This is a genomic window from Bacteroidales bacterium, assembly GCA_041671145.1.
GTDB lineage: Bacteria > Bacteroidota > Bacteroidia > Bacteroidales > JAHJDW01 > JAQUPB01.
Map to the genome: position 1 here is coordinate 1 of JBAZBZ010000019.1, position 51,888 is coordinate 51,888.

General features: G+C 31.9%; 41 protein-coding genes. 22 read left to right on the plus strand and 19 right to left on the minus strand.

All coding sequences use genetic code 11. The features are described 5' to 3' along the window. On the plus strand, positions 1-262 hold a 262-nt coding region (locus WC223_07665; protein MFA6924118.1), incomplete at its 5' end, for a gliding motility-associated C-terminal domain-containing protein. Positions 263-442: 180 nt separating this feature from the next. Here the strand turns inward: WC223_07665 and WC223_07670 are convergent. From WC223_07670 to WC223_07725, 12 genes are all read right to left on the minus strand, one after another. Beyond that, positions 443-1,684: a LeuA family protein gene (locus WC223_07670; GenBank protein ID MFA6924119.1), complete on the minus strand. Its 1,242-nt coding sequence runs from the start codon at positions 1,682-1,684 to the stop codon at positions 443-445. 120 nt (positions 1,685-1,804) lie between these two features. Beyond that, positions 1,805-2,185, minus strand: coding sequence for a GxxExxY protein (locus WC223_07675; GenBank protein MFA6924120.1), 381 nt, complete (start codon positions 2,183-2,185; stop codon positions 1,805-1,807). A 59-nt stretch (positions 2,186-2,244) separates the two neighbouring features. Beyond that, positions 2,245-3,156 (minus strand): glycyl-radical enzyme activating protein, encoded by a 912-nt coding sequence (locus WC223_07680; GenBank protein ID MFA6924121.1) that lies wholly within the window; start codon positions 3,154-3,156, stop codon positions 2,245-2,247. Between the two features lie 3 nt (positions 3,157-3,159). Continuing rightward, on the minus strand, positions 3,160-5,595 hold the full coding sequence (locus WC223_07685) for a pyruvate formate lyase family protein (protein ID MFA6924122.1): 2,436 nt from the start codon (positions 5,593-5,595) through the stop codon (positions 3,160-3,162). Positions 5,596-5,832: 237 nt separating this feature from the next. Further along, positions 5,833-6,366 (minus strand): 16S rRNA (guanine(966)-N(2))-methyltransferase RsmD, encoded by a 534-nt coding sequence (gene rsmD / locus WC223_07690; GenBank protein ID MFA6924123.1) that lies wholly within the window; start codon positions 6,364-6,366, stop codon positions 5,833-5,835. Continuing rightward, positions 6,354-7,199, minus strand: a complete 846-nt coding sequence (locus WC223_07695; protein MFA6924124.1) for a DUF3822 family protein — start codon at positions 7,197-7,199, stop codon at positions 6,354-6,356. Before WC223_07695 ends, rsmD begins: the two co-directional genes overlap by 13 nt. A gap of 7 nt (positions 7,200-7,206) precedes the next feature. After that, positions 7,207-7,674 (minus strand): hypothetical protein, encoded by a 468-nt coding sequence (locus tag WC223_07700; GenBank protein MFA6924125.1) that lies wholly within the window; start codon positions 7,672-7,674, stop codon positions 7,207-7,209. Between the two features lie 85 nt (positions 7,675-7,759). Continuing rightward, on the minus strand, positions 7,760-9,118 hold the full coding sequence (locus tag WC223_07705) for a peptide MFS transporter (protein ID MFA6924126.1): 1,359 nt from the start codon (positions 9,116-9,118) through the stop codon (positions 7,760-7,762). A gap of 50 nt (positions 9,119-9,168) precedes the next feature. Next, positions 9,169-10,080 (minus strand): helix-hairpin-helix domain-containing protein, encoded by a 912-nt coding sequence (locus WC223_07710; protein ID MFA6924127.1) that lies wholly within the window; start codon positions 10,078-10,080, stop codon positions 9,169-9,171. A gap of 31 nt (positions 10,081-10,111) precedes the next feature. Continuing rightward, positions 10,112-11,659, minus strand: coding sequence for an amino acid permease (locus WC223_07715; GenBank protein MFA6924128.1), 1,548 nt, complete (start codon positions 11,657-11,659; stop codon positions 10,112-10,114). Positions 11,660-11,791: 132 nt separating this feature from the next. Continuing rightward, positions 11,792-11,977 carry a T9SS type A sorting domain-containing protein gene (locus tag WC223_07720; protein MFA6924129.1) on the minus strand — a complete coding sequence of 62 codons (186 nt, stop codon included), beginning with the start codon at positions 11,975-11,977 and terminating at the stop codon, positions 11,792-11,794. 191 nt (positions 11,978-12,168) lie between these two features. Continuing rightward, positions 12,169-12,867, minus strand: coding sequence for an HAD hydrolase family protein (locus WC223_07725; GenBank protein MFA6924130.1), 699 nt, complete (start codon positions 12,865-12,867; stop codon positions 12,169-12,171). A 520-nt stretch (positions 12,868-13,387) separates the two neighbouring features. Between WC223_07725 and WC223_07730 the strand changes: the two genes are divergently transcribed. From WC223_07730 to rocD, 15 genes are all read left to right on the plus strand, one after another. Then, the gene (locus WC223_07730) at positions 13,388-13,987 is read left to right on the plus strand and encodes a hypothetical protein (protein ID MFA6924131.1); all 600 of its coding nucleotides are present in this window, start codon (positions 13,388-13,390) and stop codon (positions 13,985-13,987) included. Between the two features lie 8 nt (positions 13,988-13,995). After that, complete coding sequence (locus tag WC223_07735) at positions 13,996-15,429, plus strand: hypothetical protein (GenBank protein MFA6924132.1); 1,434 nt, start codon at positions 13,996-13,998, stop codon at positions 15,427-15,429. 240 nt (positions 15,430-15,669) lie between these two features. Further along, positions 15,670-18,258 (plus strand): DNA mismatch repair protein MutS, encoded by a 2,589-nt coding sequence (gene mutS / locus WC223_07740; GenBank protein ID MFA6924133.1) that lies wholly within the window; start codon positions 15,670-15,672, stop codon positions 18,256-18,258. A gap of 245 nt (positions 18,259-18,503) precedes the next feature. Continuing rightward, positions 18,504-21,032 carry a bifunctional aconitate hydratase 2/2-methylisocitrate dehydratase gene (locus WC223_07745; protein MFA6924134.1) on the plus strand — a complete coding sequence of 843 codons (2,529 nt, stop codon included), beginning with the start codon at positions 18,504-18,506 and terminating at the stop codon, positions 21,030-21,032. A 33-nt stretch (positions 21,033-21,065) separates the two neighbouring features. Beyond that, entirely contained in the window at positions 21,066-22,265 is a 1,200-nt protein-coding gene (locus WC223_07750) for an NADP-dependent isocitrate dehydrogenase (GenBank protein ID MFA6924135.1), read from the plus strand. 113 nt (positions 22,266-22,378) lie between these two features. After that, entirely contained in the window at positions 22,379-22,666 is a 288-nt protein-coding gene (gene citD, locus WC223_07755) for a citrate lyase acyl carrier protein (GenBank protein ID MFA6924136.1), read from the plus strand. Positions 22,667-22,686: 20 nt separating this feature from the next. Next, a complete protein-coding gene (locus WC223_07760; GenBank protein ID MFA6924137.1) occupies positions 22,687-23,568 on the plus strand; it encodes an aldolase/citrate lyase family protein in 882 nt (293 codons plus the stop codon). Positions 23,569-23,728: 160 nt separating this feature from the next. Continuing rightward, entirely contained in the window at positions 23,729-25,282 is a 1,554-nt protein-coding gene (gene citF / locus WC223_07765) for a citrate lyase subunit alpha (GenBank protein MFA6924138.1), read from the plus strand. Continuing rightward, positions 25,282-26,673 carry a triphosphoribosyl-dephospho-CoA synthase gene (locus WC223_07770; GenBank protein MFA6924139.1) on the plus strand — a complete coding sequence of 464 codons (1,392 nt, stop codon included), beginning with the start codon at positions 25,282-25,284 and terminating at the stop codon, positions 26,671-26,673. Before citF ends, WC223_07770 begins: the two co-directional genes overlap by 1 nt. Then, positions 26,663-27,736, plus strand: a complete 1,074-nt coding sequence (gene citC, locus WC223_07775) for a [citrate (pro-3S)-lyase] ligase (GenBank protein MFA6924140.1) — start codon at positions 26,663-26,665, stop codon at positions 27,734-27,736. The genes WC223_07770 and citC overlap by 11 nt, the downstream gene beginning before the upstream one ends. A 187-nt stretch (positions 27,737-27,923) precedes the next feature. Beyond that, positions 27,924-30,872, plus strand: coding sequence for a glycoside hydrolase family 3 N-terminal domain-containing protein (locus WC223_07780; protein MFA6924141.1), 2,949 nt, complete (start codon positions 27,924-27,926; stop codon positions 30,870-30,872). 139 nt (positions 30,873-31,011) lie between these two features. Next, positions 31,012-33,075: a tetratricopeptide repeat protein gene (locus WC223_07785; GenBank protein MFA6924142.1), complete on the plus strand. Its 2,064-nt coding sequence runs from the start codon at positions 31,012-31,014 to the stop codon at positions 33,073-33,075. Further along, positions 33,072-33,818, plus strand: coding sequence for a glycosyltransferase family 2 protein (locus tag WC223_07790; protein MFA6924143.1), 747 nt, complete (start codon positions 33,072-33,074; stop codon positions 33,816-33,818). Before WC223_07785 ends, WC223_07790 begins: the two co-directional genes overlap by 4 nt. Before the next feature lie 94 nt (positions 33,819-33,912). Then, positions 33,913-34,806: a methylenetetrahydrofolate reductase [NAD(P)H] gene (gene metF, locus WC223_07795; GenBank protein MFA6924144.1), complete on the plus strand. Its 894-nt coding sequence runs from the start codon at positions 33,913-33,915 to the stop codon at positions 34,804-34,806. A gap of 112 nt (positions 34,807-34,918) precedes the next feature. Continuing rightward, the gene (gene rocD, locus WC223_07800; GenBank protein ID MFA6924145.1) at positions 34,919-36,148 is read left to right on the plus strand and encodes an ornithine--oxo-acid transaminase; all 1,230 of its coding nucleotides are present in this window, start codon (positions 34,919-34,921) and stop codon (positions 36,146-36,148) included. A 1-nt stretch (position 36,149) separates the two neighbouring features. On the opposite strand, the gene WC223_07805 is transcribed toward rocD, so the two are convergent. The 6 genes from WC223_07805 to WC223_07830 all read right to left on the minus strand — a co-directional run bounded on the left by WC223_07805 (position 36,150) and on the right by WC223_07830 (position 43,665). Further along, positions 36,150-36,809 (minus strand): DUF5606 domain-containing protein, encoded by a 660-nt coding sequence (locus WC223_07805; GenBank protein ID MFA6924146.1) that lies wholly within the window; start codon positions 36,807-36,809, stop codon positions 36,150-36,152. A gap of 228 nt (positions 36,810-37,037) precedes the next feature. After that, the gene (locus WC223_07810; protein MFA6924147.1) at positions 37,038-37,904 is read right to left on the minus strand and encodes a hypothetical protein; all 867 of its coding nucleotides are present in this window, start codon (positions 37,902-37,904) and stop codon (positions 37,038-37,040) included. Positions 37,905-37,969: 65 nt separating this feature from the next. Next, on the minus strand, positions 37,970-39,316 hold the full coding sequence (gene purB, locus WC223_07815) for an adenylosuccinate lyase (protein MFA6924148.1): 1,347 nt from the start codon (positions 39,314-39,316) through the stop codon (positions 37,970-37,972). 1 nt (position 39,317) lies between these two features. Beyond that, positions 39,318-41,513 carry a DUF1736 domain-containing protein gene (locus tag WC223_07820; GenBank protein MFA6924149.1) on the minus strand — a complete coding sequence of 732 codons (2,196 nt, stop codon included), beginning with the start codon at positions 41,511-41,513 and terminating at the stop codon, positions 39,318-39,320. 11 nt (positions 41,514-41,524) lie between these two features. Further along, positions 41,525-42,802, minus strand: a complete 1,278-nt coding sequence (locus WC223_07825) for a DUF1343 domain-containing protein (GenBank protein ID MFA6924150.1) — start codon at positions 42,800-42,802, stop codon at positions 41,525-41,527. A 68-nt stretch (positions 42,803-42,870) separates the two neighbouring features. After that, entirely contained in the window at positions 42,871-43,665 is a 795-nt protein-coding gene (locus WC223_07830) for an inositol monophosphatase family protein (protein ID MFA6924151.1), read from the minus strand. A gap of 92 nt (positions 43,666-43,757) precedes the next feature. Between WC223_07830 and WC223_07835 the strand changes: the two genes are divergently transcribed. After that, positions 43,758-44,519, plus strand: coding sequence for a LytTR family DNA-binding domain-containing protein (locus WC223_07835; protein ID MFA6924152.1), 762 nt, complete (start codon positions 43,758-43,760; stop codon positions 44,517-44,519). Between the two features lie 45 nt (positions 44,520-44,564). Further along, positions 44,565-44,708, plus strand: a complete 144-nt coding sequence (locus WC223_07840; GenBank protein ID MFA6924153.1) for a hypothetical protein — start codon at positions 44,565-44,567, stop codon at positions 44,706-44,708. A 368-nt stretch (positions 44,709-45,076) separates the two neighbouring features. Here WC223_07840 and WC223_07845 read toward each other — a convergent pair whose 3' ends face one another. Continuing rightward, positions 45,077-45,319: a hypothetical protein gene (locus tag WC223_07845; GenBank protein MFA6924154.1), complete on the minus strand. Its 243-nt coding sequence runs from the start codon at positions 45,317-45,319 to the stop codon at positions 45,077-45,079. A 506-nt stretch (positions 45,320-45,825) separates the two neighbouring features. Here WC223_07845 and WC223_07850 point away from each other — a divergent pair. From WC223_07850 to WC223_07865, 4 genes are all read left to right on the plus strand, one after another. Further along, the gene (locus WC223_07850; protein ID MFA6924155.1) at positions 45,826-46,086 is read left to right on the plus strand and encodes an HTH domain-containing protein; all 261 of its coding nucleotides are present in this window, start codon (positions 45,826-45,828) and stop codon (positions 46,084-46,086) included. Between the two features lie 75 nt (positions 46,087-46,161). Continuing rightward, positions 46,162-47,229, plus strand: a complete 1,068-nt coding sequence (locus WC223_07855) for a YCF48-related protein (GenBank protein ID MFA6924156.1) — start codon at positions 46,162-46,164, stop codon at positions 47,227-47,229. A 68-nt stretch (positions 47,230-47,297) separates the two neighbouring features. Further along, positions 47,298-47,990 (plus strand): hypothetical protein, encoded by a 693-nt coding sequence (locus tag WC223_07860; GenBank protein ID MFA6924157.1) that lies wholly within the window; start codon positions 47,298-47,300, stop codon positions 47,988-47,990. A 55-nt stretch (positions 47,991-48,045) separates the two neighbouring features. Continuing rightward, positions 48,046-51,723, plus strand: a complete 3,678-nt coding sequence (locus WC223_07865; protein MFA6924158.1) for a T9SS type A sorting domain-containing protein — start codon at positions 48,046-48,048, stop codon at positions 51,721-51,723. The last annotated feature ends 165 nt before the right edge of the window (positions 51,724-51,888 follow it).

A 51,888-nucleotide genomic window follows, 5' to 3' on the forward strand; every position in this document is an offset into this window, starting at 1 on the left:
ATTCAGTCCGAATAAAGATTTGCTGAATGAAGGATTCATTCCGCAAGGATACCGTATTGACCCAAGCAACTTCACGATGCTCATCTTTAACCGCTGGGGAGAATTGATTTACAAAACCAATGATTTATATAAACCATGGAATGGAAGGTACAATAACACAGGCGATTTGGTGCAGGTAGGTGTTTATGTTTACAGAGTTGTCGTAAAAGAAATTGATGGACCAAAGCATGAATTTATCGGAAGGGTGAGTGTTATTAAATAAAAATCTCTTAAAATTTTAGATTGTCAAATTGCTAAATTGTTGGATTCAACAATTTAGCAATTTTCTTTCCATTTTAGATTTTTTTCTATTTTTGAATTCCATCGTACATCTTACTTATCACTTCGTACTTTATACCAATTACTTGAAAATATCGAATATAGAAGTTTTAAAAATTCTAAACTAATTCAAAACGCCTGATGTTTCATTAATTACTTTATTAATTTGTTCTTCCTGTAGAATAGTACTTGATTGCTTTGCGTGATTAAAAATATTTTCAACCAGATTATCTGTCGGTTTAATGTTCCTTTCTTCAAGCCAGAAAATGACATTTGATTTACCGCTCATCGGACCAATTTCAATTTTTTGCTTTCGTCCAACCATACTTGCCGGAACGCCTGAATATACAGCATCAGCCAGCCATACATCACTTTCTTTTTTCATGGCTTTTATAACTGTGGCGGCATGAACGCCTGTGGCTGTTCTGAAAGCATCTTTGCCAAGTACCGGATAATTGCATGGTATAGGTATATTGCATGCTTCGGCAATTACTTTGCAATATTCCGGTAATTTAGTTAATGTATTATCAATCCAACCCATGAGTTTAAGGTTAACCAAAAGCAAATCCATCGGAGTGTTCCCGCTGCGTTCTCCAATACCTTGTCCGCAGCCATGCACTCTGTCAACTCCTGCAATAACTGCTGCAATAGTATTTGGAAGAGCAAGACCTCTGTCGCTGTGACCATGAAAATCGAGCTTTACATCAGCTCCCATTTCTTTTATAATACCCTGAACAAATTTAATCAGATTCCAGATTCCATAAGGCGTGGCGTGTCCTACTGTATCACAAACACAAATTCTGTCAGCTCCGTTTTCAATAGCACATTTATATAATGCCATGATTGTTTCGGGATGTGCTCTTGTTGTATCTTCGGTAACATACATTACAGGCAATTTATTATTTTTTGCATATTTAACGGCACCTTCTGTGTTTTTCATCATTCTCTCCATTGACCAGTTTTCCGCATAACTTCTGATAGTGCTTGAGCCAATGAACATATCAACACAAATCGGAATTCCTGTTTTTTGTGAAATTTCAATTATGGGTGTGATGTCTGCTTCTACTGTTCGTGCAGCACAACTTGCTTTTATATTTAATTTATTATCACGAATTTCTTTTGCGAGAATAGTAACATCTTCAACAACCATAGGACCTGCACCGGGCAAACCAATATCGGCGGAATCAATATTTAATTCATTCATCAGGTGAAGAATTTTTACTTTATCTCTGATTTTGGGATTCTCGATAGTTGGTGATTGCATGCCATCTCTCAATGTTTCATCATCAAATTCGATTTTTTTATTTGGTTTTTCAGGAGTTATTCCCTGAACATTCCAATCATAAATTAATTCATGTTTTTTCATAAGTTGTGCTTTTATTTTTGTATGAGTTAAATTATTTTTTACCCCTAATTCTTAGAATATATTAGCATTTTTTTTGTAATTATTTTTTACCACAAAGGACACAAAGGTTTTACACAAAGTTCACAAAGTGCCGTTAATGATTCTTTTAATTCCATCTTTTAATAAAACAACATTAAAGTTTATCAATAATCCAAGTTTATAATTACCAAGTTTTAGATAGGTCAATGTTTGAGCTATGTGAATATCATTTAAGGCATCAACACTTTTTATTTCTATCACTAATTTCTTTTCGACTAATAAATCAATCCTGTAACCACAATCTAATTTTACTTCTTCATAAATTAATGGCATTGGTTTTTCTTTTTCAATATATAATCCTGATTTTCCGATTTTGTAATACATACATTCCTTGTAAGCACTTTCCAGCAAACCTGGTCCGAGTGCTTTATGGATTTCAATTGCAATACCAATTACTTTATTTGCAATTTCGTTTTCTGTCATATTTTTCTTTGTGAACTTTGTGAAAACTTTTGTGTACTTTGTGGTTAATTTTTTTTTAACTAACCTTGTAAAATTCTTTTGCCTGTTGTTAGTATTTCAGAGTTAAGATATTTTGAAAATATTTTTTTTGCATTTTCAATAACATCATTGTTTAAATGTTCGTACTTGGCAAATTTGTAATTAAAATTTAATGCTTCATATTTTGCTAAACCGTAAGGATGAAATGGTAAAAGCGAAACTTGCTCTATTGCTTTTCCCGCTTCTTTTAATATTAATGCCATTTCATTCCATATTGTTTCCGTATCGTTATAATCAGGAATTACAGGAACTCTAATCCAAATATGAATGTTTGTTTTTTTTGATAATTTCAATAAATTTTCAATTACCAAATCTGATTTTACATTTTTATCTCTTGTATGTTTCAAATCAATTAACCAAAGATTAACAACAGGAATAAACTTTTCTATCAAATCATATTTATATGTTAGAGCAGTATCTGCTGCTGTGTGAAATCCTGCATCTTTTGCTTTTTTAAATAGTTCGAAAGAAAAATCGGAAACAAATAATGGGTCGCCGCCTGATATTGTGAGTCCGCCTTTGGTTTTGGAATACATGATATTAAATTTCTGCATATCGGAAATAATATCATCGGTGGAATATTCTGTTCCTGCGTATTCAAGAGTATTTGTGGGACATTCTTCAACTGCTCTGAAAAAATCCTTCGCGTTTTTATTGTCAACAACAACAGGTGTTATATCTGAAAGAGAATTTGAAGTGCTTGCTTTAACACATTCACCACAATGAATGCAGAATTTAGAATAAGTGAATATTTCCTGTTCGGGTGATTTTGTTTCAGGATTATGGCACCATGGACAGTTTAGATTGCATCCTTTAACAAATACAACATACCTGCATCCCGGTCCATCTAAAACAGAATCCTTAACAATTTTTGTTATTAAGATTTTCTCCATCGGTTAATTTACCTGAACAGTTCTGGCAAGTATCATTTCCTGTAATTCTTTTGTAAGCTTCACCCAATTGGCTGTGTAGCCCGATACTCTTACTGTAAGGTGTGGATATTTTTCCGGATTTTTCTGTGCAGCCCGCAGAACTTTTGGGTCAACAACGTTAAACTGAGCCTGTGAAAGTCCTTTGTCTGCCCACATTTCCATCAGTGCTTTCATCCATTCTATTCCTTCTTCACCTTCGAGCATTTCGGGAGCAATCCATTGGTTTAGCAACATTCCTTTTGTTCTGTGATGGTCAATTTTGCTTCCTGAATTTAATACTGCAAATATTCCGTTTTTGTCGGTGCCATGGTCGGGTGAAATTCCTCCATCTGCAAGCGGGAATCCGAGCATTTTGCCATCGGGCAATGCACTTGTCATTTTTGCTGTGGACTGATAGATGGAAACGCTCTGAGCTAAAATAGACCAATAACCGCCATTAATATCATAAGATTTTTCGGCAATATCTGAAAATGTTTTAAGCACTTCATAAGCAATTTTATCAACATAAGGATTATCATTTCCGAATTTAGGAACCTTGTTGATTACTTCCTGTCTGAAGCTTTCCAATCCTTGCCAATTGGATTTCATCGCTTTCACGAAATCTGCAATAGCATATTTCTTATCTTCAAAAACAAGTTTTTTAATTACAGTTAAAGAGTTAATCACATTTACTGCACCAATTATATTCAGCCAGTAATTGTTTGGATAATCTTCATAATTCACAGCGTCAATTCCTTTTTCTAAAGGTGTTCTGTGAAAAGATGATGCGAGCGGATTTGGACGATAAAGTTTTTCGAAATGTCTAGAAAGATTGCGAACATTTACTGCTGTTTTAACCGAAAATTCATATTGTTTTTTTACTGCTTCAAAAATTTCTTCGTAAGTTTTAAATTCTGTGGCAGGTTTTTCTTTTGGTCCTAATTGTTTTCCTGTAATAATGCATTTGCCTTCATTTAATGCAAGTTCTACCGCTTTCGCAGCGATAATTTCAAGGGCAAGACGTTTTGTTGTATTGCATGAATCAACAGGGCAAACAGAAACACAACCTACAACGCCGGCATTTCTTGCTGCTTCTATTGGCATGCCTTGTCTCATCAAACTTGAAACCGCCCAGTTTGTATTAGTGAATGAAGGATAACCCAAGCCGGTTCTAACGGTTTTAATCGCTTCTGCCAAAGACGAACTTCTCATTTTTTTGTGATACAGTATAGATATGGTTGGCTGATTGCAGCGAACACTCCTTGCTGCCTGAAGCACTGTGTCGGTTAATTCGTTGCACGCATCTGAGCCATCTTTGTTCATTCCGCCTATTGTCCATATCGGCAATGCACCGTTTCCTTCGAAGTGCATTCTTCGTACTCTTGAGAAAAATCCGCCTAATGCTTCTACTTTTAAAATCAGACATTCTATTAATTCATGCGCTTCCGTCCTTGTGATATTTTTTTCAATAATCACATCTTTTTCATAAAATTGCCATAAACACTGGTCTATTCTGCATAGCGAGCCAAAGGAAGCACTGTCAATACAATTCAGAATAAGATGTAAAAAGTAAAATCCCTGACATGCTTCATGGAAACTTTCGGGTTTGTTTTTAAGAACTTTTGAAAGTATTTTGCTTATTTTTTTAAATTCTTCTGCTCTTTTGGAATCTTTTTCTTTTGATGCCATTTCCGATGCAAGTTTGCTGAATCTGTCGGTAAATATTTCAAGTGCATCAAGCGAGATAAGCATTGCTTCGTATTGGTATCTCTTATTGATGAGTTCGGATAATTGTGTGGAATTTCCTTTATCAATTTCATTAAAAACTTCGTCGAATTTTTCTTTGATTTTTTTTCTTATGTTATTTGTGCCGTTTGCAAATGTGTAATCCCAATCGGGTACGCAATGCTGTATTCCGTCTTTCCATGTGAAAGAAATAAAAGATGAAGCAGTGTTGACAATATCTTTGGTTTGTTCGCTCATGTTCTCGGCAACTTTACTTGCAATGGTTTTTCCTGTCCAGAATTTTACAAGTTCTTCGGCAGTTTCTTTATCTTTATCAAGTACATATCCATCTGCAATTGCTTCAGTGAGCAAGGTTACATTTATTTCGGGAAAAATAGGCAGTGCATGCGGGTCGGCATGAGGATTTGCAACAATTAATTCGTTATCCAAAATAGAAATCGGGATATTTGAAAGTACGTATTTCAAAACTTTTGCTCTTCTGATTACTGGTTCATCAGATTGAAAATTTTTATATGCTTCGGTGTATAAGTTTGCTCTGTCAATGTCCACGTAAATACCTTTTTCATACTTTCCGTTGTAACATGCTTTTGAAACAAGGTCTTTTTTTAATTGTTGTACTCTTTGAGTGCTCCCAATTATTAATTTTTCAGTAGTTGTTTTTTCGAGTGTTTCCATTTTTTTAAATAATGTTTTTATGATTTTTTTAAGAAAATTATTTTCTAATTATTTCAGCTACAAATATATGATTTTATTTTTTAAAAAATGTTGATGGAAAATAAATTTTCTTAGTTGTTTGACTACTTCCGATAATATAGGGATAGCACAATGGGGGAGCCACAAATAATTTAGCAATTAAACAATTAAAAAAATCAAATAACGAATAATGAAGTTTATTGAAAATGGTATTAATGACTATAGATAAAACAAACTAAAATTAACGTTTCCATATTTTCTCAATTCGCAGAAATGCTGATGTTGCGAAAAATTAATTTTGTTTGAATGTTCAACAATAAGCCATCCGTTTTTGTTTAAAATATTTTTACTGAAAACTATTTCGGGAATAGTTTCTATGCCTTCCATATCGTAAGGAGGGTCGGCAAAGATAATATCGAATTTATTTTGGCAATAATTCAAATATGTAAAGACATTTTTATTCACAGGATGTAAGTTTTCAAGCTTAAATTCTTCAATAATTTTTTTAATAAATTTAATACAACTAAAATTTACATCAACACAAACAGCATCTTTTGCACCTCTTGAAATAAATTCGAGTGAAATGCTGCCTGTGCCTGCAAACAAGTCGAGCACCGAAATTTCTTCGAAATGAATTCTGTTGTTCAGAATATTAAAAAGCGATTCTTTTGCAAAATCAGTTGTGGGACGTACAGGAAGATTTGCCGGAACATTTATGCGGCGACTTTTGTATATTCCACTTACAACACGCATAAATGCTGGTTTATAATATTGAAATAATAATTAGGGTTTATCTTTTCCCTGAGTTCACTACAATCGAAATTGTCATTTAATTTTGCAAAATCAATGTTGGCAATATATTTCGAAAGCAAAATAAATATTGACGTTTTATTATTAATCAAACCGGACAAAACTATTTTGGCGCTTTCCGGCTTTAGTTTTAATTGTTCCAATACAAAAAGCAAATAATAAAGAACGTCTTCTTTAGTATGATATTTAAAAGTATTATAAAACTTCAGGTTTTTATTTTCAGCAATTACAACTTCGAAGTGCGAATTATAAATATTAACAAAAACAGAATTTAAACTTTGATTTTGTGAAATAACATTATCAATTAAACAGCTTGAAAAATGCAATATTCTGATATTGTTGAAACGTTCGGTAAATATTTTTTCAATATTTTCGGGAATGGCAAATACGTTAAAAGCATCAATATTTCTAAGTTTATCGTATTTAGCTATTTCCGAGTTGAAGTCCATGAAATCGGAAAAACCGATATAATTTTTAATGTTCTGCGAATCGAAAAGCTGAGAAGGAATAAGAGTTGATTTATTATTTACAAAAGCTGCACTTGCCGATTTAAAATGATTTTTAAGAAGTGCATTAGTTTTAATTTTTTCGAAAATAATTTCCGATAAATGCGAAAATGTTTTAATGTCTTTTAAATCGCGACTTTCCAGAGCAATGAGTTTGTTTTTATTCAAATCTACAATACAAAATGAAAAACCATCGAGGCGTATTTCTATTGAAAGATGTGAATTTTCAATTTCGTTTGGAAAGTTTTTAGAAGAAATACTAAAATTCATCAGATTTTTATTTTTCAAAAAAGATATCATCAGCTTTATCAATGATAATTGACAATGCTCTTTTACAACTGCCATTAATAGCTGCATCGAAACCTACAGCAACACCTGTGATATAAAGAATTTTGTCGCCATTTCTTTGTTTAAGTTTGTCAAAAATCGGAGCATTATCGGCAGCAATTGTTTTAATTTCTATAATCGTATTGCTTTCTTTATCTTTCAGAAAAAACTTATCATACGAATATGGAGATTTAAAATTAACATTACCATAATCCACATATCCTTTTATTTTAATGGGCTTGTCTTCACATTCAAGTTTTTTCTGACATGGTCCCTGATATGTTTTATAAATATAGCCGATAGATTTGTATTGCGATAAATCCTGTTTGTTTTTACAGCATTTATGTTTGCAACAGCAAGAAGCAACAACAGCAGAAATCACTATCAGCAAAGCGATTGAAATTAGTATTTTATTCATAAAGATAGTTTAAAGTTGTCTGATAGCAAATAACATTGAACATTTTTTTTAAAACTACAAACAACAAACATTTTTAACTTGCAGTTTATCCTTTACCATGAGTCATAGCAAGCAATTTTTTTGATAAAAGCAACATTATTAATCCTAATGAAACTATATAGATAGCTATGGTTAGATAAACTGCAAAATAACCAAATTGATTTGCGAATCCAACCATAAAGCCACCAATAGTGTTTGCAAGAAAAATGCTCACGAACCAGATTCCCATAAAAAAAGAAGTTCTGCTTTGAGGAGCTAATCTTGAAATCATTGATAATCCTATGGGAGAAACAAATAATTCCGCAATTGTATGAAAAAAATAAGTGGCTACTACCCATAACATATTGGCTTTTATTGTTACATCAGGATTTTCGCCTCCACGTTGAAGAATAGCGCCTATCATAAAAAGAAATCCTGCACCTAAAATAATTGTTCCATATCCCATTTTTGCTGGTATTGAAGGATTCTTATCTCTTTTTGCAAGAAATAACCATATTGCAGAAAAAACAGTTCCCAGTGCTAAAATAAATAATGGATTTATTGACTGGAACCAAGAATTTGGAACTTCCCAGCTGCCAATTGTTCTGTCGATAAAGTTTTTTGAAAAAATATTAAAAGTGCTGCCGGCTTGTTCAAAGCCCATCCAGAAGAAAGTAACGAAAAATATAATAATAAATATAACCCTGATTCTGTCTTTTTCTTCTTTTGTTAAAGGAATTTTCTCGATTTTATTTTCTTTGTCTTGTTTTTGAACAACGTGTTTGCCTGTATCGCCAAGTAATTTCTGTCCTGCAAGTAAGTATGCAAGTAAACCGGTAACCATACCTGTACCTGCGATTAGAAAACCATATTTATAAGCGTATTCTTCAGCGAAAATACCGCAAATAATAGGAGCGAGGCAAGCTCCTCCGTTGAATAAGGTATAGAAAATAGTAAATGCACTATCTTTTCTTTTATCTCCTTGCTCATATAAATCGCCAATCAAAGCAGGTGCAGCCGGTTTGAAAAAGCCGTTGCCAATTGCAAGCAGAGAAAGTCCGACAAAAAACATGTATTGACCATTGTTAAAAGCCAGAGTAAATAGTCCGAAAATAATAAATATACTCCCAACAATTATAGAGCGTCTTTTTCCTAAATATCTATCTGCAACAATTCCTCCGGGTAATGCTAATAAATAGCACATTCCTGTAAAAATCCCATAAATTATTCCTGCATATCCTTCAGGTATTCCCAATCCGCCTAATCTTGCGTCTGCATTTCCCGGTTTGGAAATGTCATTAATCATATACAGAATTAAGAATGCCCGCATTCCATAATAACTAAAACGTTCCCAGATGGCAGTAAATGAAACTAAATACAAACCTACAGGATGACCAAATAATTCTTTGTTTCCTTTATTATCCATAAAAATTATAGTTTTTAATTTGCTAAAGTATTAAAAAAAACAATTAATGCTCATTCAATTTTCAAATAAGGTGAAATTTTTTGAAATATTTTTTCATCAATTAATACAATCTTTTTAATATCTGCGATAGTTTTGTAATTTCCGTGCTGCTTTCTGTAATTTACAATTGCATTTGCTATGTTGTACTTTATATATGGGTGTGTTTTTAGTTCTTCAACATTTGTTGAATTTATATTTATTTTTTTTATGAGAGTAGAATTTATTTCAACAAAATCTGAAAACTGAAAATACTTTGAGCTGTCAATTCCCCATACTTCGAGCAATTGTTCTTTTTTATAAAAACCGCCAAGCAGATTTCTGTATTTAATAATCCGTTTTGCAAATGACAAACCGATTCCTTTTAGTGTTTTTAAATCATTAGTATCGGCAGAATTCAGTTCAATTATATTTTTATTTTTTCCGAATTTTCGCTCAGTAAAATTATTTATTTGTTTTTCTTTATTATCGGGAATTACAATGTATGGTGATAAAGTGGCATAATTTTTTTCTGTAATTCCGTAAATCTTTTTTAAATCTTCCTTTCTGAAAAACTTTCCGCCTTTTGATTCGTAGTTTTTAATTATTTTAATTTGCCTGTTGCTTAATCCAAGTTCTTTCCATTTATTTTCGGGCAAATTATTAGGATTAAAATAAAAAAGGTCTCTTTTTACGGGTAAATCTTTTTCAGTAAAATAAGTGTGCAAGGGTGTTTCGTTTGAATCCTTTACCGAATCTGATTTTTGAGAAGAAGTAAATTCATAAATTTGCTTTTTGAATTCCGAAAAATCAGTTTGTGTTTTTTTGAAAAAATATTTTGAAAAAATCAAAAATAAAAGAAGGATAATTATTATGGATATTAAAACAAAAGCCCCGTTTCTTTCGGTTCTTGTGAAAGTGAAATATTCTTTAAAAAAATGCTTCATTCAAAATTGTTTTGAATATTCGAATGTTCGATTATTCTTTTGTTCGAATATTCGATTGTTCATTTCTTATCTTGCTATGTTTAACTCCATACCAGAAATAAATTGCAAAACCAATTGCCATCCATATTATAAGCCGCAGCCATGTGTCTAATGGTAAAGCAGCCATCTGGGCAAGACAGGTAAATGCACCTAAAATCGGAATTAATGGGACCCATGGTGTTTTAAAAGGACGATTTATTTCAGGTCTTTTCTTTCTTAAAATTATCACGCTCACACAAACTATCGCGAATGCCAGCAAAGTACCGATAGAAACTAATTCACCCAGAATACTTATAGGCAAAATTCCTGCTAAGACAACTGCCACAATACCTGTAAGAATTTGACTTATATAAGGAGTTTTAAATTTTTTATGAACTTTAGAAAATACGGGAGGCAATAAGCCATCATTTGACATTGAATAAAAAATTCTTGGTTGTCCCATTAACATTACGAGAACAACTGAACTTAATCCTGCGATTGCGGCAATTTTAATTATTGGTCTCAACCAGAACATGCTTGCACCCATAGCATTTACGCCAACTGCGACAGGGTCGGGAACATTTAAAAAAGTGTAACTAACAATTCCTGTTAGTACAATTGCAACGAGAATGTATAAAATTGTGCAAATGGTGAGAGAACCCAAAATTCCAATCGGCATGTGCTTTTGCGGATTTTTTGCTTCCTGTGCCGCCGTTGAAACAGCATCAAAACCGATATATGCAAAGAAAATTACACCTGCACCACGCAGTATTCCGCTCCATCCGAAATGTCCGAACTCGCCGGTATTTTTTGGAATAAAAGGTGTCCAGTTATCGTTCATTACAAAAGCGAACCCGATGCATATAAACATTATTATTACTATAACTTTTACAATTACCATAATATTATTGAAGTTTGCTGATTCTTTTATGCCGATTACGAGAAGGGCTGTCAATGCAGCCACAACAAACATAGCAGGCAGATTACAAACAGCAGTTATATGAGGAAGTGCATCAATATTTATTCCTTTTGAAATTAATTCAGCAGATAAATTACTGGTAATTGCTTTCCATCCCATACCTGGTATGTCAACCAATGTTGAACCCATAGCTGCGGTGAATTGAGCAGGAATGTAAATCCCGAAATCTTTAAGAAAACTTACTGCATATCCAGACCAGCCGACAGCAACAGTGGAAGCTGCGAAAAGATATTCGAGTATTAAATCCCAGCCGATAATCCATGCGAGAAATTCTCCAAGTGTCGAATAAGCATACGTGTATGCACTTCCCGCAATAGGAATCATCGAAGCAAATTCAGCATAACATAATCCTGCAAAGGCACATGCAATTCCTGAAATGATGAATGAAATAACAATAGCAGGTCCGGCATATTGAGCCGCCGCCTGTCCGGTTAATACGAAAATACCAGCTCCGATTATTGCTCCTATTCCGAGCGTTGTGAGATTGGTTGCATTCAATGCCCGTTTCAAACCATGACCTTCGCCTGATGCTTCGTCCATAAGTTTGCTGAGCGATTTAGTGAAGAATAAAGGATTAGCCATAAATAATGATTTAATTTTCTGCAAATTTATTTTAAAATTTGAATTAATTCTGATGAGATAGAAAATTTTTATAAAAAAGCCATCAGATTTATTTTGTCTGATGGCTTTAAACTTTTGTAAACAATAAAAGTTTTAATTTTTTACAAACTTCTTGACCGCCATTCCTTTTCCCGTTTTAACTTTCACAACATACATTCCGCATGGAAATGCCGAAACATCAACACTTGTTTTTTTATCGCTTGTTGCAATGGTTTTTATTAATTGCCCTTGCAAGTTTGAAATTTCTATTTCTGCTTGCGGCGGGCTTAGGGTAAATATTTATACTTTCTTGTTGTGGCTTCAATTCATTTACTACCATACCGATATACACTTACACATTCTGTATACAAACTTCCTTAATAATATTTATTGTTTTCTGATATGGATGGATATTCCATCCGATCTAGATTAGTGTAATAAATAATATTTTTTTCATTTTTGTTATTTCTTGATTTTAAATAAATATTAAATTATTCTATTTTCATCAAATAATTATCAACAAACTCACGAACACAACCTTCACCGCCTTTTTTTGAAAGAATAATTTTTGCAATTTCTTTTATTTTTCCCACAGAATCAGCAGGACAGGCACTCAAACCAACTTTTTGCATAATTGCAAAATCATTAACATCATCCCCAATGTATGCCATATTTTCCAAACCTATTTCAAGTTCTTTGCTCCACTTCTCAACAACACCAAGTTTATCCCATGTTCCGACATAAATCATTTGCACTCCCAGCAATTCGGCTCTTTTACGAATTATTGTTTCATTTATTCCTGAACTCACAAAGCCCACATTATAAGCAGCATTTGTAAGTTTCTTAATTGCCATTCCATCTTTAGTATCGAATTTTTTGTATTCATCACAATTTTGAGTATAATACATTCCACCATCCGTCAGCACACCATCTACATCAAGCATAAGCATTTTGAAATTAAAATTTTCAAGTAATTGTTGTGTTTTTGAAATGTTTTCTTTCAAAATTCTATCTGTTGGATAATTTAAAACTTCTGAAATCGTCAGCAATTGCAGTAAATTTGGTTCAATTAAACCTTTTTTAATTTTTTCAATTTCATCAACAGATATTTTTGTTTTATCAGAAATTTTTTCTAATGATAATTGATTTTGTTTTAAAAGAAAGTTAAAGTTTTCTAAAAAGTAAATCATAGTTAGTTACATGTTTTGTACTATTTGTTTTTAATAGGCATCTCTATGGTTAAAAGTGATTTTAATTATTTTACTCGACTTTTACAAAAAAATAAATGCTCATAAAAAGTTAATAAAAAAAACACCATAGATTCTTTATAACTCTGAATCATGTAGTTATTTTAGAGTAAAAAAACAAAAAATCATGTATATGAAGTAAAAATACAAAATTATTTTCAGAAATAAACAACTTTTTTAGTTTAAGTGAAAAATCAGTTGTTAAAACATTAGAATGTGTATGAAATGCAAAGCAAAACAGAGAATTTTTCCTGTAGGTAATAGATACGATTTTAGATTTTTTTTAAAATCACTCATGATAAGATTATTGAAAAAACATTGCATAAAACACGAATGGCAACAATTTAATCAAACTAATACAGCAGAAAATAAAAAATGCAGCTTAAAAATAATTCAAAATTCAAATTAATAAAATAAAATGTATATTTGTAAAATAAAATGCTGTCCTAAAAAAGCTGAAACTATGAAAATAAAGGTTCTGATATTTATGTTTATCATTACCGGTTTGCTTTTAAATGCTCAGAATAAAAAATTCATTTACTGGGAAAATTTATCTGCACAACAAAAAATTAAAATTCTCAATGATAAAAATATCACTCAATATTTAAGGGATTGTTATGCAGGCAAGTATGCCTTAGATGAAGACATTAAACAAACTCTTGATTTGCTTGATAGCGCTGTAAGGAGTAAGGACACAGCATCAGCTCCACTTTATTATTATTTATTTATAAGATTAAATTCCATTTCAGGAGGTTATCTTTCTGAAGTGTTAGGATGTCACACGGTTAAATTACTTTTGAGAGAACCTGAATTCATCATAAACCATTTGCAAATTGACAGGTTAAGACGTGGAAACGAGTTGAATTACTTTGTAAACAATTTGGCGTATGAATATTATATGAATCAAACGGAAACCCTTCCAGGTAGACCTGGTTTTGAAATATTACAGGAAATACTTATTGACAAGCTAAAAGATTCTTCTCCCGAAAACAAAAAAATTCTTGAAGTGCTTTTTGAAAAAACCAGAAATAAAATGGAAAAACTGATTAAAGAAAATAAATAATTCCTTTAATGAAAATCGAAACCCTGTTGAGTTCCGAAAGAAATTTCATCTGTTTCAAAATAATTATTGTTATCTGTTTATTTCTATGTACCTTTTTTATTTTTAAATTATTTCAAAATCCCGCAATATATAATGCAACATTAAAAAAAGTAACACACACATACGTCAGAGATGCAGTAAAAAAAACAAATGTCTGGAAAGTAAATAAACCTTTTTATTACAGGGATTCGCAGAATACACTTAGGTGGGATGGAGGAAACTATTTCGATATTCGTGAAAACTATTATAATAACGGAGATTGGGAATATGCTTTTTTCCCATTGTTTCCGCTGGTATGGAAAGTCCTGAATATTGATATTACTCTTATCGGATTATTTAATTATTTACTTTTCGGCTTTTCAGTAATTTTATTTTCAATATTTTTTTTTAAGGATGTCGGAATGTCTTTGACAGATAAGTTTTGCGTTTTTATTATTTCCTTGTTATTACCTACAATAGTTGTTTTTTATATGCCTTATGCAGAAGCTTTGTTCGTTTTTACATTTGCACTGGCAATGTGGGGACTTATGAAAAACAAATACCGGGCGTTTTTTGTGGGAATACAACTTTTTGCAATGACAAGACCTATATTTATAATTGTAGGTTTAGCATTTACTATCATTGATATTTTATATTTCATAAAACATAAAAACTTTTCTTATTTTATTAAGGAACTTTCATTAAAATTATTTCCCCTGTTGATAGGAACGCTCATAGTTTTTTTTATGTTTTATTTGAATTCAGGTTCATTTTTAAAATACTTTGAGGCAAATTATAACAACTGGAAAATGGCTTTCAGCATTCCGCATAAACTTACCGACTGGTCGATTGAAGCTTATGGAATGAATATATTTGCAATATTTTTTGTGCTCCTTCCCTCATCAGTCATACTTGTAAATAATTTCATAAAACTTCTGAAGTCGGAGAAAGCAAAAGAAATACAGAGCGTTTTCAATGGAGATAAAAACTTTATCAGAGAATATTTTTTCAATATTTCAATAGTTTATTTCTGGGGAGTTTTTGCTTTTGTGTTATTTTACCAGGGTGGCTCACTTAATGGATTGCATCGTTATGTATTTGCTTCTCCTTTTTTATACATATATTTATTCTGCCTCTACCCAAAAATCAAAGAAATAAAGTTAAATAATTTTATTATTTCAATTATTTTTATCCTGATAGCAAGCCTGTTTATGATTGTGAGCGTGCCTAAACTTGAACCTCAGTTAAATTTTAACGACAGCGGATTTCTTACTTTATTTCTTGATTTGATTTTTATTTATTCTCTGAGATATATAAAAGATATTGTGAAAATACTTTTTCTGTCGGTATTATCATTATATAATATTATTTGGCTTGTTTACCTCTATAATATTTACTTATGTGACGGATGGATTTTTACGTGATGAAAATGTAATGCTTTTTTTATAAAACTTTTTTGTTTAGTCCATTTCTTTTATTTCAATTTCCACAAAATAACTATGTGTTAATAAATTTTATTTTAAAAAATGTAATTTAGTAATCTGTTTTATAGAGTAATTTTAAATTAAAGTATCTTGCAGAAATTAATACAAAACTTTATATTTTTGTAAAAAAAATAAAAAAAATTGACTAAACTAACCGAAACAGTTGTTGACACACCTTTGATGAAGCAATATGCATCTATCAAAGCAAAATACCCTGATGCGCTTCTTTTATTCAGGGTGGGAGATTTTTATGAAACATTCGGGGAAGATGCAATTAAAACATCAAAAATTCTCGGAATAATTCTTACGCGTCGTTCTAATGGTTCCGCTTCTTCAACTGAACTTGCCGGATTTCCGCATCATGCAATTGATACATATTTGCCAAAATTAGTAAAAGCAGGATTTCGTGTTGCAATATGCGACCAGCTCGAAGACCCTAAGTTTGCTAAAGGAGTTGTGAAAAGAGGAATTACTGAAATTGTTACACCCGGAATTTCTTTCAGCGACAAAATATTAGACCACAAATCAAATAATTATCTTGCCGGAATTTTTATTGATAAAAAAAATACAGGTGTTGCATTTCTGGATGTTACTACGGGCGAGTTTTATGTTGCTCAAGGTTCGCTTGAATATATTGATAAGCTTTTGCAAAGTTTTAATCCAAGCGAAGTGGTAATTCCGAAAAATAGCAAAAAGGATTTTTTTGAAAACTTCGGAAATAAATTTTATACATACTCCCTTGATGAATGGGTTTATACTACCGACTACGCAAACGATGTTTTGTTGAAGCAGTTTCAAACAACATCTTTAAAAGGTTTCGGAATTGAAAATCTGAATTGCGGAATAATTGCTGCAGGTTCGGTTTTGCATTATGTGAATGAAACCCAGCAATCGCACCTTCAACATATTTGCAAAATTTCAAGAATCGAAGAAGACCATTTCGTTTGGCTTGATAAATTTACTGCACGAAACCTCGAACTTTTTTATTCGACTAATGAAAATGCAAAAACACTTCTTGATGTTATTGACTACACGATTTCTCCGATGGGTGCCCGAATGCTTAAGAAGTGGCTCAATCTTCCATTGAAAGACATATCATCAATTGAAGAACGACATGATATTGTCGGATTTCTTTTAAAAAACAACGAATTTTCGGAAATGCTGGAGCAAAGCATTAAGAAAACAGGTGATTTGGAACGCCTTATTTCAAAAATATCTGTCGGGAAAGTTAATCCGAGAGAAATAATTCAACTTAAAAATGCTTTGTATGCTGTTGAAACAATAAAATCAGAATGTGAAAAAACCGAAAATAAATTTTTACTCAAAGTTGCCGAACAACTTAATTTATGCATTCTCATAAGGAAAAAAATTGAAGATGAAATTATTGAAGAACCATCAGTAATTGTGGCAAAAGGAAATGTTATAAAGAAAGGCGTTTCGACCGAACTCGATGAATTGCGGGAACTTTTGTTTTCGGGAAAAGATTATCTTGTAACAATTCAGCATCGCGAAATTGAGAAAACAGGAATTTCGTCTTTGAAAATTTCATATAACAGCGTTTTCGGATATTATCTGGAGGTAAGAAATACTCATAAAGATAAAGTGCCCACGGAATGGCTCAGAAAGCAAACGCTTGCAAATGCCGAAAGATACGTTACCGAGGAATTGAAACATTATGAAGAAAAAATTCTTGGTGCGGAAGAAAAAATAGTTGCACTTGAAACAAAAATATTCAATGCTCTGGTGTTAAGCGTTGCTGACTATATTCAGCCCATTCAGCTCAATGCTTCATTAATTGCAAACCTGGATTGCTTATTGTCGTTTGCATTCGTTGCACGAAAATTTAATTATACTCGTCCTGAAATTAATGAATCGAAAATAATTGATATAAAGGAAGGGCGCCATCCGGTTATTGAACAACAATTACCGCTTGGTGAGCAGTATATTGCCAACGACATTTTTCTTGATACCGACACACAGCAAATAATAATTCTGACGGGACCGAATATGTCGGGGAAATCCGCATTACTCAGGCAAACCGCATTAATAGTTTTGCTTGCCCAAATCGGGAGTTATGTTCCTGCAAAATCCGCAAAAATCGGAATCGTTGATAAAATATTTACAAGAGTCGGTGCTTCCGATAATATTTCATCGGGAGAATCCACATTTATGGTTGAAATGACCGAAACTGCAAGCATTCTAAATAATTTATCTGAAAGAAGTTTAATTCTTCTTGATGAAATAGGACGCGGAACAAGTACTTATGACGGCGTTTCCATTGCTTGGGCAATTGCCGAATATCTGCACGAACATCCGTTTCGTGCAAAAACTCTTTTCGCTACTCATTATCACGAGCTGAATGAAATGGAACAGTCCTTTCAGAGAATAAAAAATTATAATATATCAATTCGAGAGATTGACAATAAGGTTATTTTTCTGAGAAAGCTTATTTGCGGCGGCAGTGAACATAGTTTTGGAATACATGTCGCTAAAATGGCCGGTGTTCCCGAATATGTTCTGAAAAGAGCTAATGAAATTCTTAAGCACCTTGAAAAAGAACATAGCAATGACTCGTTGACTGAAAGCATTACGAAATCCGAAAAAGAAAAAATAGATAATAAAAATTATCAACTGAGTTTTGTTCAATTGAATGACCCTGTTCTTGAGCAAATCAAAGATGATATTCTTAAAACCGATGTAAATACTTTAACACCGGTGGAAGCACTTTTGAAATTAAATGAAATAAAAAAGTTGGTTGGAGGGAAATAAAAAAGCAGCCGGTTGATTGCGTAAAATATTAATAAAGAATACGGGAATTACTTACCTGAAATAAATATTAAGAATTTGTTTTTTTTGTCATTTTATGCTTATACTTTTGTTATTTAATTAACAACTGTTTTATGTGTAAATTTTAACTTTTCAATAAATTATATTTAGTGCTTGTATAAAGTCGAGAGTAACGAAGAAATCGAACATTCTGGACAAACTATATTTATCGGTTAAAAACAAAAAATATGCTAAAAGAATATTTTGAACATGTTGACGAAAGAAAAAAAATGAATATTCCTCCGCTTGCTCTTAATGCTTTGCAAACAGAACAACTTTGTGAATTAATTCAAAACCAACCGGACGGAAAAGAAAATTTATTGATTGATTTATTATGCAACAGAATTTCACCGGGAGTTGACCCTGCTGCAAAAGTCAAGGCGGAATTTTTAAATAAAATCGTAAAAGGACTAATTAAAACAAAATTGATTTCTCCTCAAAAAGCTATTGAAATATTAGGAACAATGATTGGCGGTTATAATGTTATTCCATTAGTCGAAGCACTTGAAAATAAGGAATTATCGGATTATGCAGCTAAATCTTTATCCAATATTACTTTGGTTTACGATGCTTTTGAGCAAGTAGTTGAATTATCAAAAAATAATAGTTCTGCTCAAAAAGTACTTGAATCATGGTCAAAAGCTGAATGGTTTACATCAAAACCAAAATTGGAAGAAATAATAAAAGTTAAAATATTTAAAGTGGAGGGAGAAATAAATACTGATGATTTTTCACCTGCTTCCGACGCAGTAACTCGTCCTGATATTCCTTTGCATGCATTATCAATGGGTAAAATAAAATTTCCTGAAGGGATTTCGATTATTGCAAAATGGAGAAGTGAAGGACATAAAATTGCATTTGTAGGCGATGTTGTAGGAACTGGCTCATCAAGAAAATCCGCATGCAATAGTGTTATGTGGCATATTGGTGAAGATATTCCTTTTATTCCGAATAAACGCCGCAATGCCATTGTGATTGGCGGAAAAATTGCACCTATATACTTTAATACAGTACAGGACTCAGGCGGAATACCCATTGTTGCTGATGTTACCAAAATTAATATGGGCGACATTGTTGCTATTAATACAAAAGAAGGAACTATAAAAAATGAAGCAGATGAAGTAATCGCAAAATTCACACTTAATCCAAATACATTATTAGATGAATATCGCGCAGGAGGAAGAATTTCCAAGATTATTGGCAGGGCACTGACTTTAAAGGCGATAAAAGTATTAAATTTAAACGAAAAAGAAATTTTTGTTTCACCAATAAATCCTGTTCATAAGAAAGGACAAGGATTTACATTAGCACAGAAAATTGTTGGCAAAGCTTGTGGCGTTGAAGGAGTACTTCCCGGAACAGCATGCGAACCTGTTATGAATACTGTTGGTTCGCAGGATACAACAGGACCAATGACTGCCGATGAATTAACCGAGTTAGCTTGTTTGAAATTCCTATCGCCAATATTCATGCAATCGTTTTGCCATACAGCGGCATATCCAAAAGCCATAGATATAAAGATGCAAAAAAATCTTCCTGCATTTATTATAGAGCGCGATGGTGTTGCTTTAAAAACAGGTGATGGAGTGGTACATTCATGGCTTAACCGACTTTTAGTCCCCGATAAAGTTGGAACCGGTGGTGACTCACACACACGTTTTCCTTTAGGCATTTCATTTCCTGCGGGTTCGGGATTAGTGGCTTTTGCAGGTGCACTCGGATTTATGCCGCTTGATATGCCCGAATCAGTTCTTGTAAGGTTTAAAGGTAAGTTAAAACAAGGAATTACTTTGAGAGATGTCGTAAATGCTATTCCTTATTTTGCAATTAAAAGAGGACTGCTTACTGTTCCTAAGAAAAATAAAGTAAATGTTTTTAACGGAAGAATAATAGAAATGGAAGGATTGCCAGATATTACTCCTGAGCAGGCATTTGAACTTACTGATGCCACAGCTGAAAGAAGCGCAACGGCAACTTGCATTAAACTTTCCGAAAAATCAGTAATTAAATACGTGAAATCAAATATTGCCTTAATTGAAGATTTGATAAATAAAGGTTATGAAAGTAAGTATGCGTTGAAAAGACGCATAAATGAGTTGAATGAATGGCTTGCCAATCCCAAATTATTATCGGCTGATAAAAATGCAGAATATGCAGAAATATTTGAAATTGACTTATCCGAAATTACCGAACCAATAGTATGTTGTCCCAACGACCCTGATGATGTTAAATTGTTATCGGAAGTTGCCGGTGAAAAAATAAATAATGTGTTTATAGGTTCATGTATGACTAACATTGGTCATTTCAGGGCAGCAGCAAATATTTGGGACGGAGCAAAATTTAATCCGGAAGTTAGAACTTATATTGCTGCTCCAACGAGAATGGATAATAAGAAACTTTTTGATGAAGCAATGTTTGCAAAATTTGCTAAAATCGGAGCAAATGTTCAAGTACCAGGGTGCTCATTGTGTATGGGAAATCAATTGAGAGTCGCTGATAGTGCTATGGTTTTTTCTACATCCACACGAAATTTTGATAACAGAATGGGCGATGGCGCATCAACTTATCTTGGCTCTGCCGAATTAGCTGCAATGATTGCATTAACCGGCAAAATTCCAACTCCTTCTGAATACTTTGAAATTTTTAATAAAAAAATAAAACCAAATGAGGATAAAATATATTCTTATCTTCAATTTGATAAAATGCAAATAATATAAATTTTAATAACAATTTTATAAAAGAACAGATATATGACAAAAATTCAAATGAAAACGCCATTAGTTGAAATTGATGGTGATGAAATGACCCGCATATTGTGGCCTATGGTTAAATCAAAACTTATTGAACCATTTGTTGATTTGAAAACAGAATATTATGATTTAGGTGTTGAAAAAAGAGATGAAACCAACGACCAAATTACAGTTGATGCTGCTAATGCTATTAAAAAATATGGTGTTGGTGTAAAAAATGCTACTATCACGCCAAATGCCGAAAGAGTGGCAGAATACAAATTAAAAAAACAATGGAAAAGTCCTAATGGCACAATCAGAACGATACTCGATGGAACTGTTTTCCGTAAACCGATAATGGTAAATAATATTAAACCATCGGTTCGTTCATGGAAAAAGCCGATTATTGTTGGTCGCCATGCGTATGGTGATGTTTATAAAAATGCAGAAATATTTATGGAAAATGGAGGAAAATTGGAAATTGTTGGTACCGATAAATTTGGAACTGTTAAAAGAGAAACCATTACTGAAGTTGATGGAGCTGCCGTTATTCAAGGCATACATAACACTGTTGCATCTATAACAAGTTTTGCCAAGGCATGTTTTGAATATTCTCTCGACCAAAAAATTGATTGCTGGTTTGCCACAAAAGACACTATCTCTAAAATATATGACCAGAAATTCAAAAATATTTTTGAAGAAGTTTTTGAAAAAGAATATAAAGAAAAATTTAAAGAAGCAAAAATTGAATTTTTCTATACCCTAATTGATGACGTTGTTGCAAGAATAATGAAGATTGAGGGCGGTATTCTCTGGGCTTGCAAAAACTATGATGGCGATGTGTTGAGCGATATGGTTGCTTCTGCTTTTGGCTCATTGGCTATGATGTCTTCGGTTCTTGTTTCTCCAAACGGATATTTTGAATATGAAGCCGCCCACGGAACTGTTCAGAAACATTATTACAAACATTTGAAAGGCGAAAAAACTTCAACTAATGCAGTGGCTTTAATTTATGCATGGACAGGCGCTTTGAGAAAAAGAGGCGAATTGGATAATATTTCCGAACTTAAAAAATTTGCCGACAAATTGGAGGAAACAATTATTGCGACAATTGAAGATGGCTATATGACAGGCGATTTGGCAGCTATTTGTGAACCAAAAGCAAAAAAAGTTTTGCATTCCGAAGAATTTTTAGACGAGATTGCTTTGCGAATAACTTAGTGCGACTTTACGGTTAATATAAAACACTCAACCACAAAGGAACACAAAGAAAAAACAAATTTTGCCTTTTGAGATACACTCTTAGACATTAAACTTTAAATATTAAAAATAATATGATAATTAAACAACAAGCTCAGGCAGGAACTTTTGAATCAAGCGATATGTTAGTATTGGTTGAACCGGTTCCTGAAGGAACAGGTAGAATTATTGAATTGCATTCTCCAGTCATGATTCAATTCGGGAAAAGCATAAAAAAAGAAATTATTAATGTCTTGGACGAATATGATATTAAAGACGTACGATTAGTGTGCAATGATAAAGGAGCACTAAGTGCAACTATTAGTGCAAGAGTTGAAACTGCTTTAAGAAGAGCTTTAATGATACAAGACGGCGTTATATAATAAAAAAACAATTACAGAAAATGAGAAAAAATAAAAGACGTACAGCTTTATATATTCCGGGACATAATCCCGCAATGGTTCAGCAAGGCGGTGTTTATGGCGCAGATACAGTTCTACTTGATTTAGAAGATTCAGTTGCTCTTTCAGAAAAAGATGCCGCGAGAATTTTAGTCAGAAATATGATTAAGAGTATTGATTTTTACAATACGGAAGTAACAGTTAGAATAAATCATATTAACACACCCTTTGGATTAACAGACCTTGAATACATTGTGCCTGTTAAGCCCGAAGCAATCCGATTACCTAAGATTGAAACAAAATCAGATGTAATTACTGTAATTGAAATAATTGAGAAGATTGAGAAAAAACATGGCATTCCTATCGGAAACATAAAAATTCATCCGATGATTGAAACCGCAATTGGAGTGCAAAATGTTTTTGAAATAGCATCTGCACATCCGCGAATTGATGCTATTACTATTGGCGGACAGGATTTAACCGCAGATATGGGAATTGTAAAAACCAAAGATAATGCCGGTTTGGATTATGCTCGCAAAGCTATTGTTATGGCTGCAAAAGCCAATAGAATTGATGCTTTGGATTCTGTCTTTGCCGATGTTAACGATGATGATGGTTTGAGAATAGAAACCGAATATGCTAAAAAAATTGGTTTTACAGGGAAAGCAGTTATAAACCCACGGCAGATTGATATCATTCATGATGTATTTAATCCGACCGATGAAGAAATAAGAGTTGCAATTAAAATTGTTAAGGCATTTAATGAAAATACCGCAAAAGGCATAGGAGTATTTGCTCTTGACGGCAGAATGATTGATGCTCCTGTTGTTACAAGGGCTCAGCATATTTTAAATTTAGCGGATATTGATATTGATGATTTATAATTAGAGTTTGTCCAGAATGTCCGATTTCTTCGTTATTCTCGTTTTAAAAACCAGTCATTTACTACAGTAAACTCCTGATTTTTAAAACTTCGAAAGCCTCGAACTCGGACATTCTGAACCAAACTCTCGACTTTATGAACAAACACTAATTACAGAAAATATGAAAAATATTTTAGGAAGAGATATTCCGGAATATATTGAAGGAATTGGTAAACTTGAACCTTTTCAAGGTGCGTGGACAAAATTGAAAAAAGGATGGATGGACGAACCAACGGTAGCATCTGCTATCAAAGCTAAATTACCCCATCAAAATAAATTATGCGATTCCCTTGAAGAAGCTATCATTAAAACAAATCCCGTTAACGGAATTACTGTTTCGTTTCACCATCATTTAAGAGGTGGGGATGATATTGTTGTTAAAAGTATTTCCATTTTATCTAAACTTGGCATTAAAAACATAACACTTGCTTCTTCATCTTTAACCTCGGCGCATGATGAACTCATACCTTTTATTCAGGACGGAACGATTACCAAAATATTTTCATCAGGGATTCGTGATAAATTAGGAAAAGCAATATCAAGAGGAATTCTCGATATACCTGTTATTATTCATTCGCACGGAGGGAGAGCAAGAGCTATAAAAACAGGAAAAATAAAAATTGACCTTGCAATTATTGCCGCAGCATCTGCCGATTGCGAGGGCAATGCCACTGGCTCACACGGAAAATCGGCTTTCGGTTCAATTGGCTATTCCATGGTTGATGTGCGGTATGCAAAACAATCAATTGTTGTTACTGATAATTTGGTTGATTACCCTTGTATTCCATTGTCCATCAAACAAAGTTTTATTGATTATGTTGTTAAGATTGATTCTATTGGTGATACATCAAAAATTGCTACCGGAACCACCCGAATTACAAAATCTCCAATGGATTTGAGAATAGCCAGATTAGCGGCAGATGTTATTGAACATTCCGGATATTTTGTAAATAATTTTTCTTTTCAGGTTGGTGCCGGCGGTGCAACTCTTGCAGTTGCGAAATTCATCAGAGATAAGATGAAGAAAAAAAATATTACGGGAAGTTTTATGCTTGGCGGAATTACTTCGTATTGTGTTGACATGCTCAACGAAAATTTATTTAAAGCTTTGTTTGATGTTCAGTCGTTTGATGCCGCTGTGAGTAATTCGTTGCTTAATAACAAAAAACATATTGAAGTGCCTTCTACATTGTACGCCAATCCGTTTAATTGCGGATGCCTGACAAACAAACTCGATATTGTTGTTTTGGGTGTATTGGAAATTGATGTGGATTTTAATATTAATGTTATTACAAGTTCCGAAGGTTATATTACAGGTGCTTCAGGAGGTCATTCCGATACTGCTTCAGGCGCACAGCTTGCAATAGCTGTTTGTCCTTCTTTTCGAGGCAGAATTCCTATTATTAAAAAAAGAGTTAACACAATTGTTACACCCGGCGAAAGTATTGATGTGTTGGTTACTGAACGTGGTATTTGTGTTAATCCGAAAAATAAAGAATTGGAACAAAGATTAAAAAAAACCGGTTTAAACATCAGGGATATTCATGAATTGGAAAAAGAAGTTGATGGAATTACAGGTATTCCTGAAAAGGTTAAATTTACTGACAAAATTATTGGAATTGTTGAATATCGCGATGGTACTATAATTGATGTAATCAGGCAGGTGAAAGAATAATGAATGACAATGATGAAATTATAAAAAGAATTTTGCTGGCTAAAGAAAAACGCTCATTAATAAAAGAAAGAATTAAAAATGACGGTTATGCTTCTTTAAGTTTTTCTCTGAATATTCCGGGATATCCTAAAATAACAAAAGATATTTCTGTTTTTTTTAATATAGTATTAAGTCAATTCAAAATATTTTTATCAGCAAATTTAATAGAGATTACTCAGGAACATTATGAAACCGATGAATCCGGAATTTTCTTTCTTTCTTCATTAAAATCATCCGGTTCTTCAATTCAAAATATAAAACAACTTTGTGAAACATTTGAAGAAACCCATGAATTGGGAAGATTAATTGACATTGATGTAACAGATAGCAATGGTAATTATATTTCTTCGGGGAGAAACAAATTATGTATTTTTTGCAAGTCGTTTCCTGCTGTTGAGTGCATGCGCTCGGAACGACACAATTACTCAAAGCTCCGCAAATATATTTTTGAAAAAATCCAGAACTATTTATTAATTCAACGAAAAGAAAAAGTATGCAATAACCTTGTTTCTTTTGCTGCAAGAGCTATTTTCTATGAAATTTCCCTCACTCCAAAACCTGGTCTTGTTGATATAGATAATTCAGGAATTCATAAAGATATGGATTACCATACATTTATTGACAGCAGTTCTGCTATCATTCTGTATTTCTATAAAATTGCAGAAAAAGGATTTTCATTTAATAAATCTCTTTCTTTTGCTTTGGCTTCAATTCGTGAAACCGGATTAATTATGGAAAAAGAAATGTTCAGAGTTACTAATGGAATTAATACTCAGAAAGGAATTATTTTTTTAATGGGAGTTGCTGTTTTTGCATCAGCAAAATTAATTGCAGATAAAGGTTCATTTGATTTAGAAAAGTTTTCGGATATGACAATGAATATTGGCAAAAATATTTTAAATGAATTTGATGCTAAATCATTAGATGAAACTCATGGTAAAATTTGTGTTGAAAAATATGGAAAGCACATTGGCGGAGGAGCCAGACAAGAAGTTGCAAGCGGCTTTAACACTGCCATAAAATTTGGTTTGCCGATGTTGAGTGATTACGAATTAGAAAAAATAAATTCATCGGGAAAACAAAAGGTATTATTTAATGCTTTACTTTTGTTAATCGGAAACAATAATGACACGAATGTTATTTATAGAAGCAGTTTGGAAGTTCTTGAAAAATTAAAATCACTTGCGTTGAAAACTTTTAATTCCTTAACGGAAGATGATAAAAAAAATAATTATAAAATTATTGAAACATATTGCTTGGAAAATAATATTTCGCCGGGAGGTTCTGCCGATTTACTTGCTATTGTTGTATTTTTGTATTTTGTAAAAAAAACATATAGTCATGAATGTTGAAAATACTGATTACAGGTATGAGATAATGGATATGAAAAACCCTTATGATGTCAGAAAAGTAAAGAGTTTTTTAAAATCCTTGGGATTTGATTTTATTCCGGAGCAGATTGATTATACAATTATTCTTGTTAATTTAAACGATGATTTAATTGCTACGGGTTCTTTAAAAAATAACATTTTGAAATTCGTTGCTGTTGCTCCTCAATATAGGGACACGACTGCTTTTTCTTTTGTTACAAAACATTTAACCGAAAGAGCTTTGCTAAATAATAAAACGACTTTTGTTTTTACAAAACCTGAGAACATTGAAAAATTCCAGGGAATAGGTTATACCGAAATAGCTTGCGCTCCGCCTATTTATGCTTTGCTCGAATTCGGTTATAAAACAATTAACGATTATAAAGCGTATTTAAAATCAAAAAAAGTTAATAAAAAAAATCAAAGCGTTGCTTCAATCGTTGTCAACTGTAATCCTTTCACGAACGGACATAAATATCTTATTGAGAAAGCCGCATCAGAAAATGACATTCTTTACCTTTTTGTTGTTGAAGAAGATAAATCGGTATTTGGTTTTGATATACGATGGAAATTAATAGCAGAAGGAATAAGTCACTTGAAAAATATAATTATGTTAAAGGGCGGAAATTATATCGTTTCATCGGCAACATTTCCTGCATATTTTTTAAAGAATGAAAAAATTGATATAATTACAAAAAAACAAACCGAGCTTGATGTTAATGTTTTCGCAAAGCATATTGCTCCTGTTCTTGAAATTCAAAAAAGATATGTAGGTACAGAAGTTTACTGCAAAACAACAGCAGAATACAATAAAGCAATGAAAAATATTCTTTCAAAAAATAATATTGAATTAATTGAAATTACAAGATTAGCAATTGGAGGAGAAGATAATTATGTCAGTGCTTCAAAAGTCAGGAAAGCAATTAAAGATGGTAATCTTAATGAAGTTATGGATTTTCTTCCCGATTCAACCAAAAACTTTCTTATGTCAAAAGATTCTGAGAAAATAAAAAATAAAATAAGGTTTTCCGCTTCCAGACATTAATTAGCTTTATGTTAATTGTATTATGATATTTTACAAAAGAAGTAGGATGTATGAGATAAGAAGTAGGAATTTCATATCGAAAGTAATGTTCATGTTTTTTCATACTTCCTACATCATACCTCGGTTTTTACGACATTTTATACATAACTTAACAATAGTGTATTAAACAATAAAAAGGAAAATTAATTTGAAACGAAAAACGCAAAAATATTTTATTGCTTTGTTTTTACTGAGCATTAATGCATTTGCTCAAAAAACAAATTTAAAATCCGACAAATATTTTCCTTTCAGAAATGTTGATACTCTTTGGGTAGATTCTGTTTTTAATTCATTAACTTTTGAACAACGCATTGCGCAACTCTTTATGGTTTCTGCATATTCCGACAGGGACCAGAAGTACAATGAAAATGTTGCTGACGTTATTTGCCAGTATAATCCGGGTGGAATTATGTTTTTGAAAGGAAGTCCTGTGCATCAGGCAAATATTACAAATTATTTGCAGTCGTGGTCTAAAGTACCTATGTTGATTGCAATTGACGGTGAATGGGGTTTGTCAATGCGGCTTGACAGTACAGTCAGCTTTCCCCGCCAAATGGCACTTGGAGCAATGCAAAATGATACGTTGATTTATTCAATGTCAAAGGAAATTGCCCGTGAATGCAAGCGAATGGGAATACATATAAATTTTGCTCCTGTTGTTGATGTAAATAACAACCCTAAAAATCCAGTGATTAACACCCGTTCATTCGGAGAAAACAAATTTGATGTAGCCCTTAAAGGATTGCTATACATGAATGGGTTACAACAAAACGGAATTATTGCAACAGCAAAACATTTTCCCGGGCATGGAGATACGGAAAGCGATTCGCACCATACTTTACCCGTTCTTACGCAAAACAGAAAACGACTTAACGATATTGAATTATACCCTTTCAGCCATTTGATAAAAAACAATATCCTTGGTGTTATGGTTGCACACCTTGATATTCCTGCTCTTGATACCACACAAAATCTTCCTTCTTCTTTATCCGAAAAAGTTGTAACATCTGTTTTAAGGGATAGCATGGGTTTTAAGGGTTTGGTGTTTAGCGATGCTCTCAACATGAAAGGCGTAACAAATTTTTATAAACACGGAGTAGCGGAAGTAAAAGCAATTAAAGCCGGCATAGATGTTCTCCTTTGCTCAGATGATATCGAAACTGCAATTGAAGAAATAAAAAAAGCAATTTATCTTGGCGATGTATCACAGGAAGAAATTGATAAAAAGTGTAAAAAAATATTGGCTTCAAAATATTGGGCTGGACTTAACAATTATAAACCTGTAAAAATCGAAAATCTCATTGACGACTTGAATACAAACGAAGCAGAGTTGCTCAACAGAAAACTCGTTGAAAATTCAATTACATTACTTGCTAATAAAAAAAATATCATACCTGTTAAAAATCTTGATACACTTTGTATTGCTTCTTTGTCGGTAGATGAATATGAAACAACACCGTTTCAGGAAATGCTCGGTAATTATGCTGATGTCAGTCATTATAACATAATGTCAGTGAGCGACAGTTTGAAATTTGATTCAATGATTACAGAACTTTTCAAATATAATCTTATAATAATAGGCATACACAGTTTGACCGGATTGCCGTCAAGGAACTACGGACTTTCACAAAATGTAATAAATTTAATTGACACATTGTCGAAAAATTCAAAAATTATAATTGATATTTTTGGCAATCCTTACATGCTGTCGATTTTTAAAGGAATAGAAAATGCAGACGGAATAATAATTTCATATCAGGATAAAAAATTACCGCAGGAAATTTCCGCACAAATAATTTTCGGAGGACAAGGAGTAAGCGGTAAATTACCTGTTTCTGCATCAGAAAAATATCCCGTTAATTCAGGTTTAAAAATTTCTCAAACAATAAGATTAAAATATTCAATACCCGAAGAACTTGGAATTAATTCCGATTATCTTGAAAAAATAGATTCAATTGCAAAAGATGGTATTTCTAAAAGAGCTTATCCCGGATGCCAAATTATTATTGTAAAAAAAGGAAATGTTATTTATCAAAAAAGTTTCGGATTTCATACTTTTGAAAAAAAACTCGCTGTTAAAAACACCGACATATACGATTTGGCTTCGCTTACAAAAATACTTTCAACAACCCTTGTCACAATGAAACTTGAAGGAGAATGCAAAATAAATATCGAAAATAAAATTTCTGATTATCTGCCGTTATTGAATAACAGCAATAAGAAAAAAATTATAATTAAAGACATTCTCACTCATCAGGCAGGATTGCAATCGTGGCTCCCTTTTTATAAAAAGACAATTGTCAACGGGAAATTATCTGATAATATATACAGAACTTATGAAAACGATACATTCCCATATAAAGTTGCCGATAAAATTTTCATAAGAAAAGATTATCCCGACACTATAATGAAAGAAATTGCCGAATCGCCTTTGAAAAAGAAAAAAGAATATGAATACAGCGACCTTGGTTTTTATATAATGAAAAGTGCAATCGAAAATATTACAAAAGAAAGCATTGATAATTATGTTAAAAATAATTTTTACAAACCTCTCGGATTATCAACAATGACATACAATCCGCTCCAGAAATTCAAAATCTCACGAATCCCTCCTACTGAGTTTGACAGGGAATTCAGAAAACAAATTATTCAGGGATATGTGCACGACCCGGGTGCTGCTATGCTCGGTGGGGTTAGCGGACATGCAGGTTTGTTTGCTAATGCAAACGATGTTGCAAAATTAATGCAGGTGCTTTTGCAAAAAGGATTTTATGCCGACAGAAAATATCTTTATTCAGAAATCATTGAAAAATATACCAGATGCCAGTTTTGCGATGAAGGAAACAGAAGAGGACTTGGCTTTGATAAACCGGCAATTGGCGGAAAAGAAAGTCCTGCGTGTAAAGATGCTTCATCTGAAAGCTTCGGTCATACAGGTTTTACAGGCACTTATGTGTGGGTCGACCCGAAATATGATTTGATTTATGTTTTTCTTTCAAACAGAGTTTATCCCGATGCTGAAAATAAAAAACTTGCAAATATGAATATAAGAACAAATATTCAACAGGTGATTTATGATGCAATTTTGAAGAAGTAGTCAGTATCCAGTACAGTAATCGGTAAAAAAACATAATCACTAAGCTCTCTGCCCTCAGCTCTATGCTCTTTACCCTCAGCCCTAATTCATACCTCTTTTTTTAAAAAAAAATAATATATTTGTATTTTGAATTTTCAAAATGGGCAAAAAAAAGCAAAAACAAATTCAGCATATTCCTAAAACACCTGTTAAGACAACAGAGTTAAGTTTGTCTTCAAATAATTTATTAAAAAACAAACAACTCTGGATTTTTATAATTCTTTTATTGACGGCTATTGGATACATTCCAATTTTCCAAAATGCTTTGATTGACAATTGGGATGATGGCGTTTATATTACAAAAAATGATATTATAAAAGAGCTTAACCTGAAAAGATTATTCACTGCTTTCTACGGAGGAAATTACCACCCTTTTATTGCTCTTTTTAATGCGTTGGAATATCATTTTTTTAAATACAATCCTGTAGTTTATCATTTTAATAATCTTTTATTTCATCTTTTAAATGCTTTTCTTGTTTTTAAATTAATTGAAACTATAACAAAGAAAAATGAAGTTGCAATAATAACCGCATTGTTTTTTGGTATTCATCCTATGCACGTTGAATCGGTTGCTTGGGCTGCTGAGCGAAAAGATGTTCTTTATACATTTTTCTATCTTCTCGCTCTGATGAGTTATATAAAATACATTACTGTCAAAGAAAAAAATATAAAATATTTTATTTATGCGTTTATTTTAATTGCATGTTCCTTGTTTTCAAAATCAGCAGCAGTGGCGTTTCCATTACTTTTATTTCTTGTTGACTGGTTTTATAAAAGAAAATTTAATTTTAAACTCATATTGGAAAAGCTTCCGTTTTTCGTACTGTCTTTAACTTTCGGAATTGTTGCTTTATTTTCGCAGAAGTCGGCTATTTCAACAAAAGACATAGGTAATTTATATGCAATATGGGAAAAGCCATTTTTAGCATGTTATGCAGCTTGTCTTTATTTTTATAAAATGTTTTTGCCGATAAATTTATCTGCCATATATCCATATCCTAACAGAACTAACGGCTTTTTGCCAATACTTTATTATTTGTCGCCACTTGCGGTTTTGATTATTGCTTACTTTGCTTATAAATCATTGAAGACAACAAAATATGTTGTTTTCGGATTATTGTTTTTCTTTATTACTATTATTTTAGTTTTGCAAATTTTACCTGTAGGAGGTTTTATTATTGCCGAGAGATATGCTTACGTACCTTACATTGGCACTTTTCTGATTGTTGGAATTGCGTATTCAAATGTGTTGAATAGCCAGAAAAGCAAAGCAATTCAATTCAGACCGGTTTTCACGATTCTTTTGATATTGTTTGCCTTTATATGTGTTGTATTGACTTTTGAGAGAACAAAAGTATGGAAACGCGGCGATACTGTTTTTATTGATGCAGTGAAAAACAACCCTGTTCCCATGGCTTATGATAATATCGGATATTATTATTATTTAAAAAAAGATTATGACAAATCTTATGAATATTATTCGAAATGCCTGAGCATAGACCCAAACTACCATGAAGCCCTTAATATGAGAGGTGTGGTAAATTTTAATCTAAATAAATTTAATGAAGCAATTGTTGATTACAATAAAGCAATACAATTAAAACCTAATGATACTGCAAGTTATATCGGTAGAGCAAATTCACTGAGCAAGATTAATAAATTTGAAGAGGCAATACCTGATTATAATTTTTATATAAAAAATAAATCAAAAGAAAGTGACGCTTATTTTTACAGGGGAGTTGCATATTTCAGTACAAACAGGTTTAATGAAGCGATGTCGGATTTTAACATGAGTTTAAAAATAGACCCTAAAAATTTTCAGGCATATCTAAAAAGGGGAATTTTATTTTATAAAGCCGGTAAACTAAATGAAGCGATAAACGACATGAATGAAGCAGAGAAATTAAATCCAAGTAGTTCTGAAATTTATTCGTGGCGTGGATTAATTGATTATTCGATGAAAAACATTGAAAAGGCAATTGAAGATTATACTAAAGCCATCCAGTATAATCCTAATGATATCGCAGCATATGTTAACAGAGCCGGTGCATATCAGGATTTGGGCAAATATTATCTGGCTGTTAAAGATGCTGAAAAAGCCAAATCCATGGGATTTCAGCTCGATGTTAACTATTTTAGTAAAAGTAAAAAAAGTTTAAAATGATTAACGGTAAAAAAGTAATTGTTGTTTTGCCTGCATACAACGCAGAAAAAACACTTGAAAAAACTTATTATGAAATTCCTTCCGAATATGTTGATGATGTTATAATTGTTGATGACGCAAGTATTGACAACACTATTGAGGTTGCAAGAAAAATAGGAATTAAGCACATAATAAAACATGAAAAAAATAAGGGCTATGGTGGAAACCAGAAAACCTGTTATGATGCAGCGTTAAATTTAGGTGCCGATATAGTTATCATGCTTCATCCCGATTATCAATATACACCAAAGCTCATTCCTGCAATGGTTACAATTATTGCAAATGATTTATATCCTGTTGTTTTTGGCTCAAGAATTTTAGGTAAAGGTGCGATGACAGGCGGAATGCCAATGTACAAATATGTTTTCAACAGATTTCTGACTTTAACACAAAATATATTAATAGGACAAAAATTATCGGAATATCATACCGGATACAGAGCTTTTTCAAAAGAAGTACTGAACAAAATAAATTACAAAGCAAATTCCGATGATTTTGTTTTCGACAACCAAATGATATCACAGATATTTTATGCAGGTTTTGAAATCGCCGAAGTTACTTGTCCTACAAAATATTTCGAAGAAGCGTCTTCAATAAATTTTAGAAGAAGTATGAAATACGGATTGGGTGTTTTAAAAACTTCTTTCTGTCATTTCTTGCAGCGAAAAGGATTGGCGAAGTTCAGTATTTATGAAACTAAATAAATTTTAAAATTCAGTTTGTGGTTTAAAATGTTCGTAGTTTGTTGTTAAAAAAACTTTAAACTTTAGACCTTAAACTTTAAACTATTAAAAAAAAATGAAGAAATTATCTGAAGTATTTAAAGAAAACAAAATAACATTCTCGTTCGAGCTATTTCCTCCTAAGACAGAAGAAGGATATGAAAAGCTTTTTCATACGATTGATTTATTTGCAAAATGCAAACCAAATTTTATTTCTGTTACATCCGGTGCAGGCGGAAGGTTTCAGTATAAAATGAAAACCCTGCAGATTGTTGATTATATTCAAAGAAATAATTCGGTTATTGGTTTGCCCCACTTGACCTGCATATATGACTCAAAAGATGAAATAAAAGAAATTCTCGAAAGATATAAAAAACATAATGTGTCTAACGTGCTTGCCTTACGTGGCGACCCGCCGAAAGATAACCCGATGTGGAAACCAAAAGAAGATAATTTTAATTTTAGTTATGAACTTGTGAAATTTATTCGCGAAAATCATGGTGATAATTTTAGCATTGGCGTTGCTGGTTTTCCTGAGAGTCATCCCCTTTGTAAAAACAACGAACTTGATGCAAAATATTTAAAACAAAAAATAGAAGCTGGCTCTGATTATGTTATTACGCAATTGTTTTTTAATAATGATGATTATTACAAATATGTTGAACGTTTGAAAAAAATAAATGTTAATGTTCGTATTATTCCCGGCATTTTCCCGATTACAGATTACGAAGGACTTCAACGACTTTGCCAAAACTGCGGAACAAAAATTCCAGATAACGTTAATGCAATATTTTCTGAAATCAAAGATGACAAGGAAGCTGTAATTGAGGCAGGTATTCAGTTTGCAACAAATCAATGTATAGAATTACTAAAAAATGGTGCTCCCGGTTTGCATTTTTATACATTGAACAAAATTTATCCTACATCTATAATTCTCAATGCTATCAAGACAGAAATGGGAATTGCATAAAAATATTTTTTTTGATTTATTTATTTTATTCTACAAATTAATATATTTGCTTCATAATTTTTAAAAGTTTTCCAAAAACTATAAACTAAAAACTAAGTATATGTCAGAAGTTATTGATACCACATTGTCGGCAAAATCAAAGGAATTGATAGAGCTGGAAAATCGCTATGGAGCACATAATTATCATCCTCTGCCCGTTGTTTTGTCGAAGGGGGAAGGAGTTTATTTATGGGATGTTGACGGAAAAAGATATTTCGATTTTTTGTCCGCATACTCAGCAGTAAATCAGGGACACTGTCATCCTAAAATTATAGGTGCGATGCTTGAACAAGCACAAAAATTAACTCTTACGTCAAGGGCTTTTTATAACGATTCTCTTGGTGCTTATGAAAAATATGTTACGGAATTTTTCGGTTACGATAAAGTTCTACCGATGAATTCAGGTGCTGAAGGCGACGAAACTGCAATTAAACTTTGCAGAAAATGGGCTTATGTAAAAAAAGGAATTAAAGAAAATGAAGCAAAAATTATTTGCTGTGAAAATAATTTTCATGGCAGGACGGTTACGGTAATATCAATGTCAACGGACCCTGATTCTTACAGTGGCTTTGGACCTTTTACTCCCGGCTTTGTGAAAATTCCTTATAACGATTTAAAATCTTTGGAAAAAGAATTGCAAGACCCGAATGTTGCAGGATTTATTGTTGAGCCAATTCAGGGCGAAGCGGGTGTTTTTGTTCCTGACGAAGGATATCTTGCAAAAGCATATCAACTTTGTAAATCGAAAAATGTTTTATTTATTGCCGATGAAGTTCAAACAGGTATTGCACGAACAGGAAAACTTTTAGCTTGCGACCATGAAAATGTAAAACCTGATATTTTAATTCTTGGAAAAGCATTGTCTGGAGGTGCATATCCTATTTCTGCCGTTCTTGCAAATGATGAAATAATGCTTTGCATAAAACCTGGTGAACATGGTTCTACTTTCGGAGGAAATCCTCTTGCTGCAAAAATTGCAGTTGCTGCATTGCAGATTATTAAAGATGAAAAACTTGCTGATAATGCTGAAATAATGGGAAAAATATTCAGAAATGAATTAAAGAAAATTGATTCGCCAATGATTGAATTGATAAGGGGCAAAGGTTTGCTGAATGCAATCGTTATTAAACCGATAAAAGGTAAAACTGCATGGGATGTTTGCCTTAAAATGAGAGATAACGAACTTCTTGCAAAACCCACTCACGACAATATAATTCGATTTGCACCGCCGTTAGTGATAAATGAATTACAAATTTTGGAAACTATTGAGATAATAAAAAAATCAATTCTGGCTTTCAGCTAAATTATTTGCTTTTTTCTTTTTCCTTAATTTTCTTGGGGGTCTTTTCTGTTGAAGTTTTATCTTTTGTTGTTTTCTTTTTAGGCTTTTCCTCAGCGGGTTGCTTTTTCGCTTCAACTTTTTTCTTTTCTCCTTTTTTTATTGGGGCTGCTTCTGATTTTTCTTCCGCCTTTTGTTCGGGTTGTTTATTTATTATTTCTTTTGCAGATTCTACTTTTTGTTCCTCTTTTGCTGCTTTAGTTATTTCTTCAGTTGATTCTTCTTTTGTTTCTTCCTCAATTTTATCATCAATCATACCGAGTGTTTGCAAATTATTATACCATGAAATCATTTTTTTGATATCGGAAGTATAAACTTTTTCTTTGTCATATTCGGGAACTATGGTTTCGAAATATTCTTTTAATTTTTTATCATCACTTTTGGCATCAACAGGAACATTTCCTTTTTCTTTTTCAAAAATTCTTTTGAAAACCTGGAGCAGCGGCAGTTCCGTGTCGTTGGTATATACTCCGATGTCTTTCAATGCAACTAATTTTTGCGAAGCATAAGTCGGGATTCTTTTTTTATCATTTAATGATTCAAGAATTGCTCCTGTTTTTGTTTGAGCAACAAATTTAAAAAGTCCCGATAATCCTGAAATTGCGTAAATGTCTTTTAGGTTCATAAGTTTTTGTATTTTTTACAAAAATATAAAATTAATTATAGAATAACGTGAATTATGGCTTTTATTTGTGTTGTTTTTTTAGTATTATTAAATAGAGTGCATCTAAAACTTTTGTGGGCTTTAGTGATTTAGTGTTTTAGTGGCAAAAAAACAGTAGCCACAAAAACACCAAAACACAAAATTTCACCAAATAAAAAAATAAAAAATTTAACTTTAAGTTCTTATTATTTAAATTATTTTATAATTTTTATACTCTCCAATATGCCATCCGGTACTTTTTTCGATGCAATCGGAAATAATTGTTTTAAAACTTTTTTTCTTTATTGGCTCAAAGGAAAATTTCCAATTCATTGCATTAATTCTTTTTTGCATAACTTCGGGATGAGTGCCATTAAATTTTTCAAGTGAATCAATTTGTGAATAATCAAAACTTTCAACATCAGGAATATTTTTTTTGAGCCATTCATCAGAATGCCATAATTTATTAAATGTTTGTTGTTTTGCTTGCTGCTTATCCGGCGATTTCACCCATCCGTAATGATAAATAAAAGCATCAATAGGTTTTACTTTTAATTTATTATTGTTTTTTCTGAAGCCCATCGCATCACCATAAGAATTAATGTTTTTATCGTTTCTGATAATTCGTACTTCTTTTCTGTACCATTTTCGTGCTGTGCCAATGTAATCATAAGAACCATAGAAATGCAGATAATTAATTAGCAATCCTTCAACTTCTTTATTATCGTTCCATTTCAGCATTGCTTCTTTTATTGCAGGCAAATATTTTTCGTGTATGATTTCGTCCGCCTGAATGTAAAAAGCCCAGTCGGAATCGGGAGAAATATTTTTTAATGCTTTATCGGTTTCAATTGCAAGAACTCTGCCTCCTTCGCGAAGCTCATCATTCCATATTGTATTTATTATTTTTATTTTGGGAGAATTAATATTTTGAATTAATTGTAAAGTTTCATCTTCGGAGTTACCAACAGCTACAACAAATTCATCGCAAAGCGGAAGAATGGAATTAATCGCTTCAACAACCGGATAGTCGAACTTTATGGCATTTCTGATAAAAGTAAATCCGCTAATTTTCATTTAGTAGTGAATTTGTGAAATGATGAATAATTTGTTATTACTGGTTTTTCACTATTAATTAGTCATTAAAATATCCCCGTATAATTTTCGGGAGTAATTTTTTTTAATTCTTCTTTCACCGAACTTTCAACATCAAGATTATTTATGAATTTATGAATAGATTCTTTTGTCATGCTTTCATTTGAGCGTGTCAGTACTTTCAGTGCTTCATAAGGATTTTTATAACCTTCGCGACGGAGTATTGTTTGAATTGCTTCGGCAACTACATTCCAGTTATCCTGTAAATCGTGCTTTATGGCATTTTCATTTAATAAAAGTTTATTCAATCCTTTTAAAAGAGATTTCATTGAAATAACTGAATACGCAATAGGAACGCCGATATTTCGCAAAACAGTTGAATCGGTAAGGTCACGTTGCAGGCGTGAAATTGGAAGTTTTGAGGAGAAGTGTTCGAATATAGCATTTGCAAGTCCGAGGTTGCCTTCGGAATTTTCGAAGTCAATGGGGTTTACTTTATGCGGCATTGTTGATGAACCGACTTCATCTTTTTTTATTTTTTGTTTAAAATAATTCATTGAAATATAAATCCAGAAGTCGCGGTTGAGGTCAATTAATATTGTATTTATTCTTTTAAGATTATCGCAGAAAGCAGCAAGATTATCGTAATGTTCAATTTGTGTTGTTGTTTGTGAACGCACCAAACCGAGAGTATCATTAACAAAATTATTTGAAAACTTAACCCAATCAATTTGCGGGTATGCAACATGGTGGGCATTGAAATTTCCTGTGGCACCGCCGAATTTCGCGGAATAAGGAATTGTATTAATAAGTTTTTGTTGCTGTTTTAATCTTTCAACGAAAACAAAAATTTCTTTTCCGAGTTTTGTAGGTGAAGCCGGTTGCCCGTGTGTTCTTGCAAGCATTGGAATATTTTTCCATTCTTCAGAAAAGGAAATTAATTTTCCAATGAGTTCATTAAGCAACGGGAAATAAATTTTATCAGCAGATTCTTTTATTAAAAGCGGAATAGCTGTATTATTTATATCCTGCGATGTAAGTCCGAAATGAATAAATTCTTTATATTTTGATATTTCTAATGCTTCAAATTTTTCTTTAAGAAAAATTTCAACTGCTTTTACATCATGATTTGTAGTTTCTTCAATTTTCTTGATTCTTAAAGCATCATCAATGCTGAAATTTTCTGATATGTCGGTTAATTTTGAAAATAAACTTTTATCGAAATCTTTAAGTTGCGGTAATGGCAATTTACATAAAGCAATAAAATATTCAATTTCTACAAATACTCTTTTCCTGATAAGAGCGTATTCAGAAAAATAAGGCGAAAGTTCAGATGTTAGATTTCTGTATCTTCCGTCAACAGGAGAAATTGCTGATAGTTGGTTGAGTTCCATATTATTTTTTATTTTTTTGTTCCTGAGTTAGTTTTGCTGCTTTCACTCTGCATTCGTTTGCCTTGTCAGGCATTTTCATTTGAGCATAAGAATTCGCCATATTCTGATATGTCATGGGGTCATCGGGTTTGTATTTTAGGGCTTTTTGCAATGCTTCAAGTGATTCCTTGTACATGCCTTTTATTCCATAAGCAACTCCCATATTTTGGAGAATAGATGCATCATCGGGCTTAAGTTGAATTGCTTTATTCAAATATAAAAGTGACATATCGATATTGTTTTTTCTTTGACCCCATATTTGCCCTAGCCGATTGTATCCCCTGTAATCATTAGGATTTTTGGCAACATAAGAATTCATTATTAAAAGTGCAGAATCAGGTTTGTCCGTATTTTCATATACCTGAGCCATACCCGTGCAATATTCGAATTTATCAGGGTTAACAGTTAAAAGTCGCTTGAATGCCTTGTAAGCAATATAAAATCGTTTTTTATTTAAACTGTTTTGTCCGAGTGTAAGCATGTTTGTGGTGCCGTCAGAATGTGCCGGATTTATATTAATGCAATTGTTGTAACAAATAAATGCTTCGTCATATTTATCTAAATACAAATATGCATTTCCATATAAAACCCATCCTGCGATGTAAGTTGAATGTAGTGATGTTCCCTTTTGAAGATATTTGATAGCAAGATAAAGATAGTCCTTTTTTTGTATGGTGTCCTTTATTTTCTCCGAACGTTCAATCAGCATCCCTGCTGCCGAAACTGTACATTTGGCACTATTTTCCGAAGTTTTAACATCGGTGGTGAATAATGTAAAATCGTCATACCACACATGGTTTCTTGTGATAGTTTTAACGGAGTATCCCGCAAATAGTATAATTATCAGTGTCAGCGTAATTTTATTTGCTATGTTTTGAACTTTAAAATATTTTTTTATTTCAATAATTAAAAAATAAGAAAGAGCAAAGCAAAAACCGAGCGAAGGAATGAAAACAAATCTTTCATTCATGAAAGCACCTATATTTACAAGCAAATTTGAAACAATAGAAAAAGTGAGCAGATAAAACAAAATCCAGTAGGAAATTGGATTCTTCTTTTTTAATCCTTTTAATGCGTAAAATGCAAGGAAAATAAAAATAAGTAATGATATTATTGCTCTGAAATCAGTCCATCCGATAATAGGAATTTGCTTGGGATAATAATCATGTGTTAGGGGATGTGGAAATATAAGGAGTTTAAAGTATAAAGCCATTGTATAAAATATTGTTGCATATTTATCGCTGATGGTAGCGTTTACATAAGGATTGTTCAGAAGTTCTTTTTCGATGGTTCCCGAATTTAGCATAAAACCAAGTGCCTTGTATCTGATAATGCCATAAGCGAAAGTTGCTAAAAGCAGGGGAAGAATTGATATGATGATTTTCTTAAAATTATAGTTTTTAAAAAAATAAATGGTAAGGGGGATTATTACTAAGAAAGTAATAGCTGTTTCTTTCGACATCAATGCAAGGAAAAAACAAACGGAATAAATGAGCAAATACAATATTTTGTTTGTGTTGAGATATTTCAGAACAAGCAATATTGTTATAAGAGAAAAAAGCATACAGAATAATTCATCTCTTCCTTTTGTGTTTGCAACTGCTTCGGTATGTATGGGATGTGCAATATAAAGCACTGTTGTTATGAAAGTCAGCGATAAGTACCAAATAGTATTCGGTGGTGGTTTATTAAGTTCGTTAAGCAAAATAAAAATCAGAATACAGATTAATGCAAAGCAAATAAGATTTCCAAGATGGCTAAAAAAAGGATTTATTCCCCCGAAAATTTGGTATTCTATTGCAAAAGTTATTTGTGCTAAAGGACGATATCTGCCGCCTGGTAAAAGATTTTTTTTCTCTCCGTAAAATCCGTCAAATGAATCGCTGAATAATATTTTTTTTATTCCATGAATTCCTTGTTTTGTAAATTTATTGTCGGTAATAACGAGGCGGTCATCAAGGGTATATTTTAGATTTAAGGTATTTGCATATAAAATAAAAGTAATCAGAGCAAGGAAAATTATTTGCAATCTCGTACTATTGCTGAACTTCTGCCAGAAATTTTCTTTTGGTATTGCAACAGTTACAGTAACATTTGATTTGGTTGCTGTACTTTTAAAATCTTTTTTTCTGTTATTTTGAAATTCCTGCTTTTTCAATTTTAGTTTTTTTATTCAAAATCGGAATAAAGAATATATTTTTTTCTAATTAATTTGAATTTTTTTATATCGTCCTGCCAGCTATCTCTAATTGATTTTTCGAGATAATCCTGCCAGCTTTTTTTAATATCTTTAGCTAAATCTTCGGCATGGTCTTTAATATCTTTTTTCTTAACTCCTTCCTGTAATTGCATTTTAAGTTTTGAATTTCCTGCAAGGAAGTTGAAATTTGAATTAAAGAAATTTGCTTTATCAGGAAACTCATCATAAATATTTATGAGCCAATACAGGTATAATTGTTTTGAATTTTTGATATATGATTCTGCAAATTCGGTAAGTTTGAAACCATTGCATTTTTTACCTTCATAAGGCGGATTTTTGCTTTTTCCGGGAATACTTTGGGGTGTAAAAGAAAATGAACCTTCTTTAAGAGCAGGATGACCTATTACATTAAATGATAAATCCGTTCCTCTGCCCACACTTATTAAAGTTCCTTCGAACAATCCAATAGAAGGGTACAAATAAACCGACTCCATATTTGGCAGATTTGGCGATGGCGGAACAGGCAGTTGATATAGTTGCCTGTGGTTGTATCCATCGCATTTTATACAAGTAAGGTCGCACTTTATATTATTTTTCAACCATCCTTCCCCATTAAGCATTTGTGCATATTCGGCAATAGTCATTCCATAAACAAGCGGTATAGGATGAAGTCCGAGAAAAGAAGAAAATTCTTTTTCCAAAACGGGTCCATCAATAAAATAACCATTGGGATTCGGTCTGTCAAGAACAATTAATTTTATTTTGTTTTCTGCGCATGCTTCCATTGTGTATTCCAATGTGCTCAGATATGTGTAAAATCTCACGCCCACATCCTGTATATCAAATACCACAACATCAATATCAGCGAGGTCTTCTTTTGTAGGTTTTGTTTTTTTACCATATAAAGAAATTATTTGAATTCCAGTTTTTTCATCTTTTAAATCAGTAACTGATTCGCCTGCATCGAAATTTCCTCTGAATCCGTGCTCGGGTGAAAAAACCTTATTGATTTTTATTCCGAGTTTTAAAAGTGTATCTACAATATGCGTGTTTTTTACAAGCGATGTTTGATTTGCAACTATTGCAACATTTTTATCTTTGAGCAAGGGCAGGTATTCGCTTGTCCTTTCAGCACCGACTTTAATAAGTTTTGAATTTACAACTAAAGTATTTACTATTTTTTGCTGTGAAAAAGCAGCAGCAGAAATTAAAACAAGTGCAACTAATATTTTTATTTTATTTTTCATCTTTGGTAAGTTTTAAATTAGTACAAATCTAAATTAAATTTGCAAAATATGCATAATCTTTATTAAAATTATTTAATGAAATATTTGGTGGTTGTATCAAGAAGTTCTTCAAAAATAAAATTATTGGTTGCAATAATTTCTTTGCCATAAACATAATTCTTTCCTCCTTTAAAATCCGAAACTTTTCCACCTGCCTGCTCAACAATATAAGCACCCGCAGCAACATCCCACGGACTCAAATTGTATTCATAAAAGCCATCGTATCTACCGCAGGCAACATAAGCAAGGTCCGTGGCAGCAGAGCCCAAACGACGAACACCGTGAGTGTTTCTGAACAAATATTCAAGATGCTTCATGTATTTTTCGAGATGTGAATAATTAACATTCGGAAAACCGGTAGCAAGCAAGCTGTCTTTTAACTTTGCGACTTTTGAAACATTTATTTTATTATCATTCAGAAATGCACCACCACCTTCAAAAGCATAAAAACATTCATCAAGATTTATTTCGTAAACCACGCCGAGAATAGTTTTGTTATTTTTCGTAAGTGCTACGCTTATTGCAAACAAAGGAACAGAGTGAATGTAATTTGTTGTTCCATCGAGAGGGTCAATAATCCATGTGTATTCTTTTCCTTTAATATTGGTTGTTTTTTCTTCAACAATAAATCCAGAACCGGAAATAAGCTTGCTCAAAGCATCGACAAGACGTTGTTCTGAAGTTTTATCAACATAAGTAACAAAATCATTATAACCTTTAAGTTCTACATTTTCGGCTTTAATATTTGAAATTTCTTTTTTTAAGAATTTCCCGACATCTTTGATTATTTCCCGAGTTTCATTGCAAATTTTTTCTATATTCATTATTTGAATTTTTAAAGTTCAAAGTTAAAAAGTTTTTTTATTTTTACTCTTTATTTAATTTCTTAATGTTGTAACATAAAATGTTTACGCAAATGATAACTGCTATTATTATTGATGATGAAAAAAACGCCAGAGAATCTCTACTAATTAATTTAAATAATTATTGTCCTGAGATAAAAATAGTTGCTGAAGTTGGTAGTGTTAGTGAAGGTTTGGAAGCTATCAGAAAAAACAAACCCGACGTAGTTTTTCTTGATATAATGATGCCCGATGGAACCGGATTTGATTTAATAGAGCAGTTTATTGCAGAAAAAGAAGGTGCCGAAGAAGTTAATTTCAAAATAATTTTTATTACAGCTCACAATCAATTTGCTATTAATGCAATTAGATTTAGTGCGTTGGATTATCTGCTAAAACCTGTTAATTCCGATGAATTAATAGCTGCCGTAAATAGAATACCTGTACAAAAAACTGACAGCAAAAATTTTGATGTACTGATAAATAATATTAAACAAATAAAACAATCAAACAAAAAAATAATACTGAATACTGCAAAAAATATTTTTATTTGTAATGTAAATGATACAATCCGATGCGAGTCGGACCAGAGCTATACGACAGTATTTCTGAAAAATGGAGAATCTGTACTTATTTCAAAAAGCATAAAAGAGTTTGAAGAAATGCTTAAGGACTTTGACTTTATTCGTGTTCATCGTTCTCATCTTGTCAATATCAATCATATTAATAAAATTAATAAAAGTGAAGGCACTTATTATTTAGTGAGTGATAAAATTAATATTCCTATTGCATCAGCCAGAAAAGATGAAATACTGAAAATTATTGCCTCTTTATAATAAACAATAGATATTATATAAGTTAACTTATTTACAAATAAATTTATGAAATATTGTAACAAAACCGAAGTTGGAAATTGGAAGATGGAGGTCAGAAAAATCGCAAATTTCAAACATCTAACATCTAACATTCTTGGTGTTGCTAACGGAGGGGATATTAATAACTTCGTCAGTTTCAACCGTGATTAATTTTATTTATTGTTTTACACTTTCAAGTTGTTGCGAACCCCAGTTGATAGCAACACCATGTTAGGCAGTGTACTATTTATTTTGAAATACTATGTTTTTCTTAGGATTCCTTCTATTATCAAATAAGCTAATAATATATACTTTGCTGTTTTCAAATTTATAATAAATACTTGTCTGCTTACTAAAGACACATTTTCTGACATTTTTCCTTTTATTCGTCAAGCTAAAAGTTGTGGATTTCGAGAAATTAAATCAAGTGTCTTATCAAACTTTTGAAAAAATATTCTCAATTCTTTTCAGTCCAATTTGTTTCAAAGTAATCAATTATTATTTTAAGATTACTTTCTGCTTCATCTGACCATAAAACATTATAACCACTTTTCATAATTTTTTTTAACTTTGGAATGAGATGTTATTCTTCCGTTTTCAATATCATTAAGCCCATTTTCGATTGAATGTCTTTCAACTTCTGAAATTGTGTCCCACCAGTCAGTTGTGGTCTTAGGATTATTTATTAAATACTTTATCTTCTCAAGTATTGTTCTGTCTTGAAGTCCAAGTATCCATTCTATAATATTAAGTTTTTCTGATTGAATATTTGCTGTATTCATAAATAATTATTTTTTTTCAAATATAAGAAAAAATCAATTACGCAACACAGAAAAAAGTATGCTGCCTAACATCCAGCTTCACTAATCTATACTGCAAACTGTTAAAAGTTGCGTTTTATTAAAACAAATTGTCAAATTGTTATATTGTTCAATTGTTAAAAAAAATCAATACTGTGTGCATTTCAAACAACAATTAAACAATTTAACAATACAGCAATAATTAGATATTTTACGCATTTTATTACCGTGCTTAGTATAATACAATAATATAAAATAACATTAACTATTGTTAATTGAATAAAAACCCCCTTCGTAAAATAAAATCATAGCTGCGTAAAATAAAACCGTAGTTATACGGAATTGCCGTTAAATACTAATATTTTACTGTTTATATTTGTACCTCTTTAAAGGGTTTTGAAATTTTTTAAGGTGTTTATATTTAATAAGAAAAAAGGAAAACTGAAATTCTATTTCAGTACAATAAGTAAAATTTGTAAAATACAATTATGAGAAAAGGATTTAAGGAATATTCAGAACGACTAAAACGGCTTGTTGCTATTATAAAACTTAAAAATAGCGGTAATGCCGAAACAATAGCTAAAAGATTTGATATTAGCGGACGGCAGGTTTATAATGACATCAATTATTTAAAAACGGAATACAATGCACCTATTGTTTTTAATCGTTCCATTAATAGTTATGAGTTTTGCAATACAGATTTTGAAATTGAAATTTTTGAAGTAAGAAAAAGTTGTAAAAATAACTAATGTCTTAGTTTCTGAAAGATGAAATTTTTAAGAAAATAATAAATAAAATTAGTATTAACCTTAAAACTAAAACCTATGAAAAAACTATTTGCATTATTAACTATAGTAGTACTGGGTGTTGCAGTTATTTTTCATTCTTGCAAAAAAGATGATAAAAACAACAATGAAAATAATGATAGTAATAAAAATACCACACAAGCTACTTGTAGCGATGAAATACAAAATCAAGGAGAGACGGGTGTTGATTGCGGCGGTCCTTGTCCTGCTTGCGAACATTGGACAAAGCAAACAAGTAGCGTGGCTTCTTGTTTTTATTCTGTTTTCTTTACCGATGCTAATACTGGATATATTGCTGGTCTTGGCGGGAAAATTCTAAAAACGACTGATGGCGGAACAAACTGGTCAGCACAAACAGTCGGAACACAACATTTATTGTCTATTTTCTTTATTAATGCTAATTTAGGATATATTGCTGGATGTGGTGGAACAGTTTTAAAAACAACAAACGGAGGTATTAATTGGGGTGGTAAACAATTAAGTGGAGGCAATGATTTAACTTCTATTTACTTTGCCGATGCGAATACAGGATATGCTGTTGGCTACAATGGAACAATTGCAAAAACAACAGACGGAGGAACCAATTGGTCAGAAACAGGTAATCCGCCTTATGATAGAATAAATTCCGTCTATTTTATTGATGCAAATATAGGATATATTGTTGGTGGTTATTACAGTACCTTAATTTGGAAAACCACTAATGGAGGCAATGATTGGACTCAACAATCCGGAGCAAGTGATTTAGCTTCCGTTTATTTTACCAATGCAAATATAGGATATGCAGTTGGGTTACAAGGGCAAATAATAAAAACCACAAACGGGGGCTCGAACTGGACAGCACAAACAAGCGGAACTACAAATGATTTAACTTCCGTTTACTTCATTGATGCTAATATAGGATATGTTGTAGGTGATATTAATACCACAACAAATATGGGAATAATTTTGAAAACCACAAACGGAGGCACTAACTGGACAGTTCAAAGTAGCGGAATCGCTAAAAAATTACATTCAGTATATTTTATCAATGCAAATACAGGTTGTATTGTAGGCGATTGTGGTACAATTTTAAAAACAGGTAATTAAAGAGTAATAGAAAATAAATAAAAATAACAAACAATAAAATTAATATTAACCTTAAAAATTAAAAAATCATGAAAAAAATATTTACATTAATGGCTTTAGCAGCATTGGGAACAGCACTTGTTTTCCATTCCTGCAAAAAGGATGATAAAAATAATAACAGCAATAGCAATAATAACAATACCACACAAGCTACATGTAGCGATGGAATACAAAACCAGGGAGAAACAGATGTTGACTGCGGAGGACCCTGTGCATCGTGTGATGAAAAATACCTTTGTACCGGAAAAGGTTCAAATAGTTATTTTCCTTTAAAGGAAGGTAATTATTGGATTTGGACAAGTAGTATGTATGGAATTATTAAGCATTTAATTACGGAAAAAGTGATGGATGGTGTTACACCTTATTACCATTGTGAAGAATATGTGCAAAATATTCAAATGTCAGATTGGTATTATAGGGTTGACCCCAATGGAGATGTTTATTATTCAACTAATCCAAATACCAGCGGCAGTTATTCTCTCAAAGTACCCGGTAGTCCATACATTAATCAAAAATGGAAAAGTGGTACGGATAGCATGCGGGTTACTTCTTTAAACGCTTCTTATAATACCACGAAATGTAATTATACCGGTTTATTAGAAATAAGTGTGAAGTATGCTGGTGATGTTGCAAATAATTATTATGAGATAATATATTATAAAAAAGGTATTGGTTCAATTTATAATGGTGATGCTAATTTAACCGGCGTAAATTTGAATTAAATGAAATAGGGGCGTGCCTTTAAACTAAAAAACCGAAAAAAATAAATTAAATAATATGAAAAAACTATTTACTCTCTTCGCTTTTCTTGTTCTTTGCAATTTTTTTGTTAATGCACAGTGGACACAACTTTCCACAAAAACAAAATCCGATTTAGATTGTATAAACATTGTAAACAATACAATATTTACAGGAGGTGATTCGCTCAGAAAAACAACTAATAATGGAACCTCTTGGGCAAATTATCCTTGGGGTTTAGCAAGTTACTTGTACGACATCCACTTTTTTGACGGAAATATTGGTTTGTCAACAGGAATGTATATAATGAGTAATGCATTAGGCATTTTAAGAACGACTAATGGAGGTCAAATGTGGGAAGCTGTTTATGAAGAAAGCACTTCTGGTTTCTCTCAATTGAATTCATTTTCATTTCCTTCTTCATCAATAGGTTATGTTGCAGGAGAAAGAAGTATCGGTAATGGAGTAATTTTTAAAACTATTAATGGAGGGTTATCATGGAATGAATTGAATACGGGAGCAAGTGTGGAATTAAAATCTGTATTTTTTACATCTAATACAACCGGATTTGCTGTTGGAAGCAATACAATTTTGAAAACCACGAATGGCGGTTCAACATGGAGCAGTACAGCCGTAAATAGCTATTTGACCTCAATACATTTTTGCAATAGTTTAATAGGTTACACATCAGCCGATGGGGATGCTACATTAAAAACTACTGATGGCGGGAATACTTGGAATGATTTAAAATTCTATTCAAGTGGACCAATATATGCATATAATAAAGATACAGTTTTTGTAGTTGCTAATAAAAGTTTATATATAACCAGAGATGGTGGTTTATATTGGGAACGTTTTATTACGCTTAATAATAATAATATAAATAAAATTTACTTCAATAATACCGATGGTTACCTTGTTTGTGATACTGGTAAATTGTATAAAACAACAAACTTTGGCGGGTATTCCGCTCCTATTACTTCATTTAGTTTTGATGATACTTATTTCTGTAAAGATTCACTTGTGAATTTTCTGAATATTTCTAAACCCTCTTATACATTCACATGGAAACTTAACGGAAAATTTTTAGCCAATACATATAATACTTCTTACACATTTACAAACCCAAGCCAGAACGATACAATAACTTTAATATCATATAACGGACATTATTATGATTCGTTAACTAAAATAATTTATGTTCAATCTTCTTTGGATTTTACTTTAAATACCACGCAGGATAAAGATACAATTTGCCCGAGTACTTCCGCTAATATATCGGTTTTAAATTCTGTAAGTGGTGTTACTTATCAATTAAGAAATGGCACAACAAACATAGGTTCTTCAAAAAGCGGAAATGGAAATACATTAATTTTTAATACAGGCAATATAACATCTACAACTACTTTCAATATACTTGCTACTAAAACCAATTCATGTGGGAGCAAACAGAAAACCGACTATCATATTATTGTTGTGGCTGCACCAAATAAAACTTTAACTGTTTCAGCAGTAAAACCTGTTGTCTGTTATGGCGATTCAGCATTTATAACCGTTGCCTTATCGGAAATTGGTTTTACTTATCAACTAAAAAATGGCTCAACAAATGTAGGAACACCGGTAAAAGGAAATGGTGCAACAATATATTTAAAAACCGAAAAAATAACTGCAACGGTTACTTTTAGTGTGTATGTTACAAATAAATTTGGTTGTTCGGCAACTTTAAGCCAAACTCAACAAGTTACCTACAGAAATTATACTGTTGGTTTTCAAACAAGCATAGGCGGATATTATGTGGGGGACACTATTTCATTAAGTAATACTTCAACTGCAGATAATTATGTTTGGATTTTCGATTCAACAGCTTCAAAAAACATTGATTCGTCAAATGTACCAAATGGAATAAAGTATGACTCAACTGGAAGAAAAACAATCCGATTGATTGGAATAACAAACGAAGGATGCAGAGATACCATTGATAAAGAAATTTTTATATTTAATAAAGCACCTTATGGGCAAGTTACAGCTTGTTCTTTTGATTCATTGAAAAAACTAATATCTCCCGAAAAAATAACAGCTATACATATTGATGAAAAACAAAATGTTTATATTGCCAGTGTAAGAATGACAAATAAAGGCAGTTGTTATGTTGATGGTTCTTCAGATGATAATTTTGTTTTTCAAAAATTCGATTCACATGGAAATTTATTATGGGAAAAGATACCAGATCATTATAAGCATGGAGGATGTTCTTATTCTTTCATATCATCTATTGCAAATGATGATGAAGGGAATGTGTACATTGCTGGAACATTTAATAGATTTTTAGCTATAGATACTGTTTCTGTTTTAGCTGGAGAAGATTCAGATAATGGATGTGGACAACTATTTGTAATAAAATACAACTGCAAAGGAGATTTCAAATGGATAGTTTATTCTAAAGATGGCTGTGATATATATGGTAGAACTGTAATTGGAATTTCAGATTTAAAATATTATAATAATAATTTATATTTTGCTTGTTCAGGATATAATGCTTCTAAATCGTTAATCCAGGCAAATAATACCGCCTTTCCTCCTCCAACCGGAAATTTTTATAAAATGTCAAAAAATGGAATGATTATAAAAAAATATTTTTCTAATTATATTGATAGCTTAAAAAGATATAATGATGCATGGTGGCATAACTCAGGTTATGAAGATGCTTATACTTATGAAATTGCCCCTAAAATAAAATTTACAAATAACAACTTGATTTATTTATATAATTCGCAAAGAGTATATTTACTTGATACTTCGTTTAATTTTATAAAAAGAACATTACTTTTTGGCACTACTCCAAATTCACTGGATGTTCCATTACTTATCTTTGATAATAAAAATAATTTTTACACTTCTATTTCATGGGATTTAACAGGTAAGGGATGTAATCCTTTGTCATTACCGGGCAAACAAATCAAAGGCAATTTGTTATCCAAATACGATTATAACGGAACCCTTATATGGAATAATATTAATCCTTATTTTTCAGCAAATGGACTTGAATTTTCCAATGACTCAAATTTAATTTTATACGGTAGCTATAATGATTTTTTGTCAATTAATTCCCAAAATAAAAATGTTTATGGTGAAACAGGAAATTCAACTAAACAGACAGCATTTATATCATTAATTTCTAATAGTGGTAATTTGCAATGGATAATGCCGACAGGATTTGTTAACATCCAGTCTTATGGTGGCACTTATACTGATTATAAAATGCTAATGACAAGTGATAATTTTGGTATGAAATATTTTACAGGGTCAACAAATTATAAATTTGGATTTGGTAATGATTCTATTAATAAAGGATTTTGTGACCCATTGAAATACACATTGTTTTTAGCAAAATTTTCTGATGATGGAACTTGTATTAATCAGCCTATTGATAGTAGTTGCAATATTATCCCAACTAATATTGAAAACAAAATATTTAATAAAAATCAAATAAATATTTATCCAAATCCTGCAAACACTCAAATAACAATAGAACTCCCGCAAACAACAAAACAAAGCACAATAATAATTTATAATATAAGTGGAGAAGAAACGATAAAGGCAAAAGGTATAAGGCAAAAGACAAAAGTGGATATTAGTAATTTACAAAGCGGAATTTATTTTATAAAAATTGTAAATGAGGACGGAGTGAGTGTGGGGAAGTTTATAAAAAATGAATAATTAATAATTGAAAAGAAAAAAGCGAGGCAAGTGTGTGTGAATCTCCTCTTGAGAGTAATGGCACTAACATAAGCTATTATTTGTATTTTTTGTATTTTCCTTGTTTAGTGATTCTTGGATATTTTCTCCATTTTTTTCGTTTTGGCAATATCTCCTTTCTTATTA

Coding starts and splice junctions, on each gene's coding strand:
- WC223_07825 (MFA6924150.1), bottom strand. CDS start 42,802: ATGAAAAATAAAATAAAAATATTAGTTGCACTTGTTTTAATTTCTGCT.
- rsmD (MFA6924123.1), bottom strand. CDS start 6,366: ATGCGTGTTGTAAGTGGAATATACAAAAGTCGCCGCATAAATGTTCCG.
- WC223_07835 (MFA6924152.1), top strand. CDS start 43,758: ATGATAACTGCTATTATTATTGATGATGAAAAAAACGCCAGAGAATCT.
- WC223_07865 (MFA6924158.1), top strand. CDS start 48,046: ATGAAAAAACTATTTACTCTCTTCGCTTTTCTTGTTCTTTGCAATTTT.
- WC223_07705 (MFA6924126.1), bottom strand. CDS start 9,118: ATGGATAATAAAGGAAACAAAGAATTATTTGGTCATCCTGTAGGTTTG.
- WC223_07855 (MFA6924156.1), top strand. CDS start 46,162: ATGAAAAAACTATTTGCATTATTAACTATAGTAGTACTGGGTGTTGCA.
- WC223_07810 (MFA6924147.1), bottom strand. CDS start 37,904: ATGAAAATTAGCGGATTTACTTTTATCAGAAATGCCATAAAGTTCGAC.
- WC223_07860 (MFA6924157.1), top strand. CDS start 47,298: ATGAAAAAAATATTTACATTAATGGCTTTAGCAGCATTGGGAACAGCA.
- WC223_07670 (MFA6924119.1), bottom strand. CDS start 1,684: ATGAAAAAACATGAATTAATTTATGATTGGAATGTTCAGGGAATAACT.
- citD (MFA6924136.1), top strand. CDS start 22,379: ATGATAATTAAACAACAAGCTCAGGCAGGAACTTTTGAATCAAGCGAT.
- WC223_07680 (MFA6924121.1), bottom strand. CDS start 3,156: ATGGAGAAAATCTTAATAACAAAAATTGTTAAGGATTCTGTTTTAGAT.
- WC223_07700 (MFA6924125.1), bottom strand. CDS start 7,674: ATGAATAAAATACTAATTTCAATCGCTTTGCTGATAGTGATTTCTGCT.
- purB (MFA6924148.1), bottom strand. CDS start 39,316: ATGGAACTCAACCAACTATCAGCAATTTCTCCTGTTGACGGAAGATAC.
- WC223_07730 (MFA6924131.1), top strand. CDS start 13,388: ATGAAAATAAAGGTTCTGATATTTATGTTTATCATTACCGGTTTGCTT.
- mutS (MFA6924133.1), top strand. CDS start 15,670: ATGAAGCAATATGCATCTATCAAAGCAAAATACCCTGATGCGCTTCTT.
- WC223_07675 (MFA6924120.1), bottom strand. CDS start 2,185: ATGACAGAAAACGAAATTGCAAATAAAGTAATTGGTATTGCAATTGAA.
- WC223_07805 (MFA6924146.1), bottom strand. CDS start 36,809: ATGAACCTAAAAGACATTTACGCAATTTCAGGATTATCGGGACTTTTT.
- WC223_07850 (MFA6924155.1), top strand. CDS start 45,826: ATGAGAAAAGGATTTAAGGAATATTCAGAACGACTAAAACGGCTTGTT.
- WC223_07785 (MFA6924142.1), top strand. CDS start 31,012: ATGGGCAAAAAAAAGCAAAAACAAATTCAGCATATTCCTAAAACACCT.
- WC223_07725 (MFA6924130.1), bottom strand. CDS start 12,867: ATGATTTACTTTTTAGAAAACTTTAACTTTCTTTTAAAACAAAATCAA.
- WC223_07840 (MFA6924153.1), top strand. CDS start 44,565: ATGAAATATTGTAACAAAACCGAAGTTGGAAATTGGAAGATGGAGGTC.
- WC223_07685 (MFA6924122.1), bottom strand. CDS start 5,595: ATGGAAACACTCGAAAAAACAACTACTGAAAAATTAATAATTGGGAGC.
- WC223_07830 (MFA6924151.1), bottom strand. CDS start 43,665: ATGAATATAGAAAAAATTTGCAATGAAACTCGGGAAATAATCAAAGAT.
- WC223_07760 (MFA6924137.1), top strand. CDS start 22,687: ATGAGAAAAAATAAAAGACGTACAGCTTTATATATTCCGGGACATAAT.
- WC223_07715 (MFA6924128.1), bottom strand. CDS start 11,659: ATGGCTAATCCTTTATTCTTCACTAAATCGCTCAGCAAACTTATGGAC.
- WC223_07745 (MFA6924134.1), top strand. CDS start 18,504: ATGCTAAAAGAATATTTTGAACATGTTGACGAAAGAAAAAAAATGAAT.
- WC223_07695 (MFA6924124.1), bottom strand. CDS start 7,199: ATGAATTTTAGTATTTCTTCTAAAAACTTTCCAAACGAAATTGAAAAT.
- WC223_07845 (MFA6924154.1), bottom strand. CDS start 45,319: ATGAATACAGCAAATATTCAATCAGAAAAACTTAATATTATAGAATGG.
- citF (MFA6924138.1), top strand. CDS start 23,729: ATGAAAAATATTTTAGGAAGAGATATTCCGGAATATATTGAAGGAATT.
- WC223_07710 (MFA6924127.1), bottom strand. CDS start 10,080: ATGAAGCATTTTTTTAAAGAATATTTCACTTTCACAAGAACCGAAAGA.
- WC223_07735 (MFA6924132.1), top strand. CDS start 13,996: ATGAAAATCGAAACCCTGTTGAGTTCCGAAAGAAATTTCATCTGTTTC.
- WC223_07770 (MFA6924139.1), top strand. CDS start 25,282: ATGAATGACAATGATGAAATTATAAAAAGAATTTTGCTGGCTAAAGAA.
- metF (MFA6924144.1), top strand. CDS start 33,913: ATGAAGAAATTATCTGAAGTATTTAAAGAAAACAAAATAACATTCTCG.
- WC223_07790 (MFA6924143.1), top strand. CDS start 33,072: ATGATTAACGGTAAAAAAGTAATTGTTGTTTTGCCTGCATACAACGCA.
- WC223_07750 (MFA6924135.1), top strand. CDS start 21,066: ATGACAAAAATTCAAATGAAAACGCCATTAGTTGAAATTGATGGTGAT.
- citC (MFA6924140.1), top strand. CDS start 26,663: ATGAATGTTGAAAATACTGATTACAGGTATGAGATAATGGATATGAAA.